The following is a 57,671-nucleotide window of genomic DNA, read 5'->3' on the forward strand; positions in this document are numbered from 1 at the left end:
AGCTGGTCTTTCTCACAACTGGAAAGATGACAAATACTCGCTCTATGGTGAAGTTGCTGCACGTTCAAGCTTTAATGACTTTGGTGACAGCTACTCACTTAATGGAACGGTGGGCTTTAGAGCCAAGTTCTAAACGACCTTTACAGGTAAGGACATTGTCAGAGTAATTTTTAAATTTGATCATGGCGCGATATTTTCACGCCATGAGTACGATAAATCCATTCAAATATTTCAAAACTGAACCCGAAAAGCATAAGTTTTTCCGTATTTTATTACGTTCTAAATCAACTCCGCTTTCGCCAAGTTGAAGATATATTACATGATTGAGATATAGATATTTCCCTTGAAACAGTCATTATCAGTTTTCTCTTTTGCCAGATGAATAGCTTGTTCAATACGAAAGAAACGTAAAAATCAACACACGAATTGGCAGTGGCATTCGGATGAAATCTCCGTCGAGATTAATGATGTTCGACATTATCTATGGCGAGCAGTTGATCATAAAGGCGAAGTTCCTGAATGTTATATTTCCAGGCGTCGTAAAAAGAATACTGCATTAGAAAATTTATCTCGTCGAAGGATGTAGGGGATAACATCAATAGATAAAACGTTCTTTCTTCATAATGTTACCAATGCCTTTTGTGTCGACACCTATCTTTTTCAAGATTGCGAGATGGGAGATCATTTTAACAATGTTTACGGCGCTTAAAAGCTCGTAACCAGTCAAGACATTTTCTGACTTATCGGGGCGATGGGCATAATAATTTCTTGTCTCAACCAGTTTGTTTATAATATCGTTTTTCTTGATTGTAGGAAATGTATCGTTAAGTTCTTCGGAAAATATATCCCAATAAGATTTCAACCGCGTTCTAAGTCCAGGTTCATTTATGTGAGCAAGCATGCCTTTGATACGGTCACAAATATCCTTAGGGACATCCGTTTGTCGCAATGTGCTGTATATTTTGTCGGTATTGATGTCTTTTCGTTTCTCCGAAGAAACAGTTTTTCGGTGAAGTGCTTCAATAGCTTGTATAAAAAACTGGAACTGTAAAGAGAGATTCAATTGCCTAAGTTCGAGGCCTTGATAATGGAGATTGACAGCTAATTTAATATTTTCTTCGATTTCAAGCCATTTATCAAGAAGCGGTGATAATTCGGAAATATTATTCAAATGGACAATGGAATTCGATGGCTTTTTAGAGCGCAGTATTTTTCTGAAACCGTATACGTCGACTGTTGCGTGTATATCGTCGTTATCTATCTCCGTGGAGATGCTGTTGATATCAAGAATGCGTCCGAAAAGGAATGAAAAAAACTTTCGGACACTGTAAATTTTATTCAAAGCAAAATTGAAATCGACGGGCTTCGTAAAATGTAAAATAATGGGATAACTATAGGTGCTCAATAGTTCGTTGCGTGATAACTTTTTGAAAGATAAAGATCGCCAAAGTTCTAATTTCATGTCGCAACTTGGGCAATTAATAAAAACAGAGGGTGCAAGAGTGTTCTCCTGATTGTTTGTTGATAATTTTCCGGAATCCATGTGATCAAAAGGGGATTCAAACTTTGGCCAATTTTGAATTTTATCAATATCTTCAATATCAATTTTCCAATTATCCGAACATATTTCGTCGAAATTTTTGAAGTTTGCTCCTTTGAATGCAAAGCCTATATGGAATCTTGTGTCGGATCGGCCTGAAAAATCGAAATTCGCATTTTCTTCATGAAGTTTATACAATGAAAACAAGCTGGTGGATGAGCCGATAGATGATTTGAAATTCAGTAATTCAATTACGCTCGGAGCCACCGATTTTGGCCAATCACTTTTGGATAGATCTTTTTCATTGATAATCAGCAGCCCCGATATGTTAATGGAAATTTTTTCGTCGGTTAGATGAAGTGCGGCAGGAAATTCCTTTCCATCAAATATTACACTGCCCATATGTTCTTCATTGACCAATTTCGAAACTCCTTTATTTGAAAATAATTGACTACTTCAAATATATAAAACAGTTTTAGCATAGTATAATTATTGACATCAAAATTTTAAAAAAAGTCGTCTTGTATATTACACAGCATTGGTCAATGAAGATTTATGAATAGAGCATTTTATCGTTAGAAAATTTTTACTTGAAGCCTTACTCAAAACAGAAAAAACATTCCGACACAGACAAGTGTCATAACGCCCCAAACACCTGTCCAGGATGTTGCGTTCAGTATCCACGGTATAATTGTCGGGGTTGCGAACAATATAAAGAACGTTGCAGTGTTTGCCATTGCCATAGCGGTTGCAACGCTTTTCGGCCCCGCCATTGATGCCAATTCGGTCATGCCAACACCTTGCCAAGATAATATGAAGACGCCGGCAACGAGAACTGCGGCAACCAGAGCCCACGACAGATGCATCGATGGAGTCTCTCCATAGAAAAAGGTAAGCAACGTAAGAACAAAAAACGCGAGTGCACTTAATATCGTTACCGTTTTTAGAAAGCCTACGCGATTGTTTTTCTTGTCAGTATAATAGCCGCCGGAAATACGTGTGAAACCGGCACTTATCTGGATAAAGAACAGTATCGCGCTGATATATTCAATATTGATATGGGCGAAGTCATGTAAGAAAAGCATTGTAAAAGTCATCAACGCAAATTGCGGTGCGCACAAAAGGCCAATAGCTATGACAATACGCCATATGGCCACCTGTTTAAAAACATGGGTAGCAGTTTCTTTCTCGACAGCTCCGTTTGTCCCGGTACCCTTTTCCTGGTCAATATCAACAACCCAAAGATAAGTTAAAAAGGCAAAGATAATGCAAAATAAGGCCGAGATATAAAGTGACCAGACAAAACTTGATTTATATGAAATGAGAGGGAAAAAGACTGCTCCCAAGGCATAGCCGAGCGGTACAGCAGTCTGTCTGACACCCATTGCAAATCCACGTTCATCTTTGTCGAACCATTGCATAATAGCTCGTCCACTCGAACCATTCAGGCTGCCTCCTGAAAGGCCGATAATGAGTAGCCCGATGAACAACGTTAGAGGAGCATAAACAATCGGAACAACATTTATTATGACAGCTGTCAGGATGAGAACAACTGCGGTCGTCGTCAGACCGGTTATAAGAATAGGCCGGTCACCCAGCCGGTCTGTGAGCATTCCCCAAGGAACTTCACCAAAAGCTATGCCAATTCCGACAATTCCCATAAGCATGCCTAATACCGGCGTGGAAATTTGATAATCATCTCGTAAAAGGAGAGCTGCGGCCGGAACACCGCCAATTACGAATGTAAAACATGTATTCGCCAATGCACATGTAAACAGCACTTTCCATTTGTGACTGCTTGAATGGGCCTTATCGTTAATGAAAGTTTTTTCACTCATTATTCAGCTCCGCTTTTTCTGTTGAGAAATGCGTAGCACTGGATTAAGTATAAATATAACAGGATTTTTTTATAAAATAATTCGGTTTTTCCGAATTACAAAAAGGTGGGTACATGCAAAATCTGGATCCCGATTTGCTAACAACTTTTATTACGATTTTGGAAACCGGAAGCTTTCTGAAAGCATCCGAACGTCTTTACCGTTCCCAGTCGGCATTGACAGAGCAAATGCAAAAACTTGAACTTGTTTGTGGCTGTCAACTGCTGGAAAGGGGCAAGAAAGGAACACGTCCAACAATTGATGGCGAAAAGTTGCAAAAACATGCTCTTGCTATTTTGAAACTTAACCGTTTGGCGCTTGCTGATATGCACAATGTCGCTGCAACCGAAAATATCTCGATTTCTATTACAGATTATCTCATGCCTGAAAAAGTTGCTCGAGCTTTGGAAATGTTGACAGCAGCTCGTCCGAAAATACAATTGAGCCTTACATTCAAAAGCGGGTCAAATGCGCTTATCCACGACAACAATCTTGACGGTTTCGATATAATAATCCTGACACATCTTATCGGTACACCGTTACCGGCCTATCCGGATAGCGTCATCATAAAACGGGATCCGCTATATTGGGCAGGTGCTGCAAAGAAAAGATTCCTGACCGGTGGGGTATTGCCGCTGATTGGTATGAAAAAAGGCTGTGTCATACAAAAAGCAGCCCTTCAACTTCTCTCGGATAGTTCGGTTCCTTACGGATTAACACATACTGCGTCGAATGTTGAGAGTTTACAATTGGCGATCAAAGCCGGTTTGGGAATTGGATGTCTTAATAAAAATTCGATGGATGATAGCCTTAAAGATTATACACATTTATATAATCTCCCAAGTTTGCCGGATATTGAATATCTCCTTTTATATAAGCCGGAAAAATCGGATATTGCCGAAGTTTTACGCCAATCACTTGATACGACTTTAAATTAGAAAATGGAGCAGTCTATCACCATAGGTTTTTGAACAATATTTCAAACATGCATAAAAGAACCCGAGACTACGATTGATTTATGCGTGTATCAAAAAATTGTTATATTTTTATTCCACTTTATTTCCATTCAAAAAATAAAATATCGGGTCAGTTACAGAAACGTGAAAAATACCGGAATTCGAGAGTTGAATTCCGGCATTTTTAAAAAGTGAAATAAAGACAGCATAAAGCTGTCTTTGAAATGTTGAAACAGCGGTTAGAGAAGATGTGGCCAAATCAGCACCGAAGCCATGTAAATGATGCCAACCCAAATCATCATGACCACTGTATATCCCATGATGTTTTGCAATTTTAATTTAGAAATAGCAAGTGCCGGCAAAATCCAGAATGGCTGTATCAGATCATTCCATGCATTTCCCAACATGACCGCCATTGAAGTTTGAGCAACAGATGCATTCATTGATCGTGCAGCGTCAATCATGAACGGTCCCTGTACAACCCAATGACCACCGGCGGAGGGGGCAAAAAAATTAACAAAATAGGAACTGATAAGCCCCCAGAATGGCAATGTATCGGGTGTTGAAATATGCACGAAAAGTTCTGCAATGGATTTTACTAGCCCGGAAGCATCCATAATTGCCATAATGCCCGCGTAAAAAGGAAACTGCAGGATGATACCTCCGATGGTTTTTATCCCCTCATTAAGCTTTGTGACGTAATTTGCGGGTGTACCGAGAAGAATAATGCCGATAAACAGAATAAAGTAGTTGATGATGTTGAGATCCAGCGCCCCACCTTTTACAAAATAACCGACAAAGTAAAACATGCCAATCAAGCCGATCAAATAGCTGATAAAATGGCTATTGTTCAGTTTTGCGGCAAAAGTATCATGTTCCGCTACCAGTTCGATTTCGGATTTATTATCTGTAACGATGTTTTCCGGATCTTTGTACTCCACAATATCGTCTTTATTTTTTGGATGAAGGGATGCATTAAGAATAGGCAAGGTTATTATGACAATGAGTGCTGTAACCAGCATGGGGATAGAAAATATGGTTTCTTTCAATGAAATGATACCCATCTGCCCTTGTAATGCGTGACCTTCTGTCGATATTAAAATAGGTATAGTTGCAGATAGTCCGAGCCCGTAAAGTGTAAAACCGCTATAGGCTGATGCAATAATGAGCGGATAATGAACACCGCGAACATTGTGTGCGAGTTTTTTTGCGACAATGCCGCCGATAACCAGCCCAAATCCCCAATTCAGGTAACTTCCGACGGCTCCTACCAAAGTTGCAACAATAATTGCCTGGCGCGGTGAATGCACACAACTGACGATTTTATCGAGAAAACGGTCGACAATTGTGGCGCCTGCCAGCACATATCCCATAGCTAAAATAACAGCCATTTGAGTTGTGAAACTTAGCAGTTTCCAAAAGCCGTTTCCCCAACTTAAAATCATATCGGATGGTGCTTGCCACTCGACCAATATGGCTAACAGCATCGTAAGCAACGTTAAAAGAATGGCAAATACAAATGGATCGGGAAGATATTGGCGCATCAATTCAGTAAAAAATTTGGTTATTTTGTTCATATTTTACATCGTTGTTTAACGAAGCCTCCGCTTTTAATGATAGAACAGTTGAATTTTGTGAAATATTTTTTAAAGGAAGATAATATTAAAAATAATTTATATATATAAATAATACGAACCTTATTATATAAAAATAATATTTTAATCTTTTATAATAAAAAATATAAACGAATATAATATATTAATTATACACAAATAAAAACATTTTTATTTTTTATAAAATCATATCAATATATTAATATACAGTTTTTGCTTGGAAAAATCCGATTTTTTCAACTGCTTGCAACCATAAATCCGAAAACGGGATGTCAATATCGTTGTTCTCTCCATGGCAATAGATTATATTTAGAAAACAAATCTATTGCGACAGTGCAATTGACACTCTCATTGTTTTCTACGTGCCCTTCATAGGGGTGCCACACCAACAGTCATGCCACCACAGACATAAAGCGTTTGTCCTGTGACAAAACCGCTCTGCTCGGCCAGCATGAAAGAAACAGCTTGTGCGACATCTTCAGGTAAACCGATACGTTTAACGGGAATGGAGTTGATGATAGCTTTTGTGCGCGGTGAATCGTCTGGATTTGCCTTCTGGAACAATTCCGTTTTGATGGGGCCGGGGCCGATTGCATTGGACGTAATACCGAATTTACCCAGTTCCAAGGCCCAAACTCTTGTCATTCCGATAAGCCCCGCTTTTGTTGCGGCATAGGCAGTGCGCAACTCTTTTCCCAATGCAGCGCGAGATGAAATGTTGACAATTCGGCCGAAGCCCGCTTCCTTCATGGAAGGAACTAAAGCTTGCATACATTGCATGGCACAACGCAAATTAAGCGACAAGACGAGATTCAAATCGTCTAAGGTTTGGGTTTCCGCACTCGCCGGACGGACGACACCGACATTGTTGACAAGACGTGTGATGGGGCCTTGTGCCAATGCAGTCTTTAAAGCTTGTTCTGTCTCGTCAGGGTTGGAAAGATCGGCAATGATGCCGTCGCCGGTTCTGTCAATAATAACCGGTTGATAGCCGTCCTCAATCGACCGTCGGGCAATGGCAGCACCAATTCCATTAGCGCCGCCAGTTATGAGAACACGTTGTTTCGTTGTCATTTGTTTTTCCTAAGTCTTTCATTAACACGCCGGATAACTCGAAGAAGACATCGCTTTGGCGAAACGAGTTCGAGTACTGTTTACTGAAAACTCTCCTCAGACAGTGGCAACAGGTGTGAGGGGGGATGCGATTGCACCGGGTAGATCAAGAGGTGGCGCTGTCAAAAGAAAGCGATATCTTTTATGATGGCGCAACCAGTCGGCAAGCGGTGTTAAATTCCATAATTCTCCAAGGTGGAGACCAATTTTGAACAAACAGTGCTCATGTAACGGCAGCAGTGCACAGCTATGTTCCCCTTTGCGTGCCGGAAACGCCTCTACAGCATAGTTATCCGCAGCAAGTGCTGCGATTTTTGTGTCGGTCAACCATTCGAGAAGTTTTTCATCGCTTCCATCAAGAACAGCTGAACTGTTTTCAAGCCTTTCTTTGTCGGGGTTACGATTCATTTTTAATACAAGATCGGCAAAGCCACTATGAAGGCACAATATGTCGCCCTTTGTCACTTCGATTTTGTCTTTGTCCAATATTTCCATAATATCGGAATAGGTAACGAGTTTACGGGCATCTCCGAAGTGTGCACGTAAATCCAGCATAACAGCACGTCCCTGAACAGCCTTACGTGACATTTTTTCAATGCCCAATGCATGTGCCGATGAGGTACTTGCATTGTCAAAATTGGTCGGAATACCGGTATCCCTTATTTGTTCGGGCCCGACAATATCTTTACCGGCAGCAAATCCGTTATAGTAAACGGGTCGCCTGATACCGTCACCTTGCGTATCGAATAACGAACCGGCATGCGCCAACCCGTCCCATTGTGTCGAATATTGCAGAGAAAGTATAACCATATCGTCACTTAGAACGTCAGACTTTCCTGGAACAAGTTTATCCATTTCGCAATTATAGTTGACGCGGTTCTGACGTAATAAAGGCCGCAAAATAGGCGGATGACGATTAGGATTAAGTTTTTCTCCTCCCGGATAATCGAGGGGAAGACTTAGAGAAAAACTTAAACCCTCTTTAACTTCTGCTATACCTTCTTTTACTTTTTGCGGCGTAAGATAATTAAGACAACCCAATTGATCGTCAGGGCCAAAATCACCCCAGTTTGCACCGTCAGGGCGCTTTTTCCACCTCGATGTTGACATATTTATCTCTTCCAATAAGTATAAAAAGTTTGTCTGACCACAAGCGACCAATGAGACGTTGCCAGAATTTCAGTAAAGCTTTATGTCAGGCGCGTTCAAACGCGACAGCAATTCCTTGCCCGACACCGATACACATAGTCGCCAGTGCATATCTGCCTTGTGTCAGTTTCAACTGCAGTGCAGCAGTGCCTCCGATACGTGCTCCGGACATGCCGAGCGGGTGGCCAAGCGCAATGGCTCCACCATTCGGGTTTACATTTTCGGCGTCGTCTTTGATTCCGAGATCGCGCAATGTCGCAAGTGCCTGACTGGCAAAAGCTTCATTGAGTTCGATAACGTCGAAATCCCGAGGTGTCAGGCCGAGATGACGGCACAATTTTTTTGTTGCGGCTGCCGGGCCAATTCCCATAATACGCGGTTCAACACCGGCGGTAGCGCCGGCTATAATACGTGCAATCGGTTCGAGATTATATTTTTTTACTGCCTTTTCGGATGCGATGATGAGTGCGGCTGCGCCATCATTCACTCCCGATGCATTACCGGCTGTCACCGTAGCGCCCTCTCTTTTATTGATGACACGCAAACCTGAAAGAGCTTCCATGCTGGTCGAACGCGGATGTTCGTCTTTATCGACAATAATCGGGTCACCTTTACGCTGTTTTATTGTAACGGGAATGATTTCCTTGGCAAGGCGGCCATTTTTTTGTGCTGCTGCGGTCTTCTGCTGGCTACGCAGTGCGAATTTATCCTGATCTTCACGTGAAATGTTGAAATCAATGGCGACATTGTCACCTGTTTCCGGCATTGAATCGACGCCATATTGAGCTTTCATCAACGGGTTGACAAAACGCCATCCAATCGTTGTGTCATAGATTTCCGCGGAACGCGAAAACGCTTTTTCAGCTTTCGGCAAGACAAAAGGTGCCCGCGACATGCTTTCTACACCGCCGGCAATCATGAGTTCGGCTTCTCCCGTTTTGATCGCACGGGCGGCGGTCTGGATTGCATCAAGCCCGGAACCGCAGAGACGGTTGATTGTCGCTCCGGATATTGAATAGGGAAGTCCTGCCAGAAGCAATGCCATTCTTGCAACATTGCGGTTATCCTCACCGGCCTGATTGGCGCAGCCCATCAAAACATCATCAACGGCTTCCCAATCAATGGTCTTGTTCCGTTCGACAATTGCTTTGAGAGAAATGGCGGCCAGATCATCGGCGCGAACAGAAGCAAGCGCGCCGCCAAAACGGCCGATCGGTGTTCGTATGTAGTCACAGATGAAAGCTTCGGTCATTTTTCCTCCTCGATAGCTGGTACAACCAGATCTGTTACGGGTCCATCAATATGAAGTTTCGCGCCGGTTATTGCTTGTAAGTCGTCAAAACTGAGCGAAGCCAATTTTTCGCGTAACACAAAATGCCGGTCGACAATGTCGATGACTGCATGGCTCGTATAAACCCGTGTCACGCAATTAAGACCTGTTAGCGGAAAAGTGCATTTTTCAACGAGCTTCGGATCACCCTTTTTGGTTATGTGTTCTGTGACAACGCAGACTTTCCTGGCTCCATGCACGAGATCCATAGCGCCTCCCACAGCAGGAACGCCTTTCGAGCCGACACGCCAATTGGCAAGGTCTCCGTTTTCTGCAACCTGATAAGCACCAAGGATTGCCACATCAAGATGACCGCCCCGCACCATGGCAAAACTGTCGGCATGATGGAAATAACAACCGCCGGGCTTCAAAGTAACAGCTTTTTTGCCTGCATTAATCAAATCCCAGTCTTCTTGACCGGGAAGTGGCGGTTCACCAAACCCCAGAATTCCATTTTCAGTATGAAATATGGCTTCATGACCCTTAGGTTGGAAACGGGCCACCATTTCGGGAAAACCGATACCGAGATTGACATAGGCACCATCTGCAATATCTTGTGCCGCGCGCCACGCAATCTGTGCATTGGATAGCTTGATCTTTTCATACATATCCGTGTTCATTTGTAGACTACCCCCGCGTGAATAAGTACTTCTTCCTGAGCCGGATTTGTTACTTCAACAATATCGTCAACAAAGATTCCCGGTGTGATGATATTTTCAGGATCGATATCACCTGCTTCAACCAATTTTGACACCTGAACGATCGTGTGTTCGGCTGCCATACACATAAGCGGGCTGAAATTGCGCGCAGCTTTGTGATAGGTCAAATTACCGTAACGATCACCGACATTGGCCTTAACCAAAGCAAAATCGGCCTTTAACCAGCGTTCCTGCACATAGAAACGACCGTCAAATTCCGCGACCGGCTTGCCAATTGCAAGTTCTGTGCCGTAGGATGTAGGTGTGTAAAAAGCGGCTATGCCCGCTCCTCCGGCGCGTATACGTTCTGCCAGAGTGCCTTGTGGAACGAGTTCCAATTCGATTTTCCGCGCAAGGTATTTTTCGGTGAATGCACGGGGATCACTGGAACGGGGAAAAGAACACACCATTTTTTTTACCATTCCGGCATCAATCATCGCGGCAATGCCGACATAGCCATTACCGGCATTATTATTGATAACGGTAAGGCCGGTTATTTTTTTGTCTATCAATGCATGAATAAGTTCAATCGGCGTGCCTGCGCCGCCGAAGCCACCGATCATTACGGTTGCACCGTCCTTGATCGGAGCCACAGCTTCCTCGACGCTAGGAATAGATTTGTCCATCTTTAGCCTCCCGAAAGATGACATCAGTATTACTGACTTGAAAATTTATAGTAGAGCAGGAACAAAACCGGACAAAACACCGAGAATTAACCGCCGGCAAATAAGACTTGTCTTATTTGCCATTAGATTTACTTGAAAATGTATATGTCCGGATTTCAGGCTCCCACGCTATCTCCCATATTTCAAACTAAGTGCGTTTTACTTCTTGCGTCAATATAAAATGTTCAATAATAGATATTTGTTCATATATTGTACAAAAAGGGGCGCAATGCATACACCTGTTAAAACGGATTTTGTCGGCGGATTTGCCAAAGGTTTGAAAGTGATTGAAGCCTTCAATTCGGCAAAGGCACGCCTTTCCATTACCGATGTCGCAACGATTACGGGCTTTGATCGCGCAACAAGCCGGCGTTGCCTTCTCACTCTATGTACACTCGGTTTTGCGAAATATGACGGGAAGTATTTTTCCTTAACAGCTAAAATATTGCGTCTTGGCTATAGTTATCTGTCGTCAGCGTCTTTACCGGTCATCATCCAGCCGTTTCTTGACAAGCTTTCGGCCAAATTAGGTCAAAGTTCTTCTTCGTCGATTCTAGATATGACAGAGATTGTTTATATTGCGCGTGCTTCACAGGTAAAAATAATGTCGGTGAATTTGACTGCGGGCAGCAGGCTTCCAGTCTGGTGTTCGTCTATGGGGCGGGTATTGCTTGCAGGCTTGCCTGAAGACGAGCGCAAAAGAATATTGGATGCAAGCCATATCGAACCGAGAACAATAAAAACTTGTACTGACCGGAAAGCACTCGAGAAAAAAATAGAAACTGTCGCCGAAAACGGTTTTTGTCTTATGGACCAGGAGCTCGAGATCGGGTTATGTTCTATTGCTGTGCCAATAAAAACTGCTTCCGGGAAAGTTGTGGCGGCTTTGAATATCGGGGCACCGGCCGTTGAAAACTGCTTGCAGGAAATGACAACACATTATCTGCCCGAATTGCGAAAAACAGCTCATGATATTTCGGCACTTATTCAGGTTCGCTGAATAGAACGGCGCAGGTAGAGATCATATAGTGCACATTCAGTGAAGGAATCTTCGTTCCAAACAAAACGAAGTCGCATCGTTTTGAAAAAAACGCAAATGATTATCTATCGAATTCCGGTTTTTCCTAAAAACAAATGGCAAAAAGGCGCACACAATAAATGGCAAAGGTCGCTTTCCCGAATGTTATGAATGAAATAATCGCGATATAAATAGCACTCAAAAAACAGTAATCGGGAAAGACATTTTAAAACTATTCCCAAGCATCAATGAGGCGTTCGATTTCATAAGAAACGCGACTGATATTGCCTTTTTGATCGGCAAGTTCGACACGCCAATGATTTGAAAACTGGTTGACCGATTTTTTCATCGGTATTGTACCGCTCATGAACAAAGTTCCGGGGCGGGCAAGACCGGCTTTTTCAAGCTTTGTCAGCCATTTTGAAGGGGAGATAAGAAGGCCGGCATTGCCGTTTTGAATAAGCTTTTCTTCCTGTCTGTCTTTTACCCAAGCTTTCAAAGTAAAGTCGGAAAACGAATCTTTGACCTCGCTATAACGCCAGGCGAGATCGCCGATAAAGTCGGGCGCGGATTGTTTTGACCATGCAACGCCATGGGCTTCCAACGCGCGATCAGTATGATCGCAAGCAGCCATCAATAAATGTTCGTTTTCATTTTTACCAATATAGAGTGCCCATTCAGCTTCACCCGAAGTTTTATCATGCGGAGCCTGATAAAGATGTTCTTGCGAGACAACGTGAGAGCCTAAAGGATAAAGTGTCGGAAACGTTTTCGGAGCAGGGACACCAAGTGCCGCGAGCTCTTCTATATGGTGGCGGACTTCCTCGCTATTTGATCCGGCATATCCGGCGTTGAACACCCATTCAACATTGACAGTCTTCAAGCCACTGCCAACGACATATACAATGAGACTTCCCATCCCGTTCTCCCTCAAAAAAATAGTAGACTTGCTATATATCAATGATGCATACTTATGGTATACCAAAATCATACAATAACAAGGGGAACTAAAATGGAAAATATTTTAAAAGAAACGGAACCACCAATAAAGCGCAAAAGTCTTGTTAAAGCATTTGCTGCAAGTCTCAGCGGGACTTCTTTGGAATGGTATGACTTCGCAGTTTATGGTGCTTGCGCGGCGTTGGTTTTTGGCCATTTGTTTTTCCCTGAAGGAGATTCATTAGCCGGCACTTTGAAGGCTTTTGGCACTTATGCGGTAGGCTATATTTCCCGTCCGTTAGGCGGCATATTTTTCGGGCGTCTTGGTGATATTGTCGGGCGCAAAAAAGTATTGGTGTGGACGTTATTGTTGATCGGCATTGCCACCTTCATCATCGGGCTTTTGCCAACATTTGCATCTGTCGGATATCTTGCTCCGACACTTCTTGTTCTGTTGCGCTTTGCTCAAGGTGTCGGCGTTGGCGGTGAATGGGGAGGTGCTGTTCTTCTCTCCAGCGAATTCAGCAAACCCGAACAAAGAGGATTTTGGGCATCTGCGGCGCAAGTTGGGCCGCCTTTAGGTAATTTGCTGGCAAACGGTGTTCTTGCTATTCTGGCTTTTTTCCTGACTACTGCCCAATTCAACGATTGGGGGTGGAGAATAGCTTTTCTGCTTTCTGCGCTATTGGTCGTATTCGGTTTGTGGGTTCGCTATTCACTTGAAGAAACCCCTGTCTTCAAAAAACTTGAAGAAAAGAATGAACGCTCCAATGCGCCGGTTTCGGAAGTATTCAAATACGAAAGCAGAGCACTTTTTGGCGGTATTCTTGCACGCATCGGGCCGGATGTTCTTTATGCCTGTTTTACGGTTTTTGTACTTGCCTATGCCACGCAACATTTGGGAATGCCACGCTCTGACGCTATCATATCTGTCACAATTGCTTCCGGTATTCAGGTGTTGTTCATCCCCTTTAGTGGTTGGCTGTCTGACAGAATAGAACGACGTGTCATTTATGCTGTCGGGGCAGTTCTTGCGGCAATCTGGACATTTTTGTTCTTCTATATGATGGAGGAGCCGACTTTTGTTCGTCTCTTCATCGGGGTGACAGGCGCTCTCATATGCCATTCATTGATGTATGGCCCGCAGGCTGCCTTGATTGCAGAGCAATTTTCGGCACGCTTGCGCTATACGGGGAGTTCTCTTGCCTACACATTCGCAGGTATTGTCGGTGGCGCCGTTGCGCCGTTATTGCTCGCGTGGTTTATATCATTTGACAAGAGCGGTTTTGCCATCTGCCTTTATATAGGTATTGCATGCGTATTGACGCTGATCGGGCTTGCAATGACAAGGAAAGCGCGCGTGTACTGAAACAGAGATCGAAACGGCGTCGGAAGCCAAAATGTCACCGGTCGTTTCAGCCGTTCCACGTTTTAAATAAATAGGATGGGGTTTTATCAGGAACAAATCCGATAAAGCTCCATCAAACGAGATGTTGGCGTGTCCGGTTAAGATGTTCGAGAATGGCTTTCTTGGCTTTCCTGACATCTTTGGCAAGAAGTGCATCAACGATGCGTTGATGTTCTTTTAGCACTTCGGTTCGTCTTTTTGCAGTTTTGCGGATGGCACGTACACCAAAGGTTACATAGCGGGCACGGAGCAGCTCGTACATCTGGTTTAAAACCATGTTGCCGGTTGCTTCAATCAAGGCACAATGAAAGGCACGGTCATGTTCGATAAAGTCAAGATAAGGATCGTCAAGTGCCATAAGTTTCTGGGCTTCCAATTCCTTGATCATGACAGGCGTTGGGTCGATATTTTGCGAGATGCAATATTCCGCGCTCCAGCTTTCAACAACACCACGCGCCTGAAAAATATCGTTGACTTGCTGCACGTTCATTGGTGCGACAAAAGCACCGCGGTTAGGCTTCAGATCAATCAGATCTTCACTGGCGAGCATCATAAAAGCTTCCCGTACAGGTGTGCGAGAAATGCCCAAACTATCAGCAATTTCTCTTTCGTTGAGAAAAGTTCCAACGAAAGAGGGATTGGTCAAAATGGTGTTGCGTATATGGGAATATGCGCGTTCACGACCTGAAGATTTCTTGTACATTATGCTACGTTAATTATAGTTTCGAACGAATATATAAAATCATAATATTGATAAGTATAGGGAGAATTCAAATGGGTGAAAACATAAAAATTGGATTGGCACAAATAAGAAGTGGTACTGACAAACAAAAAAATAATGCAGAAATCGTTAAAATGATTGAACAGGCAGCCGCTTTAAAAGTCGATATACTGGTTTTCCCCGAAGCAGCCCAAGTATCCTTCGAAGCGGCGTTGAAGGATGAGGCAGAACCGCTTGAGGGCCCTTTTGCAACATTGATCCGCTCTTATGCCGTGAAATATGATATGATGATTATTGCCGGTATGTTTGAACCGGCGGGTGATGAACGCATACGCAATAAGTTGATTGTTACCGGAAAAAACACTGAAGCCACTTATCAGAAAGTTCATTTATATGACGCGTTTGGCTCACGTGAATCAGACTTCGTTGAAGCGGGAAGTGATTACCTTGTTCTCGATACAGTGTTCGGCAAGATCGGTTTTGCTATTTGTTATGATTTGCGGTTTGCCGACCAGTTTACCGCAATGGGGAAAAAAGGCGCAAAATTGATTATCGTTCCGGCTTCTTGGGGGGATGGTCCAGGGAAAGCCGAGCAGTGGGATTTGTTGGTTCGCGCCCGTGCGGCTGATTCTGAAGCTTGGCTTGTTGCCTGCGATCAGGCCTGGCAACCGTCAAAGGGAACAGCACCCCTTGGCATCGGACTAAGTTCTATTGTTGACCCGACAGGAAATGTGCGCGCACGTCTGGCAAGCGAAGCTGAGCTCATGGTCTTCGACATCAATTTAGGAAATGTGGAAGCTATTCGCGCACGTATTCCGATATTGGGATAACCCGATGTTCGGGTGATAAAATATTATTTTGAATAAATACTATGTCACTTATTGGCATAGGCAGTTACAAAACAACAAAATCGGGCAATGATGAACGCCCATCATGCCCGATCTTCCATTTGATTTTTATTTCAATTCGGTAGCAAAACTATCAAGCGGATATTCTTTTTTGACAATGCCTTTTTTATAAAGATAGGCTCCGTAAGAAATATATCTTTCTTTGTCGAGATGAAGTGGATTTTCGCTGAATAACGGAACCGTTTCCATCCATATCTTTTTGTTGAGATCGGTATCAAGTTCCTTATATTTTTTCGCAAAATTGTCCCATGTTTCCTGTGGGTGAGCTTTCAGATATTGCTGGCCTTCATGAACGGCTTCAAGGAATTTTTTATAAGCGTCATGTTTTTTTAAGTCATTTTTGGCAACAAAAATCAGTTCGTCATATGGAGGAATACCATAGTCTTCAACCTTCATAATAACAGGCTCAATTCCCTGTTCGCGTAGTTCATTGCCCTCCACATTGCGATAACCGCCAATAACAGCGTCAACCTGTTTTGACATCAACCCGCTTACAAGGTTGAAATTGACATTTACAAGCTCGACATCCTTTATCGTGAGACCCTGATTTTCCAACATTGTTCCCAAGATTACGGGTTCGATACTGCTCACAGAAAAGCCTACTTTTTTGCCTTTGAGATCAGCCGGTGTTTTAATTCCGCTATCGGGAAGCGCTAAAACTGTATTGAGCGGTGTTTCAATGAGTGTTCCTATACGTGTCAGCGGCAATTCTTCATCCTGAAAAATGTAGAGTTGCTGTTGGTAGGATAAAGCGATATCGGCTTTGTCGGATGCAACCAGACGCGGTCCGATATTGGGGTCGGAGGGAGTGACGATTTCGACATCAAGTCCGCGTTTTTCAAAACTGCCAATCTGTTCGGCAACAATCAAAGGTGCATGATCGGGATTAAGATACCAATCAAGGACAACTGTAAGTTTATCATTGGCTTTAGCACCGAAAACGCCGAGAAAAATGATGAGGATCGAAAAGAATATTTTTTTTAACACGTTTCCTCCGAAAATATAATAAAAAGAAAAATCAATTTTGTTGCGATTTTTTATCCCAGTAGATAACATATTTCAATATGATATCGGTGATATACCATAAAATCATTGCAATAATGGAAAGTATAAATATTGCGGCAAAGCATGTCGGTGTTTGCATACGGGCATTGGCGTTCAACATGATATAGCCGAGCCCGCCGGATGACCCCACCCATTCGCCGATAATCGCACCAATCGGAGCAATAGCAGCGGCGACACGCACACCGGAACCAAGTGCCGGCAGCGCTGCCACAAGCCTGATATGGACAAGTTGCGATAAGGGAGATGCTCCCATGGTTCTCGCAAGATCAAGATATCCTTGGTTGGTTCGCCGCAAACCGTCAAAAAAGGCTGTTGTAACAGGAAAAAATATAACCAGTATTGCGGCGATGATTTTCGAGAGTATACCGTAGCCGAACCATAGAACCAGAATGGGAGCAAGGGCGAAAACCGGTATTGACTGGCTTACAATCAGAACCGGCATCAGCCATTTTTGCAATGTCTTGGAAAACATTAGAAGAAGCGCCAGAGCAGCGCCGGACAAAATCCCCAAAATAAAACCGATGACAATTTCAACAATTGTAATCAAAGAATTTTCCAGAAGATATTCCCGTCCATTCCAAAGCGATTGTGCGACGACAAGGGGGGAAGGCAAAATGTATTTTTTGAGATCGAAAATAATGGCAACGCCCCACCATAATGCGAGAATGCCAAAGAAAACCACAAGGCCATGAAGGAAAAATGCAAGTTTTTTATTGAAGCGGTTCTGCAAACTATATCCCCTTTAAAAAATGCATTAATTCGGTTTCGCTCTTTATGCGGTTTTTATCATCATAATTTCTCGGTGCTTTACCTTCGACAAGAATAGCAGGTAAGAAAATCGCCGGTTGACCCTTGAGAACCAGTATACGCTGACACAATCGTGCAGCTTCGGATGGATCATGGGTAACAAGCAATACCGTTTTGTTTTTGAGAAGATCGAATGCAAGTTCCTGTATGGTGGCGCGAGTAACCGCGTCAAGTGCCGAAAAAGGCTCGTCCATCAATACAACGGGCTTGTCTTCATATAATGTACGGGCAATAGCCACCCTTTGGCGCATACCACCCGATAAAGTTTCGGGGAGTTGGTCTTTGACCGACAAAAGACCGACCTTTTCCAGTAATTCTTCGGCTTTTTTGTAGTCTTTCTTCTCATGGCGCAGTCTTGCTCCAAGGCAAACATTCTCTATCACCTTGAGCCAGGGAAATAGCAAATCTTGTTGCGCCATATAGGTTATACGTCCATGAAGACTGTCACCGTCGGAACCTGAAATTTTTCCGCTATCGGGGGTAACTAGCCCGGCAATAATTTTCAGAAGGGTGGTTTTGCCAATTCCGCTTTGCCCCAAAAGCCCGACAAATTCACCGGCAGGAATATCAAAATCCAGCGACCGAAAAACCGCTTTGCCTTCATAATCGAGAGAAATGTTTCGAGCTTTGATACCCAATAAGGGAGAAGAACTTGTCATTGATGAATGATCCTGAAACTAAGCTATTCTGACACTATTCAAACTCGGGTAACAAGCAATTCTTTCCGGTTATCCGACAAAGCAGCTTGAAGCATGAAGATGGTTGCCACCTTATGATGAGAAGGTCTTTACACGGGCAAAATGGACTTTAACTGTTAAGGTGCGCTAATCAAGCTATTTTTAAATCAATAACAAACGTCTGACAGAAATTATGCCGGAATGGCTTGAGCTATTCAACAACGACCGCTTAACAACCAAACGAAAACGGACTAATCAAGAAAGACGAGATAATCTGCAGAGTAAAAAATTATTCGGTGTCATGGCGCTTCAAAGCTTCAATGAACAATTGAAAAGCAATCGGATGATGGCGGCGGTTGGGATAATAGAGATAGTAACCCGGAAACGGTAAACAATATTTTTCAAGGACACGGATGAGCCTTCCCTGTCTGATAAATTCGTCGACTTCCTGTTCGGGAATATAAGCAAGGCCGAGACCGTCAAGGGCAGCTTCAAGAATATGTGGATAGGTGTTGAAAATGAGCTGTCCTTTCGGGCGCACATTGACCTCTCCGTTTTCGTCATCAAGCTCCCAAGGATAAAGTCCGCCGGATGTCGGAACCCGCAAATTGATACAATTATGTTCCATCAGATCGTGCAAGGTTTTCGGTTTTTTATGTGTTTCAAAATAAGCCGGCGCTCCAACAATTGCCATTCGCATTGCTGGTCCAACCGGAAAGGCAATCATGTCTTTGGCGAGATGTTCGCCAATACGAATACCCGCATCAAAACGTTCTTCAATAATATCGGTAAGACCATAATTGATATTGATCTCTACTTCGATCTTCGGATATTTTTGTAAAAAAGACCGCAATTTCGGCCGCAAAATATAGGACGCGGGATAATCCACCGTGGTGATACGGATTTTCCCTTTCGGCTCTTCGGCGGCATTGGTGATGAGATCAAGCTTTTCATCCATTGTCTCGATAAGGGGGGAAAGTTCTTCTATCAGCCGCTCGCCTGCCGTTGTCGTTGAAACATTGCGCGTTGTCCGTGTGAGCAGACGAATTCCCAATCGTTCTTCAAGGCCGCGCATGGCATGACTTAAAGCCGATTGCGAGACACCTAGTTTGCTTGCCGCTCGGGTAAAGCTTTTTTCTCGTGCGACCACGAAAAAAGACATCAGATCATGGATGTTTTCTCTAAGCATTTTTTTATGAGATAAAATCAGTTATTGAAAAAGATCTCCATTATATCACGTTTATTTATGAATTGAATTCATAGAAACATGCACAAATATTCTGTTATTTTTATGAACATCATGGCCTTTAATTATTGAGAAAAAATCACGCGGCAGTTCATTGAACCGGTACGCTTTGGATGATTACATTCAGGCCCGTCATTCGGTTTTTGATAAAATGCCAGCGGATTTTAAGGCCACGTTGCGGTGAACCGGCAAGAACCGGATTGACGGGGTGTGAGATGCATAATGCCGGTTCGGGAGATTTGAAAATGTGTGAAGCGTGTGGAAATTCTAATCATAAAAAACACGAAACTTTGCCGAGGCGTGAATTTTTGAAAGAAGGTGGCGCGTCTGTTCTTGCCGCCGGTGCAATGATGGGGACAAGTGCAGCTGCAAAGGCAGCCCCTTCGAGAGGCAAGATGGTTCTTGGCAAAGAGCCTTTTGAAACCCGTGCCTATGCTGCAAAAAGTGCGACATCCGGTTTTTCGCCACTCACCATCACACGACGTGCTTTGAGGCCGGACGACGTCCTTCTCGACATTCTTTATGTCGGCATTTGCCATTCCGATATTCACGCTGTTCATTCCGACTGGAGCGCCGCCCATTATCCAATCGTACCCGGTCATGAAATCGTCGGCCGCGTTCTTGCGGTTGGTTCAAAGGTTACGAAATTCAAAGTCGGCGATATTGGCGGGGTGGGCTGCATGGTGGATTCGTGCGGCACATGCGAGAATTGCCTTGATGACCGCGAACAGAACTGTCTGAACGGTACTACCTTTACCTATGATTCACCGGACAAGATAAGCGGTGGCTACACTTTTGGCGGCTATAGCGACCGCATGGTTGTCAACGAGCATTTTGTCATCCACATTCCAGCCCAAGTACATCTTGCCGCTTACGCGCCGCTTCTTTGTGCCGGTGTGACCACTTTTTCCCCTATGCGTCATTGGAAATTGCAAAAAGATCAGAAAATAGCAATTGTTGGCCTTGGTGGCCTTGGACATATGGCATTGAAACTTGCCCATTCCATGCGTGCCGATGTCACGGTTTTCACGACAACGGAAGGAAAGATCGCGGATGCCAAACGTTTAGGTGCAAGTGATGCATTTTTGTGGACTGACAAAAAAGCTTTCGAGCGCCTTACCAATCATTTTGATTTGATGATCTCGACAGTACCGGTTTCATATCCGATGCAGCCTTTCATGAATATGCTTAAGCTTGACGCGACCCTCGTTAATGTTGGTGCGCTTGGCGAGTTGACAGGCGGTTTGAGTGGTATGGCCAATGGCTTTGGCCGGAAAAGTCTTGCCGGTTCGATGATTGGTGGCATTGCCGAAACACAGGAAGTGATTGATTACTGTGCGGCACGCCATATCGAGGCCGATATAGAACTTATTAAACCCGATGAAATTGATCGCGCTTATGAACGGGTCATGGCCAAGGATGTGCGCTACCGTTTTGTTATCGACTTTGCGTCGGGTAAATCCGCGTGAAACCGGCATTCAAACTTCATCGATGACGATTTTTTTGAGGCGAGTTTAATTTGCGCGGGCACGACAAGTTGTTTTTCACAAAACAGTTTTGCAAAATTACAGGAAAAAACAATGTTGACACTTAAACAAAAAAGACTTGTTCCTGTTGCCGCTTTTGCAACCGAAGGAAATATTGATGGGTTGAGAAATGCTTTGACGCAAGCACTGGACGACAAGGTTGCGATCAATGCTATCAAGGAAGTTCTGGTTCAAACTTATGCCTATGCTGGGTTCCCGAGAAGTCTGAATGCGCTTTCCGCGCTGATGGATGTGGTCAATAAAAGACATAAAGCGGGTATAAAGGATGAACAGGGTAAAGATGCCTCGCCTGTCCATACAGATAAAACCATGTTGGAGGTAGGAACCGGAATCCAGACAAAACTGGTTGGCCAGCCGGTGACAGGCCCGCTTTTTGAATTTGCTCCCGCAATTGACCAGTTTTTGAAAAGTCACCTTTTTGGCGATATTTTTGTGCGTGACAATCTTGATTATGAAACAAGAGAAGTTGCTACAATTTCCATGCTTGCGGCACTTCAAGGCGCCCAGTCGCAATTGAAATCACATTATCAGATGGGTACAAATACCGGCCTTGAAAAACAGGATTTGCAGGAAATTGTTACCATTCTTGAATCGAAGGTCGGTGCGGAAGTTGGAAAACGTGCAAGCGAAGTGCTTGATAGTTTCCTGAATGGTTGAACTTTTTTATTGATCGTGTTTTTCAAGAGGCTGAATAATGAGTGAATGGACAAAGAACGAGCTTGCGGCGATTGATGCAGCCGATGATCTCAAAATGGCTCCCTACCATGAGGATTTAAAGACAACGGGCACACCTGTGTGGATATGGGAAGTTGTCGTCGATGGTGGTCTTTATGTGCGTGCCTATAGCGGCACGTCTTCACGCTGGTATCAGGCTGCAATCAAACAAAAAAGTGGGAAAATTATCGTGGACGGAAAAACCGAATCTGTCCATTACGAAGCCGTCAAAGACCCTGCGGTTCTCAATCAAATTGATGAGGCTTATCATACAAAATATGATCCGAGCCCCTATGTCGGACCAATGGTGGGCGAGAGAGCGAAAGCCGCAACAATCAAAATTATAAAAGCCTGATGGGCCATTGTTGGTTATCGTTTTTCAAAAACCGGAAAAATGAAAGTTCAAATAAAAGGCCGACAGTTTCCTAAGTGCCGGCCTTCTAATAAAGATACTGTTTTAAAAAGCAGGTACAGACTTGATTTGAAAATATGAAAGCCGGTTGCGCTTTTTCACTTTTTTACTTTTTCACTGGCAAGTGACCTAGAATTCGAGTTTGTCACCTTCAAGCGGAATAATGACCGATTGGCCAATACCTTCCTTATCAACATAAGAACGAAGTTCTTTCCGGCTTAAAACAGCATGGTTGCAGGCTTCCATATGGATAGCAACAAGCTTGGATTGCGGCGCGATTTTATGGGCGTGAACGACATCCTCTTTGCCCATAATAATTGAACCGAAGCCTTGAAGTTGTGCGTCACCTGCATGAAGAACAACAACTTCCGGCTTATATTGTTTTAAATTATTCTCGACAGCGTCAATCCATATTGTATCGCCCGCAAAATAAAGCGTTGGTTCATTCGGTGCCTCAAATATAAAGCCGGTGGCATGGCCTAAAACTTCGCCAACCTCATGGTTTTTGAAAGCTTCATTGCTTCCGTGCTGGCATAAAGTTTTAGTCACATGAATGCCGTTTTCATAATCAAGTTTTTGCGGCAGAACGGCGAGATTTTTGAAACCTTGTCTCTCAAGAAATTCTTTATCCTTTTCATTCTGGACGAATATTTTTTGATCTTTGTCTATAAGTCCTGTGGCAACCTCGTCCCAATGGTCGGGATGTGTATGACTTAAAAAAATGGCATCCACATTTTTGATAATGTCTCTGGCATCAAAAGGCAGTTCAACGCGCGGGAACCGCCGCTCGCTATGAACTGTACCGGGAAGTCCGGGGTAACGGTCTTTTTCTGCCAGCATCGGATCAATAAGAATGTGTTTTCCGGCGTAATCAAGAATAACCGTTGCGTTACGAATGAATGTGAATTTCATGGTTCAAACCTCTTCAATTTCTTGAAGTTTATGTAATCATGCTTTTTCTGAATAAAAACTGGCCTGATGGTCAAAAGTCATTCATATCGGGCCAAATTTTGAAGAAGTTTTTGGCCGGAATAAAACTATCGGTTAAATTGAGAACGTCTGGCGCCATTTGGTAGGTGTGACCTGAAATGCATCAATAAAGCTGCGGCGGAATGATTGGGTAGAGGCAAATCCGGCAAGTTGCGCAATTTCCTCAATGGAAAGTTTTGTTGTTTCCAATGCGCGTCTCGAAAAATGCAACCTTTCATGGATAAGCCATTCCATTGGTGAACGGCCGGTTGCTTGATGAAAGCGGCGGGTGAAAGTGCGCCGGCTCATACCGACATTCTTGGCCATAACATCAAGAGAATAGGATGAAGCAAGGTTTTTTCTGATTGTTTCAAGCAGTGAATTTATGCGTTGGTCGCTTGTCGATATCGGAACAGGGGTAGCAAGATATTGGGCCTGACCACCTTCGCGGTGGGGTGGCGTCACAATCATACGCGCAGCATGATTGGCAACAGCGCCGCCATAATTTTTGCGAATAAGGTGAAGACAACAATCAATCCCCGCAGCAGTACCGGCGGATGTGATGATGTTACCATCTTCAACATAAAGGGCATTAAAATCGACTTCCGTATCAGAAAACTGTTCGGCAAACTGTTTTTCATAGGCCCAGTGCGTTGCAGCTTTTTTCCCTTTCAAAAGCTCGCTATAGGCCAGAACATAAGTGCCAAGACAAAGCCCCATAATGGTTTTATTTTTTCGCGCTTCATTGTTAAGACTTGTCTTCAGTGCAGAAGAGATCGGTTGTTCAGGATCCGGCCAATAGGGAATGACGATTATATCGGCGTCATCAAGGCTTTTAAGATCGTGGTCGACTTTTATCGAGAAAGCATCCTGACCTTCGATAATTCCGGTTTTTTCTGAAAACAGGATTGGCTTGTAATAAGTTTGATCCGGCATAGCCGCACCGAAGGCCATGACCGGAACAGAAATGTGAAACGGGCTGAAATTTTCCATGACATAAATGGCTACAGTTTTCGGTGTCCGGTTCAAAGTTGAATTTTCATCAACATCCGTGTTGTGCAAGCCGTGTGATAGCCGGTTCATTTCTTTCAAACAGACCTTGCAATGGTTGTTACAATCTTGTCGAACGTCTCGTCATCAAGCCACGGACTATTCGATATAGTCAACATTCTCGCTGCAAAATCTCTGGCATTAGGGGTTGAAAAATGCGTGTTGAAATGCGGTTCAAGATAGGAATAATCCGGCAAAGCATGAACAAACAGGCGTGTCACGCCATATGGCGAAGGCCACAAGGTTTGAAGTGCTTTGTCTCTTGCTTCTCCGGTTTTAAAAAGCACCATAATAAATGGCCAAATAGCCTTTTCATCATCAATACCTTTAACAACCGTGATTGAGGGAATTTTTTCAAGTTTGTCGATGCGACGTTGCGCCTGTTTTTTTATGTCCTCTAAAAAAGGTTTGAGCCTTGAAGTTGCGTTTGCGCCTCTTTTCATTCTGAAACAGCTTACAAGATGGATAGGAATATCGTCATCAAAAACATCACCGACCGCTTCCTCTATATTGCCGACGGCAAGTTCCTTGCGCCTCGGCACGCCATAGGCGAGTGACAAAAGCCGCGGACGATAGGCGATAGAATATCCCAACAATTCGCTTATGCGTTTAAGTTCAAAGAAAAAACGGGGTTTTACTATTTTTTTGTGGGTTTCCCTTAATGCCAGACGGATTTCATCATTCGATGAAGTTAAAAGGCCGCCCTCATAAAGGGTAAGCCCCTTTCCGACGGCAAGACTGAAAAAAACAATATCCCCCGTTTTGCCGGCCGCTGAACCAAGCGCCTGTGCCCCGTCTTCAATGACATAAGCACCTTTTTTATGAGCCATTTGAACGCATTGTTTTACATCTGCCAATTGGCCGCCAATATGGGCCGGAATAACAGCTAATGTTTTTTCGTCGATCAACTTGTCGAGGCAATCAAAATCGAAATCGAAACTGTTTTTTGCTGTATCACAGAGTTTTACTGTCAAATTGCAATGGGCAATGGCAAGCACTACGAGAGGGCAATTATAAGCCGGTATGATAACGTCTCTTCGCCCTTCGTTCCTGGGCATATTTGCCAGAGTTTGAAGGGCGACAATGAGTGAAGCCGTGCCTGAACATTCCAGAATGAGCGGCGGCAAATTGAACAATTCGCTTAAATTAGAGCAGAGTTCTTTTTTTGATGGCAACCAATCATGCCAAACCATAGGGAGACCGGCGGTTGGTGGAATTTCGCCTTGTCTCTTCATTCTTATGATTTCTCGTTTTCTTTTTTGATGACATCACGTTCGGCAAATGCAAGGCAGACAATGCCCGCAACAATAAACAGCGCACCGGCAAAATGCGCCAATGAAATTGTTTCACCGAATATCAGAACGGAAGCAATCATGACAGTGACGACTTCAAGATGCGACGCCGCAAATGCCGGACCAACAGGTGCGCGTCTTAAAAGCGTCATCCATGTGAAGAATGCCCCGACATAGCCGAGAATGGCAAAATAGACAAAAGGATGGGAAAAAATCCGGTATAACCATCCGAGGCTTGCTTCCAAGGGCAGGGCGGCGGTTGCAGAAAGCTTGAAGCTGATCTGTCCGAGCGTGTCGAACATCATCAAAAAGAAAAAGCCCAATATATAGAAGCGACGCATTAAAAAGCTCCCACAATAGCAACACCGATGGCAACAAAGCTGATGCCGAGAACCCGCATAGAGGTGAGTTTTTCATCAAAAAACAGCCGCCCCAATACCATGATGACAATGATATTGATTGAGCCGAGCAATATGCCTTCCGAAAGCGGAACCAATGTTAAAAATGCCATCCATAGCAAAAATTCGGCGACATAGGATATGATGCCGAGCCATAATAATGGCTGGCGGAACAGCGCTAGCCAATATTGAAAAAGCGACTGCGGTTTGTTCTCCTCGTCCGGTTCTGTGGCTGCACCTTTGAAGGCAAGCTGGCCGATAGTGTCACAAACAATATTTCCAAACCACACCAGAAAAATCAGCCAACTCATTGTCAAGCAATCTCGCGAATAAACGGGTTTACAGCAGGGGGCACCAATTGATCTTTTGTGCACAAAGCACCAAAGAAGTCGGCACTTTCCTGAATGACTTTTTTACGGTCACGGTCAATTGTTATCATATGGTAGCTGTTCTCCAATGGTATCATCTTGACGGGGCCTGAAACCGAACGGGCAACAAGTCCCGAATTTGTTTCCATATTGGCAATGTCATCATGGTTTGAATGCATGATAAGGCAAGGAGCTTTTATATCATGCAATTGTGTCTCGGTTTGTTTTGCAAGTTCTTGCATCTCGGCAAGCGAACCGAGCGGATTTCCGGCAAGTCCACCTTTGGCACTGTCGCCTGAAAGCATACTTTCGGAAATGGTTTTGCGTATGCGCTCGTCTTTCAAACCATAAGGCGGCCGTTCGATAAACACACTTTTCTGGAAAATGCCGAGTGCTTTGAACCATTTCAACAAAAATACAGACCGCTGGATATAACGCGGGATAGACCAGCCGTCATAAATGAATGTCGGACCATATACGCCGACACCTTTTATATTTTCGGGGTGATCGGCGGTGTATTTGAGTGCCAGAACCGCACCCATAGAAAGTCCGCCGACAAACATTGTGTCAACATGTTCTGAAAGACGTTCTGCCGCACGTATGACACTATCATACCAATCATGCCAGCTGGTTGCCAAAAGGTCGTTTTCATCACCGCAATGGCCTGCAAGTTGCATCCCGTAAACAGTAAAACCGTGCTTATGCAAACCTTTGCCCAGAATTTGCATTTCGGCCGGTGTGCCTGTCAAACCATGAATGAGAAGAACGCCAGCCCGACCACCTTTATAGAAAAAGCTGACATCGGTAATCATGAAGCCACCCTTTTGCGGGCTTTTTCCGGCCGCTGCAATTTGTGCCAGATTTGCATGATTTCAGCGAAATTATCTACCTTGATGTGGTCAATGCCGCTTGCCGCACAATAATCGGCAAGTTTTCCTTTGGCGAGTACAAGGTCGGCTTTTCCGGCCGCGCAAAAATCCGATGTTCCATCGCCGATATAAAGGGTAAATCCGTTGCTCGAATTGGCAAAATGGCGGCATTTGCAATTGCCTGCGGGGCAAGCAACATTTTTGTAGGGAAATTGTAACTGCCAATTATTGTTGCCCGCATAAAGAAGACGGTTCGCAAAAACCTTGACGTTTTCGAGCCCATAACGTTTCAAAATCGTGCGGATGCTATAATCAAGCCCGTCGCTTAAAATGGCAATATCGACCCCTTGCTGATCAAGCAAGCGGACAAAATCCGGAAAAGCCGGATCGATTTTCATTTCATCAAGACATTTTTTGAGCTCGACGGGCGAGGCTTTTATAAGCGCGATCTGTCGCATCATGCATTCGCGTGCACCGATTTTGCCAGAAAGCCAATCCTGTTCAATTGATTCCCAGTTTGGAGATGCAAATCTTTCCAAAAGAACGTCTGTCACATCATTATCGGCAATCGTGCCGTCGAAATCGACAAAGACACGCGAAAATATGGGGCCTTGTGAGAATACGGGAGCGCTCAAAGCTTGAAAAGCATTCGGGAACGTTCTTGTCATATTCGTCTTAATCTCCAATGATAGCCATCAACACAAAATTGGTCAGCTTGATACGTAGCGACCTTTTACCTATAAACAATAAAGACGACTATGCGTTCTTTGTTGCATTTCTGTAACCGGAAAAGAAAGACCTGCATGAACAAAAAAATTCTTATAATAGAAGATGATACCCGACTTGCCGAACTCGTAGCCAACTATCTGAAGCGACAGAACTATGATGTAGAGGTGCATCCTCGCGGTGATACAGCCGAAGAGGCAATTAAGCAGCTGCTGCCTGATCTCGTTATACTTGATGTCATGCTTCCCGGAAAATCCGGTTTTGATGTTTGCCGTGATGTGCGTCCCTTCTATAAAGGCCCGATATTGATCATGACGGCAAGCGAGGATGATATTGATGAAATTATCGGATTGGAACTTGGTGCCGACGACTATATGTCAAAGCCGGTCGAGCCACGCCGTTTGCTTGCCCATATACGCGCGCTTCTAAGGCGCAAAGAAAGTGAAATTATCGATGAAAGCCATCCGGAAAGCGACGCACCACTTTCGTCGCGCACCAAACTTGTTTTCGGCAATCTCGTCATAGACAAGGATAACCGCGCAGTGCTGATTGATAATAGACCGGTTGATTTAACCACAGCCGAATTCGATCTTCTGTGGCTGCTCGCAAGTCATGCTGGCCAAATATTATCACGCGACGATATATTGAACGCGTTGCGTGGTATCGAGTTTGATGGTCTTGATAGGTCAATTGATGCACGCATTTCCAGGCTTCGCCGTCGGCTTGGGGATGACCTTGAAAATCCGAGATTTATCAAGACAGTTCGTGCCAAGGGATATCTTTTTCTGCAATGGGAAGGAAAATGAGAAAACAGGCTGAAGCCGTAATCAAAACAGGGAGCCAAGCCTTACAAGAAAGATAGCGGAAAGAAGCAAACAAAATGGCATAAAATCTGCCAATGATATAAAAAGCGGATAATCGGGCTATAATCTTCGGGAAAGATAAGCCGAATTACGTGAAAATGCGAATGGCGGCAATGATTGGTGAAATGCTATGACGAACGAAGAACACGATGGGCTACAAAAAAGCCGTCGCCGTATGGTCATTTTACGCTCGATCAGTGTGCTTATCATTCTGTTTTTTTTACAAGGTGGTGTCGCCTATGGCACCTTGCAGCTGTTTCTTGCTCTACCTGCCAATTGGACCGGCATTATTGACGACGCGGATATAGAACGCGATGCCCATCAAGGCACTGTCTACATGATTGATCAGGCAATCGCGAACGAGCCGTTGAAAAAGCCGTCGGAAGTGCTTCAGGAATTGCAGCCACATTTCCATTTCCGCCTCGCTTATATCGAAAAGTCCGACCACTTTTCCGATGACGTGAAAGAGCAATTGAAATCCTATGACCTTGGTTATGATGACGAAGACGATCATATCTATGCCAAACTACAATCAGGCGGCTATCTGAAACTCGGCCCGCTCGTTACGACCGACATCAATGATGCCAATGCCAGTGCAATTTTCATCCTTCTGGCACTGCTTACAATCGTCAATGCTCTGCTGTTTTTTGCCATTTTATATTTTGCTTTTTCCACATTGTGGCGCGAAGCGCGAGCCATCAGATTGACAGCCAACGCATTGGGCGAGGGGGATTTGACAGCACGTGTTCCGAAAATTCGTAGTGAACCGCTAAAAATGATCGGCCATGTCATCAATGATATGGCAACCCGTCTTGAACTTCTTGTCGGTCACAGCCGTACCATGATGCATGCTATGGCGCATGAATTCCGCACGCCTCTTGCCCGGTTGCGCTTCGGCTTGAGTATGCTGGAAGATTCCGATCCGGCAGAAAAAACGAAGCTTTATGCTGGAATTGACAAGGATATCGACGAGCTTGAACAACTGATAAAAATATCTCTCGATTATTTCCGCATGAACAACAAAAACATGCCAACAAAGCTTGAAAATGTTCATATCAAGCGTTGGGCAGAAAACATCATTGACGATCTGTCATTGTTAAAGCCAAAGGGATTCGAAGTCAGTTACGATATCGCCAATGTGGATAGCTCCATTGATCCGAAATTGGCAGCTATGGCATTTCGCAATATTCTCCTCAATGCTTTCAAATATGCCCGTTCAAAGGTTTATATCCATGTTTATAAACAGGATGATGCGCTGATTTTCGAATTCGATGATGATGGGCCGGGTATAGCCGAAAGCTCCAGAGAAGAAATATTCTCGCCTTTCTTCCGGCTTGATAATGACAAATCCGGTTCGCATGAGGGCTATGGGGTTGGCCTTGCATTCGTGCGTGCCATTGCAGAACTCCACCATGGTTCGGCTTTCGTCCTTTCAAGCCGCTTGGGGGGCGCGCGTTTCGTTATGCGCTTCGGTCTTTAACACGGACGATTTTAATTATATGCTCTTCAAAGATAAGCGGAAAGCGTTTCGATGAGCTTGCTATTCAACTCATGCTGTTCTTTTTGCCACTTTGTAATCAGTTCGTTGGAAACACTTGTTTGCCCGTCAAGTTTACTTAAAAGACTTTTCCAGAAACTGTGATAAGTGTAATTGGAAACCTCGCCTGTAATATCACAGGCTTCGAGCCGGGAACCGATATTGGTGATAAGATCGGTCAAATGCCGCGGCTCCATCTCGCCCTGATCCCAATTGGTATGGATAAATTGCGGCGAGAGCGCATCCTTGTCAATTGACAGATAGACGGGGAGATTTTCCTTATAAATGCTGCTGATAAAGGCCGACATCATGTCATCAACATTGGCAAATGTCTGAAAAGCATTCTTTAGTCCCAGAACATTTGCCCAGCTCACATCCACTTTTGTCGACCAATATGTCAATTTGTTGGACATAAGCGGTTTCAAGCGGTTTTCGACAGCATGTTTAACCCCGATATCGCCGGAGGTAATGCCGACGACGTGAACATGGTCGACGAATGGCAATGACGCAGCATGACTGATCCATGAACCACAATGGATGCCGAAAGGATAACGCATATTGTCTGGATGGTTATCAATCACAATGAGCGTTAAAGAGTCTTTTTTAATATGTTTGTAACAATGTTTTATCAATAATTGGCTGACATGGTGATAATCACCACTTCCAAGGAAAACCGGTCCATAAGTTTCCGGCATCTGTTTTCCAAGCTCCAGTTCCAGCTTACGAAAATTGGCAAAAGTCGTAGCGTAACGGATACGGTCTTGCCACCCGCTAAAATCGATATTGATGGAATTGTCAAATGTTCCCACACTATTGTCAAAATCGAGGATAACCGGATTTTTCATCAGTTTTGGTCTCCTTGAAGTTCAAGATGGGCATCACTTTCGAAATGATGCCGGAAGTGCTTCAATATCCCTCGCAACAAAGGATTGCGGATATAGACGGCATGGCGTGTATAAACGAATTTTGCGCCAAGATAGGCTTTGATTTCAGGGTCGGTCCAACCGGCAACATAATATTTGAAACCGTTGAGTCGGGCATATTCAAGATTGAAAAACCAGCTGATGAAATAAAGATTATTGTCGGTTGCAAGCGGGTAATCAAAGCCGATATATTTGTCGACAAGCATGTCTTTATAGGCAAAACAGATATTGTAACCGATGAGCTTGCCACTTTTTTTATAGACAACAACCCGCAGGCTTTCGTCGTCCGTATGTAACAAATCGTAGAAAAACTCTTCGCTTAAACGATCGAAATGGATTTCGCTCTGTTGAAAGACCTGCAAATAAAGCCGGTAGAAGTGTTTTATCACCTCGTCACTTTGAAGATAAGGCGAGTTGGCGGTTAAAACCTCAATCTCCAAATTTTCCATCGCACGCAATTTCCGACGAAAATCCTTGCGGCGATTTTTCGAAAAACGGGAAAGAAAATCATCCTGTGAAGAATAATCGACAGGCACATAGGCAAGCGCTTGGCCTGAAACAGAAATAAAGCCCGCCTGTTCCAATTGTTCAAGAAAACCGGCGGTTTTTCTCGCATCTTCATCGGATATTAATGGCGAAGGGGAGGGCAAATCTTTGACAATAACAAGCGGATAATTTTTGCCTTCTTTTTCTTTCAAGGAAAGCGCCACTTGAGTTGCATTAAAAGGTGTGGGCAGCGGCGAAAATTCCGATACAGTTGTGCCGACAAACAATGTTTTATATTTCAACAGCCGTGACCAGAATTTATAGAACGGTATTTTTTTTAAACGCTTTTGATCTTCATTATCCATTGTCGTTGTGAGATCAAAGAGAGCTGAAAAAACCGGAAGTCCGACTTCGGAAATGGTTGCCTTGAAATCAACAGGCGGGTGGCGCAGAAAATCGCTTAAAAGATAATCGGGTTCGAGCTTGTTTGACCAAGCTTTAATGGCGTTGTCTGTCTCTTTTCGATTTTCCATATTTCGCCGGTTTACCCATCGAATGTTTTGAAAGAAGCGGATTGAAATTCGTTTAGGCGTCTTCACCTCGTACGGAAATGACTGTCAGCACGCTGTATAAAAAGCTTGGAATTTCAAAAAAATGCGAAGCAAGTATTTCACTAAATGACGTGAAGGGGAAAGCGTTTCCCCTTCACACAAAAGGTTTTTCAGACCGGAATTGTAACCGGTCCAGCATCAATTTTATTGTTCCTTCTTTGCACGCGTAATCAATTGATCAAGCAGTGAAATTGCTTTGTCAATTTCTTCTGTTGTGATGAGAAGTGACGGTGCAAGCGTGATGACGTTTTTATAATAACCACCGACATCAAGAACGAGGCCGGTTTTTTTGCCCTGCCAATCAAGATCACCCGAAAGGCCGATGTCGACCATGCGATCAAGAAGCGCTTTGTTTGGTGTGAAGCCATCTTCGGTGCAAATTTCGGCCCGCAAGGCCAAGCCCAAGCCGTCAACATCACCAATTTCCGGATGACGTTTCTGAAGATCTTGCAATCCTTCCAGAAAATGTTTGCCCTTTTCCATAACCATGGTTTCGTAATCGGTTTCACCAAGCATATGGAAAACTTCGACACCGAGCGCTGTTCCGAGCGGATTCGAAGCGAATGTTGAATGGGTTGACCCCGGAGGAAACATTTTCGGATTGATCAATTCTTCGCGTGCCCAAAGACCACCCAAAGGATTAAGCCCATTGGTGAGCGATTTGGCGAAAACAAGAACATCAGGGGTAACGCCGAAATGTTCAATCGACCATAATTTGCCTGTGCGATAAAATCCCATCTGGATTTCGTCGACCACAAGAAGAATGCCATGCTCGTCGAGAACTTTCTTGATGCCTTTAAAGAAGTTTCTCGGTGGAATAACGTAACCGCCAGTGCCCTGAAGAGGTTCGATATAGAAGGCAGCGTATTCGGTTTCATTAGCTTTCGGATCCCATACGCCATTATATTCTGTTTCAAACAGGCGGGCGAATTCGTTGACACAATGTTCGCCATATTCTTCAACAGTCATTCCTTTAGGACGACGGAACGGATAAGGGAAGGGCAGGAACATGGCGCGTTCGCCAAAATGCCCGTAACGGCGGCGATAGCGATAGCTCGATGTAATGGAAGAAGCACCCAATGTGCGGCCGTGATAGCCACCTTGAAAGGCAAACATCAGGCTCTTTCCGGCCTTGGCATTACGAACGACTTTCAGAGAATCTTCAATACATTGCGAACCGCCGACATTGAAATGGATACGCCCATCAAGGCCGAATTTCTTCTTCATATCTTCGGCAATGATTTTGGCCAATTCGATTTTTGTCGGATGCAAATATTGGCTGGCAACCTGTGGTAAAGTGTCGATCTGCTTTTTCAGAACATTATCAAGGCGGGGATTTGCGTAGCCAAAGTTACAGGCGGAATACCACATTTGCAGATCAAGGTAAGGGACACCTTCGAGATCATACATATAGGAGCCTTCACAACCGGCAAATACTTTTGGCGGATTTACGTAGTGGACAGTATCACCGAAGGAGCAATATTTTGCTTCATCGGCAAGCAGCCGAGACTCGAAAGCCTTGGCATCAGATTTTGTCATTTTTTCTGGTTTTGCCATATTTGCACTCCAAACTAAAAGATAGTCGGAATTTTAGAGCCCGAAAAAGTTAGGGCTGTTGTGTTTGTGTTTTGCTTTAGTAACAAAACTTATCTTTGGCTGAAAACCTCTGAAGAATGCGGTTACAAAGTCTGAAAAATTGGTGGCTGATGTCATAAACGGATAGATTTTCATTTTGTAATCGTCTGATCACAATATTCCGTTGTCACTAATCATGACAATGAAAACGATTGGCAAATTCATTAAATTTGCCAATCGGATTTTTCGACAATTCTAAAAAATCGCTTTTACACTTCATCTCTTTCATTAGGAATTTTTGCGTAGACAATTAGGGCAACAGCGCAGATTAATGTAATGACCACCTGTGCAATGGCAAAAGCCATAGCCGACAAAATTGTACCCGTTTCATTGAGTAAGTATTGCGCAATCATCGGTGTGGAGCCGGCAAATATCATCGAGCAAACCTGATAGGTCACCGAAATTGCAGTATAACGGACTTGAGTAGGAAATGCTTTCACGAGGATACCCGCAAGAGCTGCATAATAGAGCGAGTGTGGGACAGTCGCCAAGGCCATGCCAATTATCGCTAACGGCATGGACTTCGTCTCGATGAGTGAGAACATAAGTGGCAACATGAAAATTTCGGGAATAAGCATCCATGTCACGGTTTTTCGCAGATCGAACTTCGAAGCCAGAATCGCACCAAAAGGCTGAACCAGAAGTTGAACAAAGATAGCGACACTGACGATGGATAGAAATTCGGTGCGGGTAAAGAGCTTTTCATGAACCGCCCATGCAAGAGCAAAAGTTGTTTTGAAATAGGTTGCAGTGACCGTTATGATGGTCGCACCAATTCCCAGCAAAACTATTGCCTTATATTTTTTTAATACCTCTGCAATAGGGAGGCGAGCAACAGCTTTTTCCTTCTGTATTTTTTCCATCTCGGGTGACTCATCCACACTGATGCGGATGATAAGACCTATTATAACCAGAATGGCGGAGAACATGAAAGGCAAACGCCATCCCCAACTCAGGAATTTTTCATCAGGCAACATCGAGAAAAATAGAAAAACCAATGTTGCAAGCATATTTCCGGCAGGAGAGCCCTGTTGAGCAAAAGCAGCGTAAAAAATGGATTTTCCCTTCGGTGCATGTTCGGCTGAAAGAACCACGGCGCCACCCCATTCACCTCCCATTGCCAAACCTTGGATCAATCGCAAGACAACAAGGAGTATAGGCGCAACAATACCGACATTTTCATATACCGGTAAAAATCCTATCAAAGTTGTACAACATCCCATTAACAGAAGTGTCGCTACCAGTGTCTTTTTGCGGCCGATACGGTCGCCCAGATGGCCAAAGAAAATCCCTCCGACAGGTCTGGCAAAAAAACCCACCCAAAAAGTTGCAAAAGCCGCTAGGGTTGCTGTTCCCGGATCAGTCGCCGGAAAAAACAATTTCCCCAATACCAATGCGGCAGCTGTACTATATGCATAAAAATCATACCATTCGATTGTCGTTCCGATAAAAGAGGCAATGCCTGCTTTACGTGCGCGACGTGTCCTTTCACTTATATTTTGTTCCATAGTTGTTGTGTCCAATAAAAATTATAATGACTGTTAACCAGGGACATTCAAACTTGGGACGTATTTGAAGTTCCTCCCTTCTGAAATCAGACCGCCTTTCAAAATCCTCCTGACGGCCATTATGCAAAACGACAGAACATCTATTGCTGCAAGCTGTAAAACAGCTTCCAACGATTGGTCAAAATTAGATTGTCGTTAATCCTCCCAATAGGTCCCACGAAAGGAAACCTGTTGATATAATGAATATTTTTATTTGTATCGCAAGGCGAAAATAAATGTTTTCATAAAAATAAATTGAATAAGTCATTAAATTTTATTTTCAGAAATACTTTGGAATAATTTGAACTGAAAAGGTCGTACTTATGGAAATATGGATCGTTCAAAATCAATTATTCGGTAGATAAAAACTTCGCTTAAAAAATTGATTGTAAAATTCCGTCTCTGGATAATTTTCAGGATCGTTGTTGATATTATCTAACGTAGTCTTTTGATAAAACGACTTGGCATTCACTGCTTTTCATGCTTTCAATACTGCTTTTTGGACTTAAGTCTTTTGCATTCGTTCACTTGCTGCAACAGATTTTAACGGAGAAGAAAATGAAAACAGCGCTTGTTTTACAACATCTAGAATTTGAAAATGCCGGTTTGATCGGGAATGTTCTTGCCAAACGCGGATATGAACTAAAAAATCTTGATGCAACGCGCGATGACATTTCTGCGTTCCCGGTTAATAAAGCAGATATCGTCATTATTCTAGGCGGTCCTATCGGTGTTTATGATGGTGAACGCTATCCTTTTATCAATCAGGAATTGAAACTGATAGAAAAGTCCTTGAAAATCAAAAAACCGATGGTCGGTGTGTGTCTCGGAGCACAATTGATTGCAAGCGTTCTTGGCGCAAAAGTACAACCGATGGGTAAAAAAGAAATCGGCTTTTCAAGCCTGCAATTAACTGATGAAGGGGAGAAAAGCCCACTTGCATTGATCGGCACAACGCCGGTTCTTCATTGGCATGGTGATGAGTTCGAGATTCCGGAAGGGGCGAAGCGTTTGGCAGAAACCGGTATTTGTCCCAATCAGGCGTTTTCATATGAAAACATTTTGGCGTTACAATTTCATCTTGAAGCCGATCTTGATTATTTTGAACATTGGTTGGTCGGCCATGCCGTCGAGCTTTCGCAAGCCGGAATTGATCCGGTTAATCTTCGCAATGAGGCAAAAAAATACCAAGGAGATTTGAGAACAAAAGCTGAAAAAATTTTCAATCTCTGGTGTGATGACTTTTTGAAAAATATCTGATTGTTGCAAAATTGCTTCCGTCAACAGGGCAATCTTTTCAACACGGAAATTCGCTTCGAGAATCTGGGCTTAAAAACTATTATCCCGTTTCATGCATTGATATTGCTATTGTTGAAGATTGTGATTTGTAAAATTTTACACGAATTTCATTCCGGTTTTTACACAAAGCAAGACGTACTCATTTTAAAATCGGTTGTGAAATTTTACCCCCGCCCTTGCGGAAATTCTTTTTGTTGTAACTTTGGATTAAAATGAAAAAATAAGGAAATAATTGTTCAGGCTTTTCTGTTAATCGTAACACAGCAGTCAAGTTATTCTGCCTGCTGTCATCAAGGCAGAATAACCGAATGAGGTGCTGTCTCCGTTTTGGTTAGCCCAGAGGCCAAATGTTTCGCAAAAATATTCACGCTGTTACCTATATCGGGAAATAAATCACATATTCGGATAAACGGGACCTTCACCACCCTGCGGACATGTCCATGTGATATTCTGGTTCGGGTCTTTGATATCACATGTTTTACAATGGATGCAGTTTTGCGCATTAATGACATAGGTTTCTCTGCCATCCTTTTCGATCCACTCGTAAACGCCGGCAGGGCAATAGCGTGTCGAGGGACCGGCATAAACGGTCAACTCCGATTTTTCCTGAACATCGAGTGACGTTACTTTCAAATGGCAAGGCTCGTTTTCTTCATGATTGGTATTGGAAAGAAAAACGCTCGAAAGCCTGTCAAAACTGACAATGCCATCAGGCTTCGGATAGTCGATAGGTTTGTGTTTTTCTGCCGGCTCAAGATAAAGATAATCCGGCATACCATGCGACATTGTACCAAATATTGAAAAGTGGAAGAGTGCTTGACACCACATGTCAAAGCCGCCGAGTTGGACACCTTTTTTCGTGCCATATTTTGACAGCAACGGCTTGACATTGCGTACCGGATAAAGATCTTTTCCGATTGCACTGTCACGCCAGCCATTTTCAATTTCAGCAATTTCATCATGACTGCGGCCGGATTTTATGGCTCCCGCAACGGCATTGGCAGCGTAAACACCGGATAACACAGCATTATGCGAGCCCTTGATGCGGGGAACATTCATGAAACCGGCAGAACAGCCGATCAAGGCACCCCCCGGAAAACTTAATTTCGGAACAGATTGCCAGCCGCCTTCGGTCAGAGAACGGGCGCCATAGGCAATACGTTTGCCACCTTCAAATATCGGGCGAATAGCCGGATGTGTTTTGAAGCGCTGGAATTCCTCGAATGGCGAAAGATAAGGGTTTTTATAATTGAGGTGGATAACAAATCCGACAGCAATCTGGTTGTTTTCCATGTGATAGAGGAAAGAACCGCCACCTGTCGCATCATCAAGCGGCCAGCCCAATGTATGCTGGACAAGGCCCGCGTGATGTTTCGAAGGGTCAATCTCCCACAGCTCTTTTATGCCTATGCCATATTTCTGTGGTGAGCGCCCTTTATCAAGCTCGAATTTGTTGATGAGAGTTTTCGCCAGTGAACCACGCGCACCTTCACCAATCAGAACATATTTGCCGAGAAGCTCCATGCCCCGCATATAATTGGGGCCATGGCTACCATCTTTTTCGATGCCCATGTCACCGGTTGCAATGCCTGTAACAGCACCGTCTTTATTATAAAGAACTTCAGTGGCAGCAAAACCGGGATAAATTTCAACGCCGAGTGCTTCCGCTTTTGTTGCAAGCCACCGGCAAACATTTCCCAAAGAGACGATGTATTTACCATGGTTGGAGAGAATTTTTGGCATAATCCGGTTGGAAATCTGCTTGGCTCTGGTCTCGTCCAACATGAAAATATGGTCTTCTTTTACCTCCGTTGTGAAAGGATGGTTTTGTTCGTTGCGCCAGTCAGGCAAAAGAGTGTCAATCCCGATTGGATCAACAACGGCACCCGATAGAATATGGGCACCGACTTCGACACCTTTTTCTACAATAACAACCGAAAGATCGGGATTGATCTGTTTCAGTCTTATAGCAGCCGAAAGGCCTGCCGGACCGGCACCAACGATAACCACATCAAATTCCATGCTTTCGCGCGGAGGTAATTCATTCATTTCAAAGTGCCTTTTCAAGCTCCGGAATAATGTCGAAAAGATCGCCGACCAATGCGTAATCGGCAATATGCATCATGGGTGCATCTTCATCCTTGTTAATTGCAACGATGACACGCGAATCTTTCATGCCGGCAAGGTGCTGGATAGCACCTGAAATGGCAACCGCAATATAAAGATCCGGTGCAACAACTTTTCCGGTCTGTCCGACTTGCCAATCATTGGGAGCATAACCGGCGTCAACGGCTGCACGGCTTGCGCCCACCGCAGCGCCAAGCTTATCGGCGAGCGGTAGCAGAATGGACATGAAATTTTCTTCCGAGCCAAGGCCACGGCCACCCGAAACAATGATTTTTGCCGAAGTGAGTTCAGGCCGGTCACTCTTCTTCACCTCTTCACTGACATAGCGAGACAGGGATGGATCTGCTGCCGGCGTGATTTTCTCAATTGGCGCTGTACCATTTCCTGCCTTTGCCTTGAATGAAGCGGTACGCACAGTAATAACCTTTTTCCCGTCCGTTGACTGCACGGTTTCGATAGCATTGCCGGCATAAATCGGACGTTTGAATGTGTCGGGCGAGACAACCTCGATAATGTCGGAAATTTGCATGACATCAAGTGATGCGGCAACCCGTGGCATGATGTTTTTGCCATTGCTGGTCGATGCGGCCATGATGACATCATAATCTTTGCTTTGTGCAACAATTGTTGCAGCTACCGGTTCGGCCAATTGCTGTTCGAGATAATCGGCTTCTGCCAGAAGTACTTTATGGACATTGTCGAGTTTTGCGGCCTGTTCGGCAACCGTTTGTGCATTTTTTCCGCAAACGAGGATATCGACATCGCCACCGATTGTGTGGGCTGCGGTTAAAGCTTTTGCTGTTTGTTCCGACAAGGCAACATTATTATGTTCGGCCAATAAAAGAATGGTCATATTGAAATCCTTCCCTTGATGCTCAGAGCACGCCCGCGTCTTGTTTCAATTTTTCGACAAGTTCGGCAACATTTTTAACCTTTACGCCTGCCTTGCGGGCCTGTGGTTCTTCCACTTTCAGGATTTTTAGTCTGGGTTTGTTGGTTACACCAAGTTCAGCCAGAGTTTTCTGTTCGATCGGCTTTTTGCGCGCACGCATAATGTTTGGAAGAGAGGCATAACGTGGTTCGTTGAGACGTAGATCAACGGTGAGAACAGCCGGAAGTTTTACTGCAATTGTTTGTAAACCGCCATCGACTTCACGTGTTACAACGGCTTCACCATCTTTAAGCTCAAGTTTGGAGGCAAAAGTGGCCTGTCCCCAACCAAGCAAAGCCGCAAGCATTTGTCCTGTCTGGTTGGAATCGTCATCAATAGCCTGTTTTCCGAGGAAAACCATATCCGGTTTTTCGCTGTCAACGACCGCTTTTAGAACTTTTGCAACTGAAAGTGGTTCTATTTCATCATCTGTTGTAACCAGAATAGCCCGATCAGCGCCAACAGCAAGAGCGGTCCGTAATGTTTCCTGTGCAGCCTGTGGCCCGACACTTACAGCAACAACTTCACTTGCGTGACCGGCTTCTTTTTCACGAACAGCCTGTTCAAGCGCTATTTCGTCAAACGGGTTCATGGACATTTTGACATTAGCAAGTTCGACGCCTGTTCCGTCACTTTTTACGCGCGGCTTGACGTTGTAATCTATCACACGTTTTACAGCTACCAATATTTTCATAGGCCTATCCCTTTGCTAGAACCGCTGATCGTTTCCATCCTGCATGCGATGTTATTCGGTTGGAAAGACAATGTATAGGAGTAACATCACTTGAATCCAACCATTTTTGTTGCCTTTCGGGTTTGAAATTCCCCGTCAATCAAGCAACAAGTTTGCCATAATGAATGACATTCTCGATATGCACATCGTTTGAACCAAAAAGCATTTCAATCATTGTTAAACGACGGAAATAATGTGCGCCGATATATTCCATTGTCATGCCGATACCACCGTGAAGTTGTACCGACATTTGACCTACAAAACGGGCAGATTTATTGATTTGTGCTTTGGCCGCAGAGAGAGTAGCAAGGCGTTCCTGTGCATCCTGTGTATTCAGCATCATCATCGCATAATAGCTCATGGAGCGGGCTTGCTCTGATGCAATCATCATATCAACGGCTTTGTGTTGAAGTGCTTGAAAAGTAGAAATAGCGACGCCAAATTGCACACGCTGTTTCAAATATTCGACCGTGAGATGCAGTAGTTCATCCATAATGCCGGCAGCTTCGGCCATCATTGCAACCATACCTTCTTGCAAAGCACGTTCGATAACGGGAAAAGCTTCGTTTTCCTTGCCGATGAGGTTTTCTTCGTCAATCATGACATTTTTGAATGTAATGTTGGACGCTCGCCCGCCGTCGGCACTCCTGTAATGAACAGCTTCAACGCCTTTTGTGTCTGCTGGCACGATAAACAAACCAAGGCCTTCTTCAGGTGCTTTGTTTTCGTCGGTTGTGGCACTGACAATATAATAATCGGCACCTTCTGCATAAGGAACGATCACTTTGGTACCATTCAGCGCGTATTGATTTCCACTTTTTTTGGCGGACAATTCGATATTGAAAGGATCATTGAAAGTTTTTGCCTCATTATGGGCAAATGCAAAACGTTTCTGACCTTCGATCATAATTGAAAGCAATTTACTCTTCTGGCTGTCATTTGCAGCTTTCGACAATATGACGCCGGGAATGACAATATTGTTAAGATAGGGAGCGGCGACCAAACCTCTTCCCAAAGCAGACATGACAATGCCGGTTTCTTCAACACCATAGCCAAGGCCACCATCTGCTTCTGAAAAAGGCATCATTGTGAGACCCATTTCAACCAGTTGTTGCCAATCGGCATCGCTAAAACCGCAAGTATTTTCCCGGGCGTTGTCAATAGCTTCCAATGTCGAGAATTTTTCGCGAACAAAACGGCCAATGCTGTTTTCCAACATGGATTGTTCTTCATTAAGTTGAAAGTCCATTTTAGCCTCACATTCCCAAAATTGCTTTTGCAATTACATTATGCTGAATTTCGTTTGAACCACCATAGATCGAAACCTTGCGTGTGTTCATATAAAGTCCGGGAACACCGCGCGCCCAATCCACCCCATCTGGTAGAGCTGCTGCATCATTTCCCGCCAATGATAATGGGCCGGCAAGTTCAAGTAATAATTCAGTTGATGCCTGCTGAAGCTCGGATCCCTTGATTTTCAAAATAGATGATGCCGGATCAGGTGCTTTATCGCCTGCAACTTGTTTTGACAAAACGCGCATTTGCGTTATTTCCAAAGCTTTCAATTCGATTTCAAGCCAGGATAGCCGTTCCCTGAAGCCGGTGTTTTCCCACATGGTTTGCTCGTGATAAGGAACCGTTTTTGCAAGTCGTTTGATCCGCGATACGCGTTCTTTGGTAAGCCCTAACCGTGCAATTCCGGAACGTTCATTGGCCAAAAGAAATTTGGCGTATGACCAGCCTTTATTTTCCTCACCCACAAGGTTTTCTGCCGGTACTTTGACGTCGGTAAAGAAAATTTCGTTGACTTCATGTCGTCCGTCAATGGTAATAATGGGGCGGATGGTAATGCCGGGGGTTTTCATATCAATAAGGATGAATGATATACCGGCCTGCTTTTTTACATTGGGATCTGTTCTGACGAGACAGAATATCCAGTCTGCATATTGGCCGAGTGTTGTCCATGTTTTTTGTCCATTGACAATGTAATGGTCGCCTTCACGAACAGCTCTTGTTGTCAATGATGCGAGATCCGATCCCGCGCCCGGTTCGGAAAATCCCTGACACCACCAGTCGTCAAGATTGGCAGCACGTTTCAGAAAACGTTCTTTTTGCTTCTGATTTCCGAATGTAGCAATCACCGGACCAACCATAAAGCAGTTGAACTGGAGCGGAAGGGGAACTGCATTGTAGAGAACTTCCTCGGTGAAAATATAGCGCTGGATAGGCGTCCAGTTTTTTCCTCCCCATTCAATCGGCCAATGCGGTACAGCAAGCCCTGCAGCGTTGAGAATACGTTGCGAGGTCACCATTTCTTCCTTGCTCAAACTCTCGCCGGCGCTCACCTTTTCCCGAATTTTTTCGGGAATTTCTGTCTGGAAAAAATGCCGCAACTTATCACGGAATTTCAGCTCTTCATCAGTAAAACGCAAATCCATAATAACACCTCAATTAATTTCAAAAAGTCCGGCACATCCCATGCCACCGGCTACGCACATTGTAACAACCGCATAACGCACGCCGCGTCGTTTGCCTTCTATCAAAGCGTGGCCAACCAATCGCGCACCGCTCATGCCAAAGGGATGTCCGATGGCGATCGCCCCCCCGTTGACATTGACGATTTCCGGATCAATTCCCAATGTGTCGCGGCAATAGACAGACTGTGATGCAAAAGCTTCATTGAGTTCCCACAATCCTATGTCGGAGATCTTCAAATGATGGCGTTGCAGTAATCGGGGAACTGCGAAAACGGGACCGATACCCATCTCTTCAGGCGAACAGCCGATAGACACAAAGCCACGAAAAATACCGAGTGGTTCGAGATTTTGCTTGCTCGCTTGTGTTTTGGACATCAGCACACAAACCGAAGCCCCGTCCGATAGCTGGCTTGCATTACCGGCCGTCACAAAACGCTCTTCTTTAACCGGATTTAGTTTTGACAATGCCTCAAGTGTTGTGCCGGGGCGGTTTCCTTCATCCTTTGAAAGAGTAACGGTTTCTTGTGTAACTTCGCCAGTCTCTTTATTGGTTTTTGAGCAAATCGTTGTAATAGGCACAATTTCATCATCAAAAAGGCCTTCTTTTTGTGCCTTGGCTACCCGTCTTTGACTTTCTACAGCAAATTCGTTCTGCGCATGTCTTGATATATTGTAACGTTCTGCAACAAGATCGGCAGTGTCAATCATTGACATATAAATTTCCGGAATATGTTCTTTAAGCCAGGGATTGACGACAAGGTCACGCCGTACATTCGGCTGGACAAGGGAAATAGATTCCACTCCGCCGGCAACCATGGTTGGAACTTTGTCACACATAATACGATGGGCAGCATCGGCAATTGCCTGTAAGCCGGACGCACAAAAACGAGAAACGGTAACGCCCGAAGATTTTACGGGCAATCCCGCAATAAGCGATGCATGGCGGGCAACATTGCCTCCCGTTGCCGCTTCAGGAAAGCCACAACCAAGGACAACATCTTCGACATCGGCCGGCTCAATACCTATTTTAGTTATTGCCGCTTTGATACAATGGGCAGCGAGATCTGCGCCATGTGTCATGTTGAGACTTCCGCGAAATGCCTTGCCAATCGGCGTTCTGGCAGTCGAAACAATAACAGCTTCATCCATTCTCTCACTCCCGAAATAAACGATTTACACGGTGTTATGCCGATCTTCCTCTCTCACGACCGGTAAATGTAAAATCGTATGGACTGGTCTTTGACCGATTGGTTTTAATCCCGTTCAGTCTTTCCTCTGTTCAGTCTTCAAAATGTTTGTTCGATTTCACCAATTGTTCAAGCAATGGTGCAGGCTTAAGGCTTTCGTCACCGAATTCTTCGGCATAATGCTCAAGCCTTCCGGCGATGAGCTTCAGTCCCTTATGGTCGGCAAAATAGATGGGGCCGCCACGCCAGATCGGCCAGCCATAACCGTTGCACCATATGACATCAATGTCGCTTGCACGCGCGACAATGCCTTCTTCAATAATTCGGGCGCCTTCGTTAATCATCGGATAAATCAGGCGTTCGATAATTTCATCATCCGATATCGGACGACGTTTTATTCCAAGCTTTTTCGACACATCTTCAATAAGCTTTTCAATCTCGGGATCGCGTTCGCCTGTCCTTGAGCCATTTTTATAAATATAATAGCCACGTCCGGTTTTCTGACCGAAATATCCCAATTCACAGATAGCATCAGCAATAGGAAAGACCTGTCCGGTTGCTTTGCGGTTGCGCCAGCCGATATCAAGTCCGGCAAGGTCGGAAACTGCATAAGGCCCCATTTTGAAACCGAAGTCGGTCATTGCCTTATCAATTTGCCATGGCAGAGCGCCATCTTGTAACAATTTTTCTGAAGCTTCGGTTCTTCTTGCCAACATCCGATTGCCGACAAAGCCGTGACAAACGCCGACAACAACCGGAATTTTACCTATTTTTCGGGCAAAATTTACCGAACCTGCCAAAACCGGTAGCGAAGTTTTTTTGGCTCTTACGACTTCAAGAAGGCGCATAATATTGGCGGGTGAGAAAAAATGAAGTCCGAGTACATTTTCAGCACGGCTGGTAACGCCTGCAATCTCGTTCACATCAAGGTAGGATGTGTTGGTTGCAAGAATAGCAGAAGGCTTTGCAATTTTATCAAGTGCGGTGAATATGTCTTTTTTCACCTTCATATCTTCAAAGGCTGCCTCGATAATCAGATCAGCGTGAGCTGCATGGTCAAGGCCGATTTCACCTTTGATGGATTCGACGCATTTTTGTCCGGCTTCTTTTGTCATCCTTCCACGATCAATGAGGCTCTGATACGTATCGGCAATTTTTTTCAATCCACGTTGTAAGGCTTCGGGATTTGTTTCGATAAGCGTAACAGGAAACCCCTTGCTTGCCGCCGCCATAGCGATGCCTGAACCCATTGTTCCGGCTCCTATGACTGCCAGCGAGTTTATCGCGACAGGGGTAGCATTGCCTATATCGATTTTCGCAGCAGCGCGTTCGGCAAAAAAAGCATATCGCATAGCTTTTGAACGATCATCATTTTGCAAACAAGAAAAATGGTCTCGTGTGCGCTTGAGATTGTCTGAAAAATTTTCGCGAAACCCCGCCTGCATCGTGTCAATAAGAGCTGCAATTCCGGGATTTTCCGACCTCTTCGTAAGTTCTTTTTGAACCGGCGCGTCAAAGGCTTGTTTACTATCGCGGCTAACAAAAGCCGCGTCGTCCACACGGTTTTCATAGTGTTCGGCTACAAGCGTATTTGCCAATTTTATTGCTTCTCCAACAAGATCGCCATCGGCAATAAGTGAAATGATTCCACTCGAAAGGGCGGCCTTTGCAGAAAGCGGTTTTCCGCTTTTTGCCAATTCAAAGGTTTTGTCGGCTCCGATGATGGGAGGCAAAAGTTGTAACGCTCCCGCACCGGGAATGAGCCCCAGATTGATTTCCGGCAGGCCGATTTGGGCTTTTGGCCCAGCTATGCGTTTCGAGCAGCTAAGAGCAATTTCGGCACCACCGCCAAAGGCTACACCGTTGATTGCAGCAACCACCGGTTTTTTGAAATGACGGATTTTTTCGATGAGATCGACAAGAACCGGCGGCTTTGCCGGCTTGCCGAACTCGGTAATATCGGCACCAGCGACGAAGACATTGAGTTTTGAAGCAATGACTGCCGAACCAATGGCTTTGTCAGCAGCGATTTTATCCAAAGCTATGTCAATTTTCGACCGCAGCGTTTGGGACAAGGCATTCACCGGCGGATTATCAAGCCATATAATTCCCACGCCTTCTCTTACTTCCAATGAAACAATATCCGTCATTAATACCTCCCAGTAATGAATGCCTGCGGCCGTCGACGTCGAAAAACGTCCTTTTTAATTTAATGATAAGCACGAAATTGATTTTCGACCCGTGCCGGAATTTGGTGTGTTAATCCGTTCCCCCTCTAAAAACTCATATGTTATTCTGCATAATGGAAAATAAATTGCAATGTCAAAGATCAAGTTTTGTTCACAATTATGTTTGCAAGCTAAATTGGCATCCAATTTTCCGATTAAAAACAAACAGAATTACGAGTATTTTTAGTAAAAACGTTTTTATCCTCGATATTTTAGAAAATTCACGTCAACGAAAAGTCTATTTTTATCGAAAATAAACTTCGAATGAGGTGAGGCTTATATCCGGAAAAATTGAACATTGCATTGCCAATGTAACGAACAAAAAATTTGGGAAAGGTTCATTTTTATCCTATTATTCCACTATGCAGAAAAATATTGACGGGTTTTCTTGAATTGGTTATTGTCACAAACTGGGAGATTATACGGGAGGAGTAGAACAATCTTTTTTCGCAAAAATTATAGTGTTTAATAGTAATAAATATAATATTATACGATTAATAGCATGTTTTTATTTTAAATATAAATACTTATCGAATAATGATAAATAGAAACATAGAGCGGGAGGAAAATATATGTTTCGTAATTTATTTGTATATCTATTTATATCGGCCAGCGGTATATTCGGTTTTTCGGCTGTTTCGTTTGCTGAAGACTATGTCGTTGGTGCTCATTTGCCATTGACAGGAGCTTTTGCACGGGCGGGGCAGGCTTATCGCGAAGGTATGTTAGTTGCCGAACATCTTCATAACCTCAATAACGAAACAAAAGTAAGATTCGATATTGTGGATGACGAAAGTACTGCGACCAAAGCGGTGACTGCTGTTGAAAAATTTGCGAGTAGCGGCGATGTTGCCGTTATCGGCGGTTATGCTTCAAGCATTATCGGGCCGGCCTCCGAAGTGTCCAATCGTTATGGCGTTACTTATATGACTGCCGGTGCCGTATCGGAAGAACTGACAAGACGAGGATTGAAAACATTTTTCCGCGTCAATAACAATGGCGGTTATGCGGTTGCAGTCAATGGAATGCTTGACGAGCTCAAACCTACGAAAGTTGCGATTTTTGTAAACACACGTAGCGATGCTCCCAGTCTTCTTGCAAAATCGGTAGGAGCCCATCTCAAACAACAAAACATCGAATTTGTTGAATATCCTTTTGACGCTTCAACCACCAATTTCCAGCCACTGGTCAATAGGATGCGTTTGCGCGACAAACCGGATGTCATTCTGATGATCGTTTATGAAAATGATTACATCGGAATTTTGCGTGCGGCTAAACTTATCAAGCCCGATGTCAAGGCTATGGTTGGAACATGGAGTGTTGCAACAGTCAAAATGCAGGAAGATTTTCCCGATCTTATGGAGAAAGTTATAGGCTGCGCTCTGATTTCCTTTCCGGCTGCATTCAACGACGAGGAAGGCAAAACCTTCCAAGCAACCTATAAAGAACTTTACGGAAAGGATGTCGATTATCAGGCAGTTTACGGTTATGTTCAGGCAAAACTTGTTTTCGACGCAATTGATCGCCTGGCAAAAAAGGGTTCATTCGACCGGACAAAACTTGCTGATGAATTACGTGCCGAGGAAGTTGACAGCCTGATTGGCAAAATCAAGTTTGATGATACCGGCGAGAACATACATTTTTCGCTGCGTATGGCCCAACATCAAGGCAAAGAACTGCCAATTGTTGCACCATCAGATAAAGCCACAAAACCGCTTCTGTTGCCGGCTCGCCCTTGGTGAAGGGTGTTAAACCGCGTTGTTTCGTATGCAATACGGAATGAAAATTTTTCCCTAAAACTCAAGAGTTCTATGATGGATTTATTGCTACCGGCAATTTTTACAGCACTTACAATAGGAGCAGTCTATGCATTGATTGCTTTAGGCCTTGCTCTTGTTTTCGGTGCGATGAAGATTATTAATCTTGCCCATGGTGAACTGGTACTATTGGCAGCCTATATCGGCTACATGTTTGAAAGCCAGTGGGGGTATAACCCTTATCTTGCAATTCCGGTAGCGTTTTTAGTGGTCGGGCTCATTGCATGTCTCATTTTTATTTTGCTCAACCGGATCACCAGACAACGCGAACTGAATTCGCTGATATTCACCTATTCCTTCGGCATTATTATTACCAATGCAATTCTCATCATAGCGCGAAATGAGCCACGTATGAGCGCCGAGATGCAGGAAACGGTCGAACCGCTTCTCGCAATTGATATTTTTGCCACTTATAGTCAGCTTATTGCGCTTGTTCTTGCCATTCTTCTCATGTTGGTCTTGTGGCTGTGGCTCAAAAACAGCTGGTATGGGAGGGCGGTGCGCGCAGTAACTTCAAACCGTAATGCCGCCAAACTGATGGGTATCAACCCCGTTCGTACCGAACTTGTTTCATTTGTTATTGGTGCTTTGCTTGCGACTGTCGCCGGAATAGCACTTTATACTTTTCAGCCGATCACTCCCGGTCTTGGACATATGCTGACGATCAAAGCCTTCATTATCACGGTGCTTGCCGGCATCGGTTCGATTCCGGGGGTGTTGTTAGGTGCGATTTTGCTGGCTCTTGCCCAGACCATGACTGAAAGTTATTTCAATGCGTCATTTGCCAATATGGTTTCGATGCTGCTGTTCCTCGCTGTACTGATTTTCCTTCCGAATGGTCTTTTCGGCAAAACACAGCGGAGAGGATAGAAAAATGGCAAAGCTTCAATTTTCTATTTTGTTTGTCTTGCTCATCATTATCGCAGGTGTTTTGCCATTCTTCCTGAATGATTATTATTTGATGACGATTATCTCGTCATTGGTCATCGCGGGGCTTGCTTTGTCGTGGGCTATGCTTTCCAATCTTGGTGGTATGACGAGTTTTGGTCATGCGGCATTTTTCGGAATAGCATCTTATGCGAGTGCAATTGTTACCATGCGCTGTGGCGTTCCGGTTTTAATTGCTATTCCATTTGCCGCAATTATCGCTGCTCTTTCAGCCGTTTTGATGTTGCCGATTATAAGATTGTCAGGGTCCTATTTTGCTTTGGCTATTCTCGGTTATGCGCAAATTTTCTATGGACTGGCAGTCGAAATGCCGCAATGGACAAATGGTCCTGCAGGCATAAGCTCCATCCCGCCGCTTCCGGAAGTTCTGGGTATCGATTTTTCACAACGCCTTAGTGCCTATTTCCTGATGCTTGTCATCATTCTGATTATTGCATTTATTTATGGTTCCATTCTCCGGTCCAGAACCGGTTTGGCATTGAAAGCAATAGCCGAAAGCGAGGACGCAAGTCTGGTTGTCGGTGTCAATGCTGTGAGGCTCAAATTTCTAATTCTCTTATTATCGGCTTTCATTGCCGGACTTATCGGCGCTTTTAATACGCATCTCATCGGCTCACTCAACCCGGATGATGCATTTTCTGCCAATTGGAGCCTTTTGCCGATCATTGCCGCTATTTTCGGTGGTGCACGAACATTGTGGGGGCCGATTATCGGTGCTGTCGTGATCTATCTGTTCGACCAGATTGTTGCGAAAGAATTTTTTGCAATTGTTTTCCATACTTCGGTCGGGCACCAGATCATTCTGGGAATTATTCTGGCATTACTTATTCTCCTTGCACCTGATGGACTTTTATCGCTCTTTTTCAGAAACAGGAAAGCTCATGCTTGAGGTAAAAAATATTACAGTCCGGTTTGGCGGCCTTGTTGCGGTAAACAATGTGTCTTTCAATGTTGGCAGCCATGAAATTTTAGGGCTTATCGGTCCGAACGGTGCTGGTAAAACGACGCTCTTCAATGCGGTTTCGGGACTCGTTCGCCCGACATTCGGCCATGTCATTATGGACAAAAGCGATATAACGCGATTGGCACTTTATAAGCGTGCCCGTCTGGGATTAGGGCGCACCTTCCAGATTCCGAAGCCCATGCACCATCTCACAGTACGGGAAAATCTGATTGTTGCCCAAACCTACGGAGCTCGCGAGAATAATCCTGAAAAAATAGATGATATTCTGGAATTGTTGGAAATTCACCATAAAGCCGATAGCGATGCGGCAAGCGAACTTGCCATGCAAGAACTCAAGCGGCTGGAAATTGCCAAAGCGCTTGCAACGAGACCGAAATTGTTACTGCTTGACGAAGTGCTAGCCGGCCTTGAAAGTCAGGCAAAACGTCTGTTTATGGAAAAGTTGAAACAGATCAATTCGGCGCTCGGTATCGGAATTATTATTGTCGAACATGATATAGAGACAATTTCCAAGCTTTGTTCGCGGGTTATCGCATTGAATTTCGGCGAATTGATTGCCGACGGGACGCCACGTGAAGTCTTTACCAACCCGAAAGTCATAGAAAGTTACACAGGTGCAAGTCATGTTGAAGATTGAAGATTTGCATACCGGTTATGGCGCGATCACGATATTGCGCGGTGTGTCGCTTGAATTTCCCGAAAAGCAATTGACGACAATTGTTGGTCCGAATGGCGCGGGCAAAACCACTTTGTTACGGGCAATTACCGGATTGTTACCATACCAGGGAACGGTCGAAATAAAAGGCAAAAACGTTGCGGGAAAAAAGACTTGGGACTTTGTCGGTGTCAAACTTGCAATGGTTCCGGAAGGCCGCATGATTTTTCCGGATATGACAGTCGAGGAAAATCTCGCTTTGGGCGCTTTTGATAAACGATGCCGTGCAACTTTTTCTTCCAAAGCGGAAGAAATGTATGTTTTGTTTCCCAAATTGAAGGAGCGCCGTCTGCAGTTGGCGGGATCACTGTCAGGCGGCGAAGCGCAAATGCTTGCAATGGCGCGTGCATTGATGTCGGATCCCGAAATTCTTCTGATCGATGAACCTTCGTTAGGGCTCTCACCGGTCATGGTGAAAGAAGTCTTCAATATTATCGGCCGCATGAAAGAACATGGCGTAACAATCGTTCTGGTCGAACAAAATACCCGTATGGCCATCGCCATTGCGGATTTGGTCTACCTCATGCGCGATGGCAAGATTTTGCTAAAGCAACCGGCCGCCGACGTCGATCTTCATGCATTACACGAACTTTATCTGGCACAGGAATAGACCATGTCACTTCAGGATATCATTGAACATCTTGCACTTCCGGCAATTGCTTCGCCGCTCTTTATCGTTTCCAATCCGCAATTGGTTATCGCTGAATGCTGTAATGGAATTATCGGTTCCATTCCTTCCCTCAATGCGCGTCAAAAGGAAGATTTTCCCCTTATGCTTGCAACAATTGAGGAGGGCATCCAAAAAGCTGTCTCGACGGGAAAATGTAGAAAAGCGGCTCCCTATGCGGTCAATCTGATTGTCCACTCTTCCAATGACCGGCTTGACCATGATCTTGGCGTGTGTGTCGACCATAAAGTTCCGGTGGTTATCACTTCCCTTCATGCACCGGGAAAAGTGGTTGAAGCCGTTCATAATTACGGCGGAGTGGTGCTTCATGATGTCATCAGTATAAGGCACGCGAAAAAAGCATTGAACGAGGGAGTTGACGGTCTTATCGCGGTTTGCGCAGGCGCAGGCGGGCATGGTGGCTCGCTCAGTCCTTTTGCGCTGATCGGCGAAATACGCCGATTTTACGACGGTGTAATTGTTCTTTCAGGAGCAATATCACGGGGCGATGATATTCTTGCAGCTCAGGCAATGGGGGCCAATGCGGCTTATATCGGAACGCGTTTTATCGCAACTCCGGAAGCAAATGCGGTCGATGAATATAAAGAAATGATTATCCAATCGGATGCGAGCGGGATTGTTTACACACCTTTTTTCACCGGTGTAAATGGCAATTACCTGAGAGAGAGTATTGTTCGTTCGGGTCTTGATCCGGATGATTTGAAAAATGGTCCGTCAGCAAATTTCGGTTCGACGCGGGTCAAACCCTGGAAAAATATTTGGGGTGCAGGGCAGGGCGTCGGTAATATTGACGAGATACTGCCTGCATCCGAAGTTATTGCCAAATTGAAAAGGGAATATCGGGCCGCTTTTCACCGTCTGCAGAATAAGGGGGCAATCTATGTCCGATAAAATACTGGTTGAAATACCAATTCCTGAAGTCTGTCATATCATTATGAACAGACCCGAGAAACATAATGCACTTGATCGGGAAACATATCGGTTGTTGACTGATGCACTCCGGAATGCCGACGAGAACGAAAATATCAGGGTCATTGTACTTTCCGGAGCAGGTAACTCTTTTACCGCCGGCAATGACCTTCTTGATTTTACTGGAGAGAGTTTGCTTGATGGGGAAGGCCATTCTCCGGGTTTGAAATTGCTGCTCACACTTCATGGCGTGAAAAAACCGATCATTGCGGCTGTGGAAGGTTATGCAGTCGGGATAGGAGCCACAATGCTTAACCATTGCGACCTTGCTTATAGTGGAACGAGCGCCCATTTCAGATTTCCCTTTGCAACTTTGGGACTCTCTCCGGAAGGTGGATCGACATTCTATCTCCCGCTTGCGGCAGGCTACAAAAAGGCAGCCGAATTGCTGTTTTTCGGAGATTTTTTCAGTGCACAGGATGCCTTACAGTTCCATCTTTTGAACGCTATTGTTGAAGACAATAATGCCGTTCCTCATGCACTTCAAAAAGCGGAAAAACTTGCAAAAATGCCGTTTCAATCCATATTGGCAACCAAAAAAATGCTGAAAAAACGGAATAGGGCAAAAATAGTGTCAGTCCTTGAAGAAGAAGCAAAAACATTTCACAACTTGCGAATGAGTGCAGAAACCCAGAAAATTATCAAAGGATTTTTCGGTAAATAGCAGGAATCATAATGGCGCGTAAAAGAACATCTATTCCATCCACTGATATTCCGTTGACCGACAGCAACAAGGTTGACAGAAATACCGAACGCCATTTTGTGACAGCTCTCGGGCGCGGGCTGAAAGTGCTTGCCTGTTTCCGCCATGGAGACATTCTGCTTTCTAACAATGAAATCTCCGAACGCTGTAATCTGCCGCGTTCCACCGTTTCAAGACTAACCTACACACTGATGCGCTTGGGCTATCTCTATTATGTTGAAAGTAAAGGGAAATACCGGTTGGGAGCGGCTGTGATCACGCTTGGTACGACAATGCTTTCAAGCCTTACTATAAGGTCTATTGCCAAACCTTACATGCAGGAATTGTCGGATATGAGCGGGGCATCGGTCGGGCTTGGCATTGCCGACCACCGAAGCGCACTTTACCTCGAATATTGTACACCGGCCAAAGGTTCTGTTTTGCCGACCGAGTTGGGAACGCGTATTTCTATTATCAACAGTGCAATGGGACGTGCATTGCTCGCTGCCAGCACAGAACGTGATCGCGAAGCAATTTTTTATGATATTCGCCGACGCGATGAAATTGAATGGCCGCAGATATATGACGAAATTAAAAAAGCAATCCATGAACATGAAATGACGGGGTGTTGCACCTCTTTTCAGGATTGGCAACAGGATATCAATGCGATAGCTGCCGGCTTCAATCCGGGGGAGGGGCTACCTGTTATGTCGATTAATGTGGCAGGACCCGCTGGAATGATTGGGAGAGACTTACTGCTTGGAGAGGTGAGGGAGAAATTATTGGGAATCGTTCAGCTGTTGAAAAATAGCCAGACGATAGAAGGAGGAGATCATGAAAGGAAATATAAGCACTAGGAAAAAGGCCAAGGGCGATGGAGGTAGAACGCCGGCAAACAGGAAAGCAATACCTGGTGAACCATTGGCAGGTTTGAAAGTGATTGATGCTTCAAGAGTTCTTGCCGGGCCGTTGTCTGCGCAATGTCTGGGAGATATGGGAGCGGACGTTATCAAGATAGAACATCCCGAACGTGGCGATGATACACGTGATTGGGGGGTGCGTATCGGCGAGCGCGATACAACCTATTTTTATTCTATGAACCGCAATAAGCGATCTATAAGTCTGGATTACACCAATCGGAAAGATCTTGATGTTGTATTGAAACTTGTCAAAGATGCCGATGTATTTATTCAAAATTTCAAATATGGCGGAGCGGAAAAACTCGGTATCGGTTATGAACAATTGTCCAAAATAAACCCGAGGCTTATTTATTGTTCGATTTCCGGCTATGACCGCCATAGTTCGGAAAAAGACCGTCTGGGTTATGATATCGTTTTACAAGGTGAAACGGGGCTCATGGGAATGAATGGCGATCTCGGCCAATCACCATTGAAATTCGGTGTCGCGGTAGTGGATTTGTTTGCCGGACTATACAGTGCGCAGGCTATCCTTGCCGCGCTTTATGAGCGGGATCGAACAGGGCTTGGCAGCCATGTTGAAATATCACTTTACAATACAGCTGTTCAGCTTACGGCTTATTACGGTCTGGAAGCGTTAGCAATTGGAAAAGATCCTCAAAAATGGGGTAACAATCACCCTGCTATTGTGCCTTATGGCGTTTATGAAGCTGCAGATGGTCCGGTTGTTATAGCTGTCGGTAATTTCAGGCAGTTTACTGCTTTTTGCACCAAAGTCATTGACCGACCGGATATTATGGAAGACCCGCGTTTCAAGACCAATCTGGACAGAATAAAAAACAGGGATATTATTGGCCCCATTTTCAAGGAGGAAGTAAAAAAATTTCCGCGCGCCGAGTTGATCCGTCGTATGAACGAGGTCGATATTCCCTGTGGCGAAGTGGACGGGCTTTATGCGGCGATGACTTCAAAACGCGCACAAGAAAATCAAATGGTGTGCGAGGTTGACCACCCGATTGCAGGAAAGGCTAAAGTCCTTAACCCGCCTTACCGTTTTCATGGTGAGCGTTCGCCGTTGCAACGTCGCCCGCCAATGCTTGGCGAACACAATATCGAGATATTAACAGATGTGCTCGGTCTAGGCGATGAAGAAGTAGATGATTTCATGCGCCGCCATCATCCGGATTGAAATTACGAAATTCAAACGTGTTTCGGCAATAAAAGCACAGCATCCGATATGCGGTACTGTGCTTTTTTATGACTGTTCATATGAAAATCATAAAATAGGCGATAACGGGCAGAAAACCATAAATATTAATCAACGAGTGACCAGATGCTTTATCGGATTTGAAAAGTGTTCCTTCCGTTATCGACGAAGAACGCCTCTTGCTAACGAAAAAGTGTGACTCCTGCAGTTTATGGGGATTATTAACGAAATTCGCCTTTAAAAACCGGAGATTGTTGATTATCGTGAATGGCCGGTTAACATCCCGAAAACCGGACTTGTTCGGTTAATTCTATGATTTTGAATGTTCATTCAATTTTTGTCGCTTTACCATGCATAAGCTTCGGGCGCTTCGCCTTTCGGGCCTGGCCAAATTCTGTCGAGCCTATCCAAGGTTTCTTTTGACAAAGAAATATCAACAGCTTTCAAATTTGCTTCCAATTGGGCTTTTGTTCTGGGGCCGATAATCGGAGCGCTAACAACCGGATTATGAAGACACCAGGCAAGCGCAACATCTGCCGGTTTCTCATTCAATTCTTTGCATAAAGCTTCATAGGCAACGAGCTGATCGTGGTGTTCAGCAACAACATTTTCAAGATCGGCGCGACGGCCACTCTCGAATTTGTCGAGTGCTCCTGCAAGTAATCCGCCGTCAAGCGGACTCCACAAAATCAATCCCAGACCATGATAGCGGCAGGCGGGAATGACTTCGGTTTCGATGGCGCGATTTCTCAGATTATAGATGTCCTGTTCACTGACAAGGCCGAGCATATGCCGTTCAACGGCTTTGCCTTGCGCTGTTGCAATGTGCCAGCCCGCAAAATTCGACGAACCGACATAGGAAATCTTTCCTTGCGTGATGAGAACCTCCATTGCTTCCCAAATTTCATCCCACGGAGTTCCGCGGTCGATATGGTGCATTTGATAAAGGTCGATATGATCGGTTTCAAGGCGTTTGAGACTGGCTTCACAAGCACGACGTATATGGTAGGCGGAAAGGTGCCTGTCATTTACACCATAATCCATCGGTTGATAAAGCTTGGTGGCAAGAACAATCCGGTCACGTTTGCCGCTATTTTTGATCCAGTTGCCGATAAATTCTTCTGAAATTCCGCTTCCTTTCGGAATTTCGGGATATTGGCGCGTTCCATAAATATCGGCCGTGTCAAACAGATTAATTCCATTATCAACGGCTGCATCCATAATATTGAATGCTTCTTTTTCGTCCGTTAGATAGCCAAAATTCATAGCCCCCAATGCCAAACGGCTGATTTTAAGACCGGTGCGACCAAGATGGGTATATTTCATTTTATTCTTCTTTAAGAATAGATTGCGCGAAAATTGAGCGTGATTGATTGGATGGGCTAACTTCCGGAAAGTTCCAGATGAATCCGGTCCTCACACTTTCACGTGGTTTTCCGCACGCTTGTTCTTGCTTCTTTTAACTTCATGGAAAAATCGATTGGCAAAGCGGCTTTGTCATTTGACAAAATTTGCCTATCTAATCGGGTGCTCGAATGAGTTTTTGAACCGAAACGAGCTAGATGACATTCAAGCCTCGCCAATGAAATTCCATAGGCTGTTCTTAAAGAACTTAACATAATTGATTGCGCTGTTTAGACAGGAAAAGCCGCATGTTATTATGAATATAATTCATGTATTCAATAATAAGTCGGTAACCCAAGACCATGCGGAAAGCCGGTAATTTAGAGATGACAAATCCAAAATCGCTTTCTAGCAATAGATAAGAAAGCAAAGAAAATTGTAAGATCTGATCATCAAACTAATCTTGGTCATCACCACAAAATAGGTATGGAGTTAAAAAATAGCCTTTAAGAGGCCGGACAATTAGTAATTTTCAGAGAACCGATCTCTTGAAAGGCGTTATTTTGGAGAAGAATTTTAGTGATCAAGCGTGAATTCGACGCTGCTTGATTGTGCAATGCCGTTTCTATTCCCCACCCAAAGTTCGGCTTTGCCAGAGCTTGTTTTTTGACCGGCCGTTATAAATTTATCAGGACAAAAAATCGGTCTTTGGCTGCGGAAGGAAAAGCTTGATAATCTTGTATCCGGATTGGCATTTTTGA

General features: G+C 44.4%; 54 protein-coding genes (1 of these 54 running past the window's edge). 20 read left to right on the forward strand and 34 right to left on the reverse strand.

Annotated features, from left to right (window positions below; all coding sequences use genetic code 11):
- Nucleotides 1-460 precede the first annotated feature (460 nt).
- Nucleotides 461-586, forward strand: a complete 126-nt coding sequence (locus tag H3V14_RS10850) for a DDE-type integrase/transposase/recombinase (RefSeq protein WP_279100800.1) — start codon at nucleotides 461-463, stop codon at nucleotides 584-586.
- A 9-nt stretch (nucleotides 587-595) separates the two neighbouring features.
- On the opposite strand, the gene H3V14_RS05385 is transcribed toward H3V14_RS10850, so the two are convergent.
- Entirely contained in the window at nucleotides 596-1,960 is a 1,365-nt protein-coding gene (locus H3V14_RS05385; RefSeq protein WP_198227173.1) for a HEPN domain-containing protein, read from the reverse strand.
- 182 nt (nucleotides 1,961-2,142) lie between these two features.
- Complete coding sequence (locus tag H3V14_RS05390; RefSeq protein ID WP_198227175.1) at nucleotides 2,143-3,378, reverse strand: MFS transporter; 1,236 nt, start codon at nucleotides 3,376-3,378, stop codon at nucleotides 2,143-2,145.
- Nucleotides 3,379-3,491: 113 nt separating this feature from the next.
- Here H3V14_RS05390 and H3V14_RS05395 point away from each other — a divergent pair, with 113 nt between their 5' ends.
- Nucleotides 3,492-4,355, forward strand: a complete 864-nt coding sequence (locus H3V14_RS05395; protein ID WP_198227177.1) for a LysR family transcriptional regulator — start codon at nucleotides 3,492-3,494, stop codon at nucleotides 4,353-4,355.
- Between the two features lie 257 nt (nucleotides 4,356-4,612).
- Here the strand turns inward: H3V14_RS05395 and H3V14_RS05400 are convergent, their stop codons facing one another.
- The 6 genes from H3V14_RS05400 to H3V14_RS05425 all read right to left on the reverse strand — a co-directional run bounded on the left by H3V14_RS05400 (nucleotide 4,613) and on the right by H3V14_RS05425 (nucleotide 10,902).
- On the reverse strand, nucleotides 4,613-5,950 hold the full coding sequence (locus H3V14_RS05400) for a short-chain fatty acid transporter (protein ID WP_198227179.1): 1,338 nt from the start codon (nucleotides 5,948-5,950) through the stop codon (nucleotides 4,613-4,615).
- Nucleotides 5,951-6,355: 405 nt separating this feature from the next.
- Complete coding sequence (locus H3V14_RS05405; protein ID WP_075870375.1) at nucleotides 6,356-7,060, reverse strand: SDR family oxidoreductase; 705 nt, start codon at nucleotides 7,058-7,060, stop codon at nucleotides 6,356-6,358.
- A gap of 96 nt (nucleotides 7,061-7,156) precedes the next feature.
- The gene (locus H3V14_RS05410) at nucleotides 7,157-8,209 is read right to left on the reverse strand and encodes a cyclase family protein (protein WP_198227180.1); all 1,053 of its coding nucleotides are present in this window, start codon (nucleotides 8,207-8,209) and stop codon (nucleotides 7,157-7,159) included.
- An 85-nt stretch (nucleotides 8,210-8,294) separates the two neighbouring features.
- A complete protein-coding gene (pcaF, locus tag H3V14_RS05415; RefSeq protein ID WP_198227182.1) occupies nucleotides 8,295-9,500 on the reverse strand; it encodes a 3-oxoadipyl-CoA thiolase in 1,206 nt (401 codons plus the stop codon).
- The gene (locus tag H3V14_RS05420) at nucleotides 9,497-10,198 is read right to left on the reverse strand and encodes a 3-oxoacid CoA-transferase subunit B (RefSeq protein WP_075870372.1); all 702 of its coding nucleotides are present in this window, start codon (nucleotides 10,196-10,198) and stop codon (nucleotides 9,497-9,499) included. The genes pcaF and H3V14_RS05420 overlap by 4 nt, the downstream gene beginning before the upstream one ends.
- Complete coding sequence (locus tag H3V14_RS05425; protein ID WP_198227184.1) at nucleotides 10,195-10,902, reverse strand: 3-oxoacid CoA-transferase subunit A; 708 nt, start codon at nucleotides 10,900-10,902, stop codon at nucleotides 10,195-10,197. Before H3V14_RS05425 ends, H3V14_RS05420 begins: the two co-directional genes overlap by 4 nt.
- Before the next feature lie 268 nt (nucleotides 10,903-11,170).
- On the opposite strand from H3V14_RS05425, the gene H3V14_RS05430 reads away from it, so the two are divergent.
- Nucleotides 11,171-11,941 (forward strand): IclR family transcriptional regulator C-terminal domain-containing protein, encoded by a 771-nt coding sequence (locus H3V14_RS05430; RefSeq protein ID WP_198227186.1) that lies wholly within the window; start codon nucleotides 11,171-11,173, stop codon nucleotides 11,939-11,941.
- A 250-nt stretch (nucleotides 11,942-12,191) separates the two neighbouring features.
- Here the strand turns inward: H3V14_RS05430 and H3V14_RS05435 are convergent, their stop codons facing one another.
- The gene (locus H3V14_RS05435) at nucleotides 12,192-12,878 is read right to left on the reverse strand and encodes a DUF2848 family protein (protein WP_198227188.1); all 687 of its coding nucleotides are present in this window, start codon (nucleotides 12,876-12,878) and stop codon (nucleotides 12,192-12,194) included.
- A 93-nt stretch (nucleotides 12,879-12,971) separates the two neighbouring features.
- Here H3V14_RS05435 and H3V14_RS05440 point away from each other — a divergent pair, with 93 nt between their 5' ends.
- Complete coding sequence (locus H3V14_RS05440) at nucleotides 12,972-14,267, forward strand: MFS transporter (RefSeq protein ID WP_198227190.1); 1,296 nt, start codon at nucleotides 12,972-12,974, stop codon at nucleotides 14,265-14,267.
- Between the two features lie 112 nt (nucleotides 14,268-14,379).
- On the opposite strand, the gene H3V14_RS05445 is transcribed toward H3V14_RS05440, so the two are convergent.
- A complete protein-coding gene (locus H3V14_RS05445) occupies nucleotides 14,380-15,009 on the reverse strand; it encodes a GntR family transcriptional regulator (protein WP_198227192.1) in 630 nt (209 codons plus the stop codon).
- Between the two features lie 71 nt (nucleotides 15,010-15,080).
- Here H3V14_RS05445 and H3V14_RS05450 point away from each other — a divergent pair, with 71 nt between their 5' ends.
- Entirely contained in the window at nucleotides 15,081-15,857 is a 777-nt protein-coding gene (locus H3V14_RS05450; RefSeq protein WP_198227194.1) for a nitrilase-related carbon-nitrogen hydrolase, read from the forward strand.
- 126 nt (nucleotides 15,858-15,983) lie between these two features.
- On the opposite strand, the gene H3V14_RS05455 is transcribed toward H3V14_RS05450, so the two are convergent.
- The 4 genes from H3V14_RS05455 to H3V14_RS05470 form a co-directional block, all read right to left on the reverse strand.
- Entirely contained in the window at nucleotides 15,984-16,922 is a 939-nt protein-coding gene (locus H3V14_RS05455; protein ID WP_369522682.1) for an ABC transporter substrate-binding protein, read from the reverse strand.
- Nucleotides 16,923-16,953: 31 nt separating this feature from the next.
- Nucleotides 16,954-17,730: an ABC transporter permease gene (locus H3V14_RS05460; protein ID WP_198227198.1), complete on the reverse strand. Its 777-nt coding sequence runs from the start codon at nucleotides 17,728-17,730 to the stop codon at nucleotides 16,954-16,956.
- 1 nt (nucleotide 17,731) lies between these two features.
- Nucleotides 17,732-18,466 carry an ABC transporter ATP-binding protein gene (locus H3V14_RS05465; protein ID WP_075915159.1) on the reverse strand — a complete coding sequence of 245 codons (735 nt, stop codon included), beginning with the start codon at nucleotides 18,464-18,466 and terminating at the stop codon, nucleotides 17,732-17,734.
- A 307-nt stretch (nucleotides 18,467-18,773) separates the two neighbouring features.
- Nucleotides 18,774-19,673: a LysR family transcriptional regulator gene (locus H3V14_RS05470; protein WP_198227200.1), complete on the reverse strand. Its 900-nt coding sequence runs from the start codon at nucleotides 19,671-19,673 to the stop codon at nucleotides 18,774-18,776.
- Nucleotides 19,674-19,975: 302 nt separating this feature from the next.
- On the opposite strand from H3V14_RS05470, the gene H3V14_RS05475 reads away from it, so the two are divergent.
- Genes H3V14_RS05475 through H3V14_RS05485 form a run of 3 tightly spaced genes read left to right on the forward strand, consistent with a single transcriptional unit; the run spans nucleotide 19,976 to nucleotide 22,346 of the window.
- Nucleotides 19,976-21,199 carry an NAD(P)-dependent alcohol dehydrogenase gene (locus tag H3V14_RS05475; protein ID WP_304504618.1) on the forward strand — a complete coding sequence of 408 codons (1,224 nt, stop codon included), beginning with the start codon at nucleotides 19,976-19,978 and terminating at the stop codon, nucleotides 21,197-21,199.
- 48 nt (nucleotides 21,200-21,247) lie between these two features.
- Nucleotides 21,248-21,934 (forward strand): carboxymuconolactone decarboxylase family protein, encoded by a 687-nt coding sequence (locus H3V14_RS05480; RefSeq protein WP_371809453.1) that lies wholly within the window; start codon nucleotides 21,248-21,250, stop codon nucleotides 21,932-21,934.
- 37 nt (nucleotides 21,935-21,971) lie between these two features.
- Nucleotides 21,972-22,346, forward strand: a complete 375-nt coding sequence (locus tag H3V14_RS05485) for a DUF2255 family protein (protein ID WP_198227204.1) — start codon at nucleotides 21,972-21,974, stop codon at nucleotides 22,344-22,346.
- 186 nt (nucleotides 22,347-22,532) lie between these two features.
- Here the strand turns inward: H3V14_RS05485 and H3V14_RS05490 are convergent, their stop codons facing one another.
- The 7 genes from H3V14_RS05490 to H3V14_RS05520 all read right to left on the reverse strand — a co-directional run bounded on the left by H3V14_RS05490 (nucleotide 22,533) and on the right by H3V14_RS05520 (nucleotide 28,017).
- Entirely contained in the window at nucleotides 22,533-23,315 is a 783-nt protein-coding gene (locus tag H3V14_RS05490) for an MBL fold metallo-hydrolase (RefSeq protein WP_198227206.1), read from the reverse strand.
- Nucleotides 23,316-23,447: 132 nt separating this feature from the next.
- Complete coding sequence (locus H3V14_RS05495) at nucleotides 23,448-24,455, reverse strand: GlxA family transcriptional regulator (RefSeq protein WP_198227208.1); 1,008 nt, start codon at nucleotides 24,453-24,455, stop codon at nucleotides 23,448-23,450.
- Between the two features lie 5 nt (nucleotides 24,456-24,460).
- Complete coding sequence (locus H3V14_RS05500) at nucleotides 24,461-25,657, reverse strand: DegT/DnrJ/EryC1/StrS family aminotransferase (protein WP_198227210.1); 1,197 nt, start codon at nucleotides 25,655-25,657, stop codon at nucleotides 24,461-24,463.
- A 2-nt stretch (nucleotides 25,658-25,659) separates the two neighbouring features.
- Nucleotides 25,660-26,055: a multidrug efflux SMR transporter gene (locus H3V14_RS05505; protein ID WP_075870359.1), complete on the reverse strand. Its 396-nt coding sequence runs from the start codon at nucleotides 26,053-26,055 to the stop codon at nucleotides 25,660-25,662.
- On the reverse strand, nucleotides 26,055-26,423 hold the full coding sequence (locus tag H3V14_RS05510; protein WP_198221109.1) for an EamA family transporter: 369 nt from the start codon (nucleotides 26,421-26,423) through the stop codon (nucleotides 26,055-26,057). Before H3V14_RS05510 ends, H3V14_RS05505 begins: the two co-directional genes overlap by 1 nt.
- 2 nt (nucleotides 26,424-26,425) lie before the next feature.
- Complete coding sequence (locus H3V14_RS05515) at nucleotides 26,426-27,292, reverse strand: carboxylesterase (protein ID WP_075870357.1); 867 nt, start codon at nucleotides 27,290-27,292, stop codon at nucleotides 26,426-26,428.
- The gene (locus H3V14_RS05520; protein WP_198227212.1) at nucleotides 27,289-28,017 is read right to left on the reverse strand and encodes an MtnX-like HAD-IB family phosphatase; all 729 of its coding nucleotides are present in this window, start codon (nucleotides 28,015-28,017) and stop codon (nucleotides 27,289-27,291) included. The genes H3V14_RS05515 and H3V14_RS05520 overlap by 4 nt, the downstream gene beginning before the upstream one ends.
- 135 nt (nucleotides 28,018-28,152) lie before the next feature.
- On the opposite strand from H3V14_RS05520, the gene H3V14_RS05525 reads away from it, so the two are divergent.
- Both H3V14_RS05525 and H3V14_RS05530 read left to right on the forward strand, forming a co-directional pair.
- Nucleotides 28,153-28,881, forward strand: a complete 729-nt coding sequence (locus H3V14_RS05525) for a response regulator (RefSeq protein ID WP_198227214.1) — start codon at nucleotides 28,153-28,155, stop codon at nucleotides 28,879-28,881.
- Nucleotides 28,882-29,068: 187 nt separating this feature from the next.
- Nucleotides 29,069-30,418, forward strand: a complete 1,350-nt coding sequence (locus H3V14_RS05530) for an ATP-binding protein (RefSeq protein ID WP_198227216.1) — start codon at nucleotides 29,069-29,071, stop codon at nucleotides 30,416-30,418.
- Between the two features lie 26 nt (nucleotides 30,419-30,444).
- Here H3V14_RS05530 and H3V14_RS05535 read toward each other — a convergent pair whose 3' ends face one another.
- The 4 genes from H3V14_RS05535 to H3V14_RS05550 all read right to left on the reverse strand — a co-directional run bounded on the left by H3V14_RS05535 (nucleotide 30,445) and on the right by H3V14_RS05550 (nucleotide 35,638).
- Nucleotides 30,445-31,320 carry an arginase family protein gene (locus H3V14_RS05535; protein WP_198227218.1) on the reverse strand — a complete coding sequence of 292 codons (876 nt, stop codon included), beginning with the start codon at nucleotides 31,318-31,320 and terminating at the stop codon, nucleotides 30,445-30,447.
- The gene (locus tag H3V14_RS05540) at nucleotides 31,320-32,417 is read right to left on the reverse strand and encodes a GNAT family N-acetyltransferase (protein WP_198227220.1); all 1,098 of its coding nucleotides are present in this window, start codon (nucleotides 32,415-32,417) and stop codon (nucleotides 31,320-31,322) included. Before H3V14_RS05540 ends, H3V14_RS05535 begins: the two co-directional genes overlap by 1 nt.
- A gap of 222 nt (nucleotides 32,418-32,639) precedes the next feature.
- Nucleotides 32,640-34,052, reverse strand: coding sequence for an aspartate aminotransferase family protein (locus H3V14_RS05545; protein ID WP_198227222.1), 1,413 nt, complete (start codon nucleotides 34,050-34,052; stop codon nucleotides 32,640-32,642).
- A gap of 287 nt (nucleotides 34,053-34,339) precedes the next feature.
- On the reverse strand, nucleotides 34,340-35,638 hold the full coding sequence (locus tag H3V14_RS05550; protein WP_198227224.1) for an MFS transporter: 1,299 nt from the start codon (nucleotides 35,636-35,638) through the stop codon (nucleotides 34,340-34,342).
- A gap of 597 nt (nucleotides 35,639-36,235) precedes the next feature.
- Between H3V14_RS05550 and H3V14_RS05555 the strand changes: the two genes are divergently transcribed.
- Complete coding sequence (locus tag H3V14_RS05555) at nucleotides 36,236-36,937, forward strand: glutamine amidotransferase (protein ID WP_198227226.1); 702 nt, start codon at nucleotides 36,236-36,238, stop codon at nucleotides 36,935-36,937.
- A 432-nt stretch (nucleotides 36,938-37,369) separates the two neighbouring features.
- Here H3V14_RS05555 and H3V14_RS05560 read toward each other — a convergent pair whose 3' ends face one another.
- The 7 genes from H3V14_RS05560 to H3V14_RS05590 all read right to left on the reverse strand — a co-directional run bounded on the left by H3V14_RS05560 (nucleotide 37,370) and on the right by H3V14_RS05590 (nucleotide 46,581).
- Entirely contained in the window at nucleotides 37,370-39,025 is a 1,656-nt protein-coding gene (locus H3V14_RS05560) for an electron transfer flavoprotein-ubiquinone oxidoreductase (RefSeq protein WP_198227228.1), read from the reverse strand.
- A 1-nt stretch (nucleotide 39,026) separates the two neighbouring features.
- Entirely contained in the window at nucleotides 39,027-39,956 is a 930-nt protein-coding gene (locus tag H3V14_RS05565; protein ID WP_075913480.1) for an electron transfer flavoprotein subunit alpha/FixB family protein, read from the reverse strand.
- Between the two features lie 22 nt (nucleotides 39,957-39,978).
- On the reverse strand, nucleotides 39,979-40,728 hold the full coding sequence (locus H3V14_RS05570) for an electron transfer flavoprotein subunit beta/FixA family protein (protein ID WP_075870347.1): 750 nt from the start codon (nucleotides 40,726-40,728) through the stop codon (nucleotides 39,979-39,981).
- Nucleotides 40,729-40,867: 139 nt separating this feature from the next.
- Nucleotides 40,868-42,016 carry an acyl-CoA dehydrogenase family protein gene (locus tag H3V14_RS05575; RefSeq protein WP_198227230.1) on the reverse strand — a complete coding sequence of 383 codons (1,149 nt, stop codon included), beginning with the start codon at nucleotides 42,014-42,016 and terminating at the stop codon, nucleotides 40,868-40,870.
- Nucleotides 42,017-42,023: 7 nt separating this feature from the next.
- Entirely contained in the window at nucleotides 42,024-43,205 is a 1,182-nt protein-coding gene (locus tag H3V14_RS05580; RefSeq protein ID WP_198227232.1) for an acyl-CoA dehydrogenase family protein, read from the reverse strand.
- Nucleotides 43,206-43,214: 9 nt separating this feature from the next.
- Nucleotides 43,215-44,393, reverse strand: coding sequence for an acetyl-CoA C-acyltransferase (locus tag H3V14_RS05585; RefSeq protein WP_198227234.1), 1,179 nt, complete (start codon nucleotides 44,391-44,393; stop codon nucleotides 43,215-43,217).
- A gap of 130 nt (nucleotides 44,394-44,523) precedes the next feature.
- Nucleotides 44,524-46,581, reverse strand: a complete 2,058-nt coding sequence (locus tag H3V14_RS05590; RefSeq protein WP_198227236.1) for a 3-hydroxyacyl-CoA dehydrogenase NAD-binding domain-containing protein — start codon at nucleotides 46,579-46,581, stop codon at nucleotides 44,524-44,526.
- A gap of 650 nt (nucleotides 46,582-47,231) precedes the next feature.
- Here H3V14_RS05590 and H3V14_RS05595 point away from each other — a divergent pair.
- From H3V14_RS05595 to H3V14_RS05635, 9 genes are all read left to right on the forward strand, one after another.
- Nucleotides 47,232-48,401, forward strand: coding sequence for an ABC transporter substrate-binding protein (locus H3V14_RS05595; RefSeq protein WP_198227238.1), 1,170 nt, complete (start codon nucleotides 47,232-47,234; stop codon nucleotides 48,399-48,401).
- Nucleotides 48,402-48,470: 69 nt separating this feature from the next.
- Nucleotides 48,471-49,346, forward strand: coding sequence for a branched-chain amino acid ABC transporter permease (locus tag H3V14_RS05600; RefSeq protein WP_198213611.1), 876 nt, complete (start codon nucleotides 48,471-48,473; stop codon nucleotides 49,344-49,346).
- 4 nt (nucleotides 49,347-49,350) lie between these two features.
- Nucleotides 49,351-50,313 (forward strand): branched-chain amino acid ABC transporter permease, encoded by a 963-nt coding sequence (locus tag H3V14_RS05605; RefSeq protein WP_198227240.1) that lies wholly within the window; start codon nucleotides 49,351-49,353, stop codon nucleotides 50,311-50,313.
- Nucleotides 50,306-51,025 (forward strand): ABC transporter ATP-binding protein, encoded by a 720-nt coding sequence (locus tag H3V14_RS05610; protein ID WP_198227242.1) that lies wholly within the window; start codon nucleotides 50,306-50,308, stop codon nucleotides 51,023-51,025. Before H3V14_RS05605 ends, H3V14_RS05610 begins: the two co-directional genes overlap by 8 nt.
- A complete protein-coding gene (locus H3V14_RS05615; protein ID WP_198221071.1) occupies nucleotides 51,012-51,713 on the forward strand; it encodes an ABC transporter ATP-binding protein in 702 nt (233 codons plus the stop codon). The genes H3V14_RS05610 and H3V14_RS05615 overlap by 14 nt, the downstream gene beginning before the upstream one ends.
- A gap of 3 nt (nucleotides 51,714-51,716) precedes the next feature.
- A complete protein-coding gene (locus H3V14_RS05620) occupies nucleotides 51,717-52,682 on the forward strand; it encodes a nitronate monooxygenase family protein (RefSeq protein ID WP_198227245.1) in 966 nt (321 codons plus the stop codon).
- The gene (locus tag H3V14_RS05625; protein WP_198227247.1) at nucleotides 52,672-53,424 is read left to right on the forward strand and encodes an enoyl-CoA hydratase/isomerase family protein; all 753 of its coding nucleotides are present in this window, start codon (nucleotides 52,672-52,674) and stop codon (nucleotides 53,422-53,424) included. The genes H3V14_RS05620 and H3V14_RS05625 overlap by 11 nt, the downstream gene beginning before the upstream one ends.
- Before the next feature lie 11 nt (nucleotides 53,425-53,435).
- Nucleotides 53,436-54,299, forward strand: a complete 864-nt coding sequence (locus H3V14_RS05630) for an IclR family transcriptional regulator (RefSeq protein WP_198227249.1) — start codon at nucleotides 53,436-53,438, stop codon at nucleotides 54,297-54,299.
- Nucleotides 54,277-55,548 carry a CaiB/BaiF CoA-transferase family protein gene (locus tag H3V14_RS05635; RefSeq protein WP_198227251.1) on the forward strand — a complete coding sequence of 424 codons (1,272 nt, stop codon included), beginning with the start codon at nucleotides 54,277-54,279 and terminating at the stop codon, nucleotides 55,546-55,548. Before H3V14_RS05630 ends, H3V14_RS05635 begins: the two co-directional genes overlap by 23 nt.
- Before the next feature lie 363 nt (nucleotides 55,549-55,911).
- Here H3V14_RS05635 and H3V14_RS05640 read toward each other — a convergent pair whose 3' ends face one another.
- Nucleotides 55,912-56,892 carry an aldo/keto reductase gene (locus tag H3V14_RS05640; protein WP_198227253.1) on the reverse strand — a complete coding sequence of 327 codons (981 nt, stop codon included), beginning with the start codon at nucleotides 56,890-56,892 and terminating at the stop codon, nucleotides 55,912-55,914.
- Nucleotides 56,893-57,486: 594 nt separating this feature from the next.
- Nucleotides 57,487-57,671, reverse strand: partial view of a MaoC family dehydratase N-terminal domain-containing protein gene (locus H3V14_RS05645; protein WP_198227255.1) — the 3' portion only. 646 nt of this gene lie beyond the right edge of the window; the window shows 185 of its 831 coding nt (coding positions 647-831); the start codon falls outside the window, past its right edge; the stop codon is at nucleotides 57,487-57,489.

Origin of the sequence: Bartonella sp. W8151 (assembly GCF_016100385.1) — a bacterium.
GTDB lineage: Bacteria > Pseudomonadota > Alphaproteobacteria > Rhizobiales > Rhizobiaceae > Bartonella > Bartonella apis.

Bases quoted from the DNA above. Each gene is read 5' to 3' on its own strand.
- H3V14_RS05390 (WP_198227175.1), bottom strand. From the start codon at position 3,378: ATGAGTGAAAAAACTTTCATTAACGATAAGGCCCATTCAAGCAGTCAC.
- H3V14_RS05395 (WP_198227177.1), top strand. From the start codon at position 3,492: ATGCAAAATCTGGATCCCGATTTGCTAACAACTTTTATTACGATTTTG.
- H3V14_RS05400 (WP_198227179.1), bottom strand. From the start codon at position 5,950: ATGAACAAAATAACCAAATTTTTTACTGAATTGATGCGCCAATATCTT.
- H3V14_RS05405 (WP_075870375.1), bottom strand. From the start codon at position 7,060: ATGACAACGAAACAACGTGTTCTCATAACTGGCGGCGCTAATGGAATT.
- H3V14_RS05410 (WP_198227180.1), bottom strand. From the start codon at position 8,209: ATGTCAACATCGAGGTGGAAAAAGCGCCCTGACGGTGCAAACTGGGGT.
- pcaF (WP_198227182.1), bottom strand. From the start codon at position 9,500: ATGACCGAAGCTTTCATCTGTGACTACATACGAACACCGATCGGCCGT.
- H3V14_RS05420 (WP_075870372.1), bottom strand. From the start codon at position 10,198: ATGAACACGGATATGTATGAAAAGATCAAGCTATCCAATGCACAGATT.
- H3V14_RS05425 (WP_198227184.1), bottom strand. From the start codon at position 10,902: ATGGACAAATCTATTCCTAGCGTCGAGGAAGCTGTGGCTCCGATCAAG.
- H3V14_RS05430 (WP_198227186.1), top strand. From the start codon at position 11,171: ATGCATACACCTGTTAAAACGGATTTTGTCGGCGGATTTGCCAAAGGT.
- H3V14_RS05435 (WP_198227188.1), bottom strand. From the start codon at position 12,878: ATGGGAAGTCTCATTGTATATGTCGTTGGCAGTGGCTTGAAGACTGTC.
- H3V14_RS05440 (WP_198227190.1), top strand. From the start codon at position 12,972: ATGGAAAATATTTTAAAAGAAACGGAACCACCAATAAAGCGCAAAAGT.
- H3V14_RS05445 (WP_198227192.1), bottom strand. From the start codon at position 15,009: ATGTACAAGAAATCTTCAGGTCGTGAACGCGCATATTCCCATATACGC.
- H3V14_RS05450 (WP_198227194.1), top strand. From the start codon at position 15,081: ATGGGTGAAAACATAAAAATTGGATTGGCACAAATAAGAAGTGGTACT.
- H3V14_RS05465 (WP_075915159.1), bottom strand. From the start codon at position 18,466: ATGACAAGTTCTTCTCCCTTATTGGGTATCAAAGCTCGAAACATTTCT.
- H3V14_RS05470 (WP_198227200.1), bottom strand. From the start codon at position 19,673: ATGCTTAGAGAAAACATCCATGATCTGATGTCTTTTTTCGTGGTCGCA.
- H3V14_RS05475 (WP_304504618.1), top strand. From the start codon at position 19,976: ATGTGTGAAGCGTGTGGAAATTCTAATCATAAAAAACACGAAACTTTG.
- H3V14_RS05485 (WP_198227204.1), top strand. From the start codon at position 21,972: ATGAGTGAATGGACAAAGAACGAGCTTGCGGCGATTGATGCAGCCGAT.
- H3V14_RS05490 (WP_198227206.1), bottom strand. From the start codon at position 23,315: ATGAAATTCACATTCATTCGTAACGCAACGGTTATTCTTGATTACGCC.
- H3V14_RS05495 (WP_198227208.1), bottom strand. From the start codon at position 24,455: ATGAACCGGCTATCACACGGCTTGCACAACACGGATGTTGATGAAAAT.
- H3V14_RS05500 (WP_198227210.1), bottom strand. From the start codon at position 25,657: ATGAAGAGACAAGGCGAAATTCCACCAACCGCCGGTCTCCCTATGGTT.
- H3V14_RS05505 (WP_075870359.1), bottom strand. From the start codon at position 26,055: ATGCGTCGCTTCTATATATTGGGCTTTTTCTTTTTGATGATGTTCGAC.
- H3V14_RS05510 (WP_198221109.1), bottom strand. From the start codon at position 26,423: ATGAGTTGGCTGATTTTTCTGGTGTGGTTTGGAAATATTGTTTGTGAC.
- H3V14_RS05515 (WP_075870357.1), bottom strand. From the start codon at position 27,292: ATGATTACCGATGTCAGCTTTTTCTATAAAGGTGGTCGGGCTGGCGTT.
- H3V14_RS05520 (WP_198227212.1), bottom strand. From the start codon at position 28,017: ATGACAAGAACGTTCCCGAATGCTTTTCAAGCTTTGAGCGCTCCCGTA.
- H3V14_RS05525 (WP_198227214.1), top strand. From the start codon at position 28,153: ATGAACAAAAAAATTCTTATAATAGAAGATGATACCCGACTTGCCGAA.
- H3V14_RS05530 (WP_198227216.1), top strand. From the start codon at position 29,069: ATGACGAACGAAGAACACGATGGGCTACAAAAAAGCCGTCGCCGTATG.
- H3V14_RS05535 (WP_198227218.1), bottom strand. From the start codon at position 31,320: ATGAAAAATCCGGTTATCCTCGATTTTGACAATAGTGTGGGAACATTT.
- H3V14_RS05540 (WP_198227220.1), bottom strand. From the start codon at position 32,417: ATGGAAAATCGAAAAGAGACAGACAACGCCATTAAAGCTTGGTCAAAC.
- H3V14_RS05545 (WP_198227222.1), bottom strand. From the start codon at position 34,052: ATGGCAAAACCAGAAAAAATGACAAAATCTGATGCCAAGGCTTTCGAG.
- H3V14_RS05550 (WP_198227224.1), bottom strand. From the start codon at position 35,638: ATGGAACAAAATATAAGTGAAAGGACACGTCGCGCACGTAAAGCAGGC.
- H3V14_RS05555 (WP_198227226.1), top strand. From the start codon at position 36,236: ATGAAAACAGCGCTTGTTTTACAACATCTAGAATTTGAAAATGCCGGT.
- H3V14_RS05560 (WP_198227228.1), bottom strand. From the start codon at position 39,025: ATGAATGAATTACCTCCGCGCGAAAGCATGGAATTTGATGTGGTTATC.
- H3V14_RS05565 (WP_075913480.1), bottom strand. From the start codon at position 39,956: ATGACCATTCTTTTATTGGCCGAACATAATAATGTTGCCTTGTCGGAA.
- H3V14_RS05570 (WP_075870347.1), bottom strand. From the start codon at position 40,728: ATGAAAATATTGGTAGCTGTAAAACGTGTGATAGATTACAACGTCAAG.
- H3V14_RS05575 (WP_198227230.1), bottom strand. From the start codon at position 42,016: ATGGACTTTCAACTTAATGAAGAACAATCCATGTTGGAAAACAGCATT.
- H3V14_RS05580 (WP_198227232.1), bottom strand. From the start codon at position 43,205: ATGGATTTGCGTTTTACTGATGAAGAGCTGAAATTCCGTGATAAGTTG.
- H3V14_RS05585 (WP_198227234.1), bottom strand. From the start codon at position 44,393: ATGGATGAAGCTGTTATTGTTTCGACTGCCAGAACGCCGATTGGCAAG.
- H3V14_RS05590 (WP_198227236.1), bottom strand. From the start codon at position 46,581: ATGACGGATATTGTTTCATTGGAAGTAAGAGAAGGCGTGGGAATTATA.
- H3V14_RS05595 (WP_198227238.1), top strand. From the start codon at position 47,232: ATGTTTCGTAATTTATTTGTATATCTATTTATATCGGCCAGCGGTATA.
- H3V14_RS05600 (WP_198213611.1), top strand. From the start codon at position 48,471: ATGATGGATTTATTGCTACCGGCAATTTTTACAGCACTTACAATAGGA.
- H3V14_RS05605 (WP_198227240.1), top strand. From the start codon at position 49,351: ATGGCAAAGCTTCAATTTTCTATTTTGTTTGTCTTGCTCATCATTATC.
- H3V14_RS05610 (WP_198227242.1), top strand. From the start codon at position 50,306: ATGCTTGAGGTAAAAAATATTACAGTCCGGTTTGGCGGCCTTGTTGCG.
- H3V14_RS05615 (WP_198221071.1), top strand. From the start codon at position 51,012: ATGTTGAAGATTGAAGATTTGCATACCGGTTATGGCGCGATCACGATA.
- H3V14_RS05620 (WP_198227245.1), top strand. From the start codon at position 51,717: ATGTCACTTCAGGATATCATTGAACATCTTGCACTTCCGGCAATTGCT.
- H3V14_RS05625 (WP_198227247.1), top strand. From the start codon at position 52,672: ATGTCCGATAAAATACTGGTTGAAATACCAATTCCTGAAGTCTGTCAT.
- H3V14_RS05630 (WP_198227249.1), top strand. From the start codon at position 53,436: ATGGCGCGTAAAAGAACATCTATTCCATCCACTGATATTCCGTTGACC.
- H3V14_RS05635 (WP_198227251.1), top strand. From the start codon at position 54,277: ATGAAAGGAAATATAAGCACTAGGAAAAAGGCCAAGGGCGATGGAGGT.
- H3V14_RS05640 (WP_198227253.1), bottom strand. From the start codon at position 56,892: ATGAAATATACCCATCTTGGTCGCACCGGTCTTAAAATCAGCCGTTTG.